The sequence below is a fragment of the Tolypothrix sp. VBCCA 56010 genome (assembly GCF_050875635.1).
Classification (GTDB): domain Bacteria; phylum Cyanobacteriota; class Cyanobacteriia; order Cyanobacteriales; family Nostocaceae; genus Hassallia.
In genome coordinates, this window is record NZ_JBPAOH010000051.1 from 1 (window position 1) to 44,515 (window position 44,515).

Annotated in this window: 47 protein-coding genes; 24 read left to right on the forward strand and 23 right to left on the reverse strand. The window is 41.8% G+C overall.

The window, feature by feature from the left end:
- From AABK37_RS18405 to ftsH, 3 genes are all read left to right on the forward strand, one after another.
- Window positions 1-185: hypothetical protein (locus tag AABK37_RS18405; protein ID WP_432552995.1), on the forward strand; the 185-nt coding region annotated here is incomplete at its 5' end.
- A 135-nt stretch (window positions 186-320) separates the two neighbouring features.
- A complete protein-coding gene (locus tag AABK37_RS18410; RefSeq protein WP_432552996.1) occupies window positions 321-449 on the forward strand; it encodes a hypothetical protein in 129 nt (42 codons plus the stop codon).
- Window positions 430-2,364 (forward strand): ATP-dependent zinc metalloprotease FtsH, encoded by a 1,935-nt coding sequence (ftsH, locus tag AABK37_RS18415; protein WP_432552997.1) that lies wholly within the window; start codon window positions 430-432, stop codon window positions 2,362-2,364. The genes AABK37_RS18410 and ftsH overlap by 20 nt, the downstream gene beginning before the upstream one ends.
- A gap of 161 nt (window positions 2,365-2,525) precedes the next feature.
- On the opposite strand, the gene AABK37_RS18420 is transcribed toward ftsH, so the two are convergent.
- The 5 genes from AABK37_RS18420 to AABK37_RS18440 all read right to left on the reverse strand — a co-directional run bounded on the left by AABK37_RS18420 (window position 2,526) and on the right by AABK37_RS18440 (window position 10,877).
- Window positions 2,526-3,323: a DUF4058 family protein gene (locus AABK37_RS18420; protein WP_432552998.1), complete on the reverse strand. Its 798-nt coding sequence runs from the start codon at window positions 3,321-3,323 to the stop codon at window positions 2,526-2,528.
- A 244-nt stretch (window positions 3,324-3,567) separates the two neighbouring features.
- Complete coding sequence (locus AABK37_RS18425) at window positions 3,568-6,981, reverse strand: pentapeptide repeat-containing protein (protein ID WP_432552999.1); 3,414 nt, start codon at window positions 6,979-6,981, stop codon at window positions 3,568-3,570.
- 208 nt (window positions 6,982-7,189) lie between these two features.
- Complete coding sequence (locus AABK37_RS18430; RefSeq protein WP_432553000.1) at window positions 7,190-7,750, reverse strand: Uma2 family endonuclease; 561 nt, start codon at window positions 7,748-7,750, stop codon at window positions 7,190-7,192.
- A gap of 622 nt (window positions 7,751-8,372) precedes the next feature.
- The gene (locus AABK37_RS18435; RefSeq protein ID WP_432553001.1) at window positions 8,373-10,133 is read right to left on the reverse strand and encodes a WD40 repeat domain-containing protein; all 1,761 of its coding nucleotides are present in this window, start codon (window positions 10,131-10,133) and stop codon (window positions 8,373-8,375) included.
- 387 nt (window positions 10,134-10,520) lie between these two features.
- Window positions 10,521-10,877 carry a hypothetical protein gene (locus AABK37_RS18440; RefSeq protein WP_432553002.1) on the reverse strand — a complete coding sequence of 119 codons (357 nt, stop codon included), beginning with the start codon at window positions 10,875-10,877 and terminating at the stop codon, window positions 10,521-10,523.
- Between the two features lie 283 nt (window positions 10,878-11,160).
- Here AABK37_RS18440 and AABK37_RS18445 point away from each other — a divergent pair, with 283 nt between their 5' ends.
- Window positions 11,161-11,835: an SDR family oxidoreductase gene (locus AABK37_RS18445; protein WP_432553003.1), complete on the forward strand. Its 675-nt coding sequence runs from the start codon at window positions 11,161-11,163 to the stop codon at window positions 11,833-11,835.
- 132 nt (window positions 11,836-11,967) lie between these two features.
- Here the strand turns inward: AABK37_RS18445 and AABK37_RS18450 are convergent, their stop codons facing one another.
- The 6 genes from AABK37_RS18450 to AABK37_RS18475 form a co-directional block, all read right to left on the reverse strand.
- Window positions 11,968-12,414, reverse strand: coding sequence for a secondary thiamine-phosphate synthase enzyme YjbQ (locus AABK37_RS18450; RefSeq protein WP_432553004.1), 447 nt, complete (start codon window positions 12,412-12,414; stop codon window positions 11,968-11,970).
- A gap of 173 nt (window positions 12,415-12,587) precedes the next feature.
- Window positions 12,588-13,337: a type I restriction endonuclease subunit R gene (locus tag AABK37_RS18455; RefSeq protein ID WP_432553005.1), complete on the reverse strand. Its 750-nt coding sequence runs from the start codon at window positions 13,335-13,337 to the stop codon at window positions 12,588-12,590.
- Between the two features lie 10 nt (window positions 13,338-13,347).
- Window positions 13,348-14,499, reverse strand: a complete 1,152-nt coding sequence (locus AABK37_RS18460; protein ID WP_432553036.1) for a pyridoxal phosphate-dependent aminotransferase — start codon at window positions 14,497-14,499, stop codon at window positions 13,348-13,350.
- 374 nt (window positions 14,500-14,873) lie between these two features.
- Window positions 14,874-16,256, reverse strand: a complete 1,383-nt coding sequence (locus AABK37_RS18465) for a cytochrome P450 (protein ID WP_432553006.1) — start codon at window positions 16,254-16,256, stop codon at window positions 14,874-14,876.
- Window positions 16,257-16,344: 88 nt separating this feature from the next.
- Entirely contained in the window at window positions 16,345-16,908 is a 564-nt protein-coding gene (locus AABK37_RS18470; RefSeq protein WP_432553007.1) for an exonuclease domain-containing protein, read from the reverse strand.
- Between the two features lie 30 nt (window positions 16,909-16,938).
- Window positions 16,939-17,412, reverse strand: coding sequence for a hypothetical protein (locus tag AABK37_RS18475; RefSeq protein ID WP_432553008.1), 474 nt, complete (start codon window positions 17,410-17,412; stop codon window positions 16,939-16,941).
- An 83-nt stretch (window positions 17,413-17,495) separates the two neighbouring features.
- Between AABK37_RS18475 and petN the strand changes: the two genes are divergently transcribed.
- The 5 genes from petN (at window position 17,496) to AABK37_RS18500 (ending at window position 19,627) form a co-directional block, all read left to right on the forward strand.
- A complete protein-coding gene (gene petN, locus AABK37_RS18480; protein WP_010998401.1) occupies window positions 17,496-17,585 on the forward strand; it encodes a cytochrome b6-f complex subunit PetN in 90 nt (29 codons plus the stop codon).
- Window positions 17,586-17,592: 7 nt separating this feature from the next.
- Complete coding sequence (locus AABK37_RS18485) at window positions 17,593-17,751, forward strand: hypothetical protein (protein WP_089125199.1); 159 nt, start codon at window positions 17,593-17,595, stop codon at window positions 17,749-17,751.
- Between the two features lie 98 nt (window positions 17,752-17,849).
- Entirely contained in the window at window positions 17,850-18,791 is a 942-nt protein-coding gene (locus AABK37_RS18490) for a hypothetical protein (protein WP_432553009.1), read from the forward strand.
- A gap of 235 nt (window positions 18,792-19,026) precedes the next feature.
- On the forward strand, window positions 19,027-19,299 hold the full coding sequence (locus AABK37_RS18495) for a hypothetical protein (RefSeq protein WP_432553010.1): 273 nt from the start codon (window positions 19,027-19,029) through the stop codon (window positions 19,297-19,299).
- On the forward strand, window positions 19,286-19,627 hold the full coding sequence (locus AABK37_RS18500) for a type II toxin-antitoxin system PemK/MazF family toxin (RefSeq protein ID WP_432553011.1): 342 nt from the start codon (window positions 19,286-19,288) through the stop codon (window positions 19,625-19,627). Before AABK37_RS18495 ends, AABK37_RS18500 begins: the two co-directional genes overlap by 14 nt.
- Window positions 19,628-19,709: 82 nt before the next feature.
- On the opposite strand, the gene AABK37_RS18505 is transcribed toward AABK37_RS18500, so the two are convergent.
- Entirely contained in the window at window positions 19,710-19,928 is a 219-nt protein-coding gene (locus AABK37_RS18505; protein WP_432553012.1) for a type II toxin-antitoxin system HicB family antitoxin, read from the reverse strand.
- Window positions 19,915-20,145 (reverse strand): type II toxin-antitoxin system HicA family toxin, encoded by a 231-nt coding sequence (locus AABK37_RS18510; RefSeq protein ID WP_432553013.1) that lies wholly within the window; start codon window positions 20,143-20,145, stop codon window positions 19,915-19,917. The genes AABK37_RS18505 and AABK37_RS18510 overlap by 14 nt, the downstream gene beginning before the upstream one ends.
- A gap of 59 nt (window positions 20,146-20,204) precedes the next feature.
- On the opposite strand from AABK37_RS18510, the gene AABK37_RS18515 reads away from it, so the two are divergent.
- Entirely contained in the window at window positions 20,205-20,366 is a 162-nt protein-coding gene (locus AABK37_RS18515) for a hypothetical protein (RefSeq protein ID WP_432553014.1), read from the forward strand.
- 16 nt (window positions 20,367-20,382) lie between these two features.
- Here the strand turns inward: AABK37_RS18515 and AABK37_RS18520 are convergent, their stop codons facing one another.
- The 5 genes from AABK37_RS18520 to AABK37_RS18540 form a co-directional block, all read right to left on the reverse strand.
- A complete protein-coding gene (locus tag AABK37_RS18520; RefSeq protein WP_432553015.1) occupies window positions 20,383-20,949 on the reverse strand; it encodes a GTPase in 567 nt (188 codons plus the stop codon).
- Between the two features lie 4 nt (window positions 20,950-20,953).
- A complete protein-coding gene (locus AABK37_RS18525; RefSeq protein WP_432553016.1) occupies window positions 20,954-21,199 on the reverse strand; it encodes a hypothetical protein in 246 nt (81 codons plus the stop codon).
- A gap of 192 nt (window positions 21,200-21,391) precedes the next feature.
- The gene (locus tag AABK37_RS18530) at window positions 21,392-22,798 is read right to left on the reverse strand and encodes an NAD(P)(+) transhydrogenase (Re/Si-specific) subunit beta (protein ID WP_432553017.1); all 1,407 of its coding nucleotides are present in this window, start codon (window positions 22,796-22,798) and stop codon (window positions 21,392-21,394) included.
- A gap of 163 nt (window positions 22,799-22,961) precedes the next feature.
- The gene (locus AABK37_RS18535; RefSeq protein WP_432553037.1) at window positions 22,962-23,252 is read right to left on the reverse strand and encodes an NAD(P) transhydrogenase subunit alpha; all 291 of its coding nucleotides are present in this window, start codon (window positions 23,250-23,252) and stop codon (window positions 22,962-22,964) included.
- A 198-nt stretch (window positions 23,253-23,450) separates the two neighbouring features.
- Entirely contained in the window at window positions 23,451-24,611 is a 1,161-nt protein-coding gene (locus AABK37_RS18540) for a Re/Si-specific NAD(P)(+) transhydrogenase subunit alpha (protein ID WP_432553018.1), read from the reverse strand.
- A 765-nt stretch (window positions 24,612-25,376) separates the two neighbouring features.
- On the opposite strand from AABK37_RS18540, the gene AABK37_RS18545 reads away from it, so the two are divergent.
- From AABK37_RS18545 to AABK37_RS18585, 9 genes are all read left to right on the forward strand, one after another.
- Window positions 25,377-25,889: a DUF2808 domain-containing protein gene (locus AABK37_RS18545; RefSeq protein WP_432553019.1), complete on the forward strand. Its 513-nt coding sequence runs from the start codon at window positions 25,377-25,379 to the stop codon at window positions 25,887-25,889.
- Window positions 25,890-26,047: 158 nt separating this feature from the next.
- Window positions 26,048-26,182, forward strand: coding sequence for a 50S ribosomal protein L34 (rpmH, locus tag AABK37_RS18550; protein ID WP_089125209.1), 135 nt, complete (start codon window positions 26,048-26,050; stop codon window positions 26,180-26,182).
- Window positions 26,183-26,209: 27 nt separating this feature from the next.
- Window positions 26,210-26,626: a ribonuclease P protein component gene (rnpA, locus tag AABK37_RS18555; protein ID WP_432553020.1), complete on the forward strand. Its 417-nt coding sequence runs from the start codon at window positions 26,210-26,212 to the stop codon at window positions 26,624-26,626.
- Window positions 26,616-27,008, forward strand: a complete 393-nt coding sequence (locus AABK37_RS18560; RefSeq protein ID WP_432553021.1) for a PH domain-containing protein — start codon at window positions 26,616-26,618, stop codon at window positions 27,006-27,008. Before rnpA ends, AABK37_RS18560 begins: the two co-directional genes overlap by 11 nt.
- A complete protein-coding gene (locus AABK37_RS18565) occupies window positions 27,008-27,202 on the forward strand; it encodes a hypothetical protein (protein ID WP_432553022.1) in 195 nt (64 codons plus the stop codon). Before AABK37_RS18560 ends, AABK37_RS18565 begins: the two co-directional genes overlap by 1 nt.
- Window positions 27,203-27,256: 54 nt before the next feature.
- Window positions 27,257-28,402 (forward strand): membrane protein insertase YidC, encoded by a 1,146-nt coding sequence (gene yidC, locus AABK37_RS18570; protein WP_432553023.1) that lies wholly within the window; start codon window positions 27,257-27,259, stop codon window positions 28,400-28,402.
- A complete protein-coding gene (locus tag AABK37_RS18575; RefSeq protein ID WP_432553024.1) occupies window positions 28,402-28,920 on the forward strand; it encodes a protein jag in 519 nt (172 codons plus the stop codon). The genes yidC and AABK37_RS18575 overlap by 1 nt, the downstream gene beginning before the upstream one ends.
- A 205-nt stretch (window positions 28,921-29,125) precedes the next feature.
- Complete coding sequence (locus tag AABK37_RS18580) at window positions 29,126-29,632, forward strand: YceD family protein (RefSeq protein ID WP_432553038.1); 507 nt, start codon at window positions 29,126-29,128, stop codon at window positions 29,630-29,632.
- A gap of 544 nt (window positions 29,633-30,176) precedes the next feature.
- Window positions 30,177-31,106, forward strand: coding sequence for a nucleoside hydrolase (locus AABK37_RS18585; protein WP_432553025.1), 930 nt, complete (start codon window positions 30,177-30,179; stop codon window positions 31,104-31,106).
- A 228-nt stretch (window positions 31,107-31,334) separates the two neighbouring features.
- Here AABK37_RS18585 and AABK37_RS18590 read toward each other — a convergent pair whose 3' ends face one another.
- Window positions 31,335-31,616: a hypothetical protein gene (locus AABK37_RS18590; RefSeq protein ID WP_432553026.1), complete on the reverse strand. Its 282-nt coding sequence runs from the start codon at window positions 31,614-31,616 to the stop codon at window positions 31,335-31,337.
- A gap of 85 nt (window positions 31,617-31,701) precedes the next feature.
- On the reverse strand, window positions 31,702-31,929 hold the full coding sequence (locus tag AABK37_RS18595) for a hypothetical protein (RefSeq protein WP_432553027.1): 228 nt from the start codon (window positions 31,927-31,929) through the stop codon (window positions 31,702-31,704).
- Window positions 31,930-32,046: 117 nt separating this feature from the next.
- On the opposite strand from AABK37_RS18595, the gene AABK37_RS18600 reads away from it, so the two are divergent.
- The 4 genes from AABK37_RS18600 (at window position 32,047) to AABK37_RS18615 (ending at window position 35,180) form a co-directional block, all read left to right on the forward strand.
- The gene (locus AABK37_RS18600) at window positions 32,047-32,286 is read left to right on the forward strand and encodes a hypothetical protein (RefSeq protein ID WP_432553028.1); all 240 of its coding nucleotides are present in this window, start codon (window positions 32,047-32,049) and stop codon (window positions 32,284-32,286) included.
- Window positions 32,287-32,632: 346 nt separating this feature from the next.
- Window positions 32,633-32,791: a hypothetical protein gene (locus AABK37_RS18605; RefSeq protein WP_432553029.1), complete on the forward strand. Its 159-nt coding sequence runs from the start codon at window positions 32,633-32,635 to the stop codon at window positions 32,789-32,791.
- 253 nt (window positions 32,792-33,044) lie between these two features.
- A complete protein-coding gene (locus AABK37_RS18610; RefSeq protein ID WP_432553030.1) occupies window positions 33,045-34,562 on the forward strand; it encodes an AAA family ATPase in 1,518 nt (505 codons plus the stop codon).
- Window positions 34,563-34,652: 90 nt separating this feature from the next.
- Window positions 34,653-35,180, forward strand: a complete 528-nt coding sequence (locus AABK37_RS18615; protein ID WP_432553031.1) for an SH3 domain-containing protein — start codon at window positions 34,653-34,655, stop codon at window positions 35,178-35,180.
- A 204-nt stretch (window positions 35,181-35,384) separates the two neighbouring features.
- Here AABK37_RS18615 and AABK37_RS18620 read toward each other — a convergent pair whose 3' ends face one another.
- Window positions 35,385-35,624: a hypothetical protein gene (locus AABK37_RS18620; protein ID WP_432553032.1), complete on the reverse strand. Its 240-nt coding sequence runs from the start codon at window positions 35,622-35,624 to the stop codon at window positions 35,385-35,387.
- 101 nt (window positions 35,625-35,725) lie between these two features.
- Here AABK37_RS18620 and AABK37_RS18625 point away from each other — a divergent pair, with 101 nt between their 5' ends.
- Window positions 35,726-37,267, forward strand: coding sequence for a peptidoglycan-binding domain-containing protein (locus tag AABK37_RS18625; RefSeq protein WP_432553033.1), 1,542 nt, complete (start codon window positions 35,726-35,728; stop codon window positions 37,265-37,267).
- Between the two features lie 170 nt (window positions 37,268-37,437).
- Here the strand turns inward: AABK37_RS18625 and AABK37_RS18630 are convergent, their stop codons facing one another.
- Window positions 37,438-39,696, reverse strand: coding sequence for a sensor domain-containing protein (locus AABK37_RS18630; RefSeq protein ID WP_432553034.1), 2,259 nt, complete (start codon window positions 39,694-39,696; stop codon window positions 37,438-37,440).
- Window positions 39,697-40,382: 686 nt separating this feature from the next.
- Window positions 40,383-43,406 carry an exonuclease subunit SbcC gene (sbcC, locus tag AABK37_RS18635; protein WP_432553035.1) on the reverse strand — a complete coding sequence of 1,008 codons (3,024 nt, stop codon included), beginning with the start codon at window positions 43,404-43,406 and terminating at the stop codon, window positions 40,383-40,385.
- Between the last annotated feature and the right edge of the window lie 1,109 nt (window positions 43,407-44,515).

The window sequence follows — 44,515 nt, forward strand, 5'->3', positions numbered from 1 at the left end:
CCTCCCCCTATCCCTTACTTGGGAGTCGCGACAATAATGCGATCGCCATAATCAAACTCGGTGACAAAACCATAATTAATACGTTGGTTGTTGTCCCCCCAATTCCTAAACTCGGACCGATATATCTAATCAGCAGCGACAATAAAGCCGAAAATACAAATACTTTCACCACAAATCCAGTTTGATTTTCCATAATCTTGTACGGCTATACGCATTTTTGAGTGGGGTTGACACTAAATAAGGCTGCATGTCCCAGTCTCTACAATAAACCTATAGTTACAAAGCTTTACATTTAAAAAGAGGGGAAAGGGCAATGGGCAATGGGCAATGGGCAATGGGAGATTTTTTCATGCCCCATGCCCTATGCCCCATGCCCCATGCCCTATGCCCCATGCCCCACTCCCCAAAACTTAGAGGGTACGTCAAAAAATGCCTGTAGAAACAAATAACAAACGCCCCATCAAACCGCCGAGAATAAGGCAGTTTGGCGGCAGTTTCCTGATTCTGCTGACTATTCTGTTATTGCTTAACTTTATTGTTCCTAGCTTCGGTGCGCGATCGCCGCAAGTTGCTTATAGTGATTTTATTACGGCTGTGGAAGCTGGTAAAGTTGATAAGGCAATTGTTGGAAGCGATCGCATTGAATATTCAATTCCGACGCAAACGCCAGATGGTAAGCCAGCAGAACAAATATTCCAAACTACACCAGTAGCTTACGATCTGGATTTACCGAAGATTCTCCGCGAACATAATGTACAATTTGCTGCACCACAACCAGATCAAAATGGTTGGATTGGCACTTTAATTAGTTGGGTGGTTCCCCCGTTAATTTTTATTGCTATTTGGGGCTTTTTCCTCAATCGTCAAGGTGGTGGTGCGGCTGCACTGACTGTAGGTAAAAGCAAAGCGCGGATTTCTTCTGATGGCAGCACTGGTGTCAAATTTACCGATGTGGCTGGTGTGGATGAAGCCAAAGTTGAATTAGAAGAGATTGTTGATTTTCTGAAAAATGCTGACAAATATACCCGCTTAGGTGCGAAAATACCTAAAGGTGCGTTGTTGGTGGGACCTCCAGGAACGGGTAAGACATTGTTAGCGAAGGCGATCGCTGGGGAAGCGGGTGTACCTTTCTTTAGTATCTCCGGTTCCGAGTTTATCGAGTTATTCGTTGGTGTCGGTGCTGCACGGGTGCGCGATTTATTTGAACAAGCGAAAAAACAAGCACCTTGTATCGTTTTTATCGACGAGTTAGACGCACTCGGTAAATCTCGCGGTGGTGCTGGTGGGTTCGTCGGTGGTAACGATGAACGCGAACAAACCCTGAACCAGTTACTTACAGAAATGGACGGCTTTGACGCCAACACAGGTGTAATTATCATCGCTGCTACCAACCGTCCGGAAGTGTTAGATCCAGCTTTACGTCGTCCGGGACGCTTTGATCGCCAAGTTGTCGTAGACCGTCCTGATAAAATTGGTCGGGAAGCGATTCTCAATGTTCACGCGAGAAACGTCAAATTAGCTGAGGATGTCAATTTAGCTACTATTGCTATCCGCACACCTGGTTTTGCTGGGGCAGATTTAGCTAACTTGGTAAATGAAGCCGCATTATTAGCAGCGCGTCAAAATCGCGAAGCTGTGATTATGGCAGATTTCAACGAAGCGATCGAGCGGTTGATTGCCGGTTTAGAAAAACGTTCTCGCGTACTCAATGAAACTGAGAAGAAGACTGTAGCTTATCACGAAGTTGGTCACGCCATCATCGGTGCATTGATGCCCGGAGCGGGTAAAGTTGAAAAAATCTCGGTTGTACCGCGTGGTATAGGTGCTTTGGGTTATACAATTCAAATGCCGGAAGAAGACCGCTTCTTGATGGTTGAAGACGAAATTCGCGGACGGATTGCCACTTTGTTGGGTGGACGTTCCGCTGAAGAAATCGTTTTTGGTAAAGTCTCCACAGGTGCGGGTGACGACATCCAGAAAGCCACAGATATGGCAGAACGTTACGTTACTGTCTACGGCATGAGTGATAAACTCGGTCCGGTGGCTTTTGAGAAGACGCAACAGCAGTTTATCGAAGGTTACAGCAATCCGCGTCGGTCGATTAGCCCGAAAGTGGCTGAGGAAATTGACCGCGAGATGAAGCAGATTGTGGATAATGCTCACCACATTGCTTTAACGATTTTACAAGATAACCGCGACTTGTTAGAAGAAACCGCAGAGGAACTGCTGCAACGCGAAGTTCTCGAAGGTGTAGAATTGCGGGAAAGACTTGCAAGAGCGAAAGCACCGAGCGAACTTAATGAATGGTTGCGATCGGGTAAGGTGTCGGAAGATAAGCCTTTGATGCAATCTGTGTTGAATTAGTTGCTTTGCGCTTAAAGAATACCTAATTTAACGAACCGCGAAGACGCGAAGTACACGAAGGAAGAAAAAGAGAGAAGAATGAGGGCAAAAACTCTCTTCAACTCTTATTCCTTTGTGTGCTTCGTGTCTTCGCGGTTCGTTTTTTGGTAGTTCCTAATTTCTCAATTCTGATCCCGCGAAGCGAGTAGTTCCTCAACCCATTGCCGATCGCTTTGTGATAGTGTTGGGGGAGGAACTGCTTGTTGGTAGTCAATGCGGATAGCGTAACCGCCTCGCTCATAAATACCACTAACGATAGATTGTAAATTTACAGTTGTTGCTTCTTGAGGTTCTTTGAGGGGTAGTAAAAACTCCGGAATCGCCTCACGCATTGTAAAAGCATATAAATCTGCTATGGGACGCCGTTCATGCTGACTGACTACAATTCGATAGTCAGTTATAAAATCAACTCCTTTCATTGCCATTGGTTCATCTGCTCGAAGCAAGTCTATTTCAACTAAATGAGACATACTTGCTAAAATCGAATGACGCTTCTGTTCGTAAATTGAGCGTCCTTTGCCTTTGCGTTTATTTTTAGGTGATAAAATTTCAATGACTGTAATTACAGCATCTGTTTTAGTTTCCCTCACTTCCAAGTATCGCTCTTTCACTTCCACTGGCATTGGCAAAGTGATTTGTTGAGGGTGAGTTTGGACTGCAACTTGAGTAGTTTCTTTTGAGCTAATTTGGTCAGAAGGCTGCTTGCTGATTGATGAAAGGACAACCGCATCTGGAATTCCGATTAATATATCTTCATCAGCATTGTCTAGATAAGTGCGCGTCTCTACGCCAATATAGTATTTGGGTAGCAACTTTGGGGCAAGGGCATCGGCGATCGCTACAATTAAACGGCTGTGAAACTCTGACCAGAAAATAGGTTGCTCCAGGTAGGGGTTCATTCCTGGAAAAGGCGATCGCATAATCGACCTCACACGATGGAAACTATCTTGATTTTAACTGCCGGATTGCGTTTCCCCACTTTTTTTAAACGCAGAGAAACGCAAAGGTAGACGCGGAGGGTCGCAGAGTCTTTGTTAAATATAGCCGTTCTTAGTTGGATGCAATAGAAAGCTTTATCGTCGCGTGTAGGGGCACGGCAATGCCGTGCCCCTACGAGTGTATTGGACTCAACCAATAACCGCTATATTACTCTATATTTTCAACCTAGCCCTCAGCCTGTCGCAGTTCCTCTAATTCCTCTGGTGTGAGGGGATTATTTCCTAACTCAAGTGCTTTTATCCAGCGTAGCCGGCGCTGCTTCACATCTTCTGAGTAATCAAGTGTGCCACTGTCTACAGCAGCCCGAAAGTCTTCTAATGCCCCTACCAAGTCGCCTGTAAGTACTCTAGCCAGCCCCCGACTATCTTGATAGCCTTTATTATTAGGCTCTAGAGTAACAGCTGTTTCACAGTACTTGAGAACACCTTTTGCATGACCGTGTACGCTGCCAACCCAGCAGATGCTATGCCAATATTCGGCAGAGTTCTTTAAACTAGGGTCGTAGCTGAGGGCTTGTTTAAAAGCGTTCTGTGCTTCTTTAACCTTGCCTTCTTTCACCAAACTGATACCCTGACTCCAGGAAAACGCAGCCGCGAAAGCTGGGTTTTGCATTAATTGAGATACGTTTACTGCTTCATGTAGCCTTATAGCATTGAGCCATTTTGTGTCACTGTCGCATACAACTGCTTTGAGGTTGGCATCGCTGAGGTTGGCACCGCTGAGGTTGGCACCGCTGAGGTTGGCACCCCTGAGGTTGGCATCGCTGAGGTTGGCAAAGCTGAAGTCGGCACCGATGAGGTTGGCAAAGCTGAAGTCGGCATCGTTGAGGTCAGCACCCCTGAGGTTGACACCGCTGAGGTTGGCAGAGCTGAAGTCGGCATTCATGAGGTCGGCATCGCTGAGGTTGACACCGCTGAGGTCAGCACCAACGAGGTCGATACCGCTGAGGTTGGCAAAGCTGAAGTCGGCATCGCTGAGGTTGACACCGCTGAGGTCGGCATCAACGAGGTTGGCATCAACGAGGTTGGCACCGCTGAGGTTGGCATCAAGGAGGCTGGCATCCCTGAGGTTGACACCGCTGAGGTCGGCACCGCTGAGAAATAATCCCAAGTTTTTGTTAAAGGCATCGACACTCAGGCAGTGAATATAGCCGATAATAGCGAGTAAGCGTGCTGAGTCAAATTGTTCAGTATCAGGTTTACCGCAGGGGTAAAAGGTGATTTTATCTTTCAGGTCATCTTTTCTTTGAGCATAGCGATTTAACTCTAAAAGCAAAATCATCACATTCAATCCTGTACACACATCCACTTGTCGCAAACCCAAATGAGTTTCTCTATCTGGTAATTGCTCCTTTAATTGCTTTTTCTTCATCTGCGGCAAATTTGCATCTTCCGCATCAATAAATTCCCCATCGCACCAACGCAAGTAGAAATGCTCTAATCGTTGGAACAGTTGACACAAGCGTTCTACATCTTGAAATTCTGAACTTTCGGCAAACAACCCCATTAAATATTCCACAATTTCCGGGGTTAAATTCCCATAGCCGAATAAATCGTAAATTTCCCTATCCATCACCTCTGTGGAAACTGAATTTTCTTCACGGTGACGCTTGCTTATTTTAGTTGTCCAATCTACAAAGCTTTCTATTAACCGTTCTGCGAATAAAAACTCACTAAAACTCTTGTGGACAAACTCCACGGAACCTTCTTTATCGCCTGAAGCTGCTTTGATGTAAAATGCGGTCAACAAATTATTGAGTAGCTTCTTATTTTCGTGAGAATTCTCTCTCGCTTGCGGAATTAACTTTGCTGCTGGGCAATTGCTAACTTTGAGCCGTGTTTCTAACATTGCTACTTTTGCAGATTCATTCCCCGACTGCACTACACACAAAGCAGCTTCTGTCATAAATTGGCGCAAATCTTCGCTTTCCAGTTGAGTTAAGCGCAAGTTTTCATTTTGATTTTCACTTTTACGCTGTTCTTCTAATACCCATTTCACCGATTCGTCATAAATGCGGATTTTTGCTTTGATACCTTCTGCACCCTCAAACATTTGCACATTAAGATGTTGCTCTCGGTGCATTCGTGCCAGCAAATAAAGCAGTAAAGGTTCTCGTGCCAAGTTATCTTTGATTTCATCAGGACAAGCTTGCAAAAATTGCTCAAAGTCATTTGCTTCTTGCGTCCCAACTTTAGCCTCCCATTTATTCAGCCATGTTTGCCGAATTGAATCATCCATTGGCTGAAGTTCGACGCGCTTCAAGCTTTTGGTTTGTGAGAGCAAGCGATCAATTCCTTGCAGCGCTAAAGGACGACCAGTAACCAAAAATTGATGATGGCAAAAGCTATCTTTTTGAAACTTCTCTACCTGTTCCAAAAATTCCTTTAAGCCGTTAGCTCGTCCTTCTAATAATAGTTCGTCGAAGCCATCGAGTAAAAATAGAAAGCGCGTATTTTTATCTGTAAGCCAGCCGGAATCACTTTGAATAAAATCAACGTTTTCTAAATAGTTTTCTAGAGTCTCAGTTAAGTTATCTTTTAGTACCCGCACATCCCGCAAGCGAATCAAAACTGGGGTAAAGATGGGATGCCGATTTTGCCGCACCCAGTCGGCAAACATGCGACAAAAGACACTTTTACCGCGTCCAGCTTCACCTTGAATAAACAAAACTTGTTTGGATTTATTTTTATCAGCTTCAGAAAGTATTGACTTAACAAAGTCTTCGATTTGAAAAGTTACATCGCTTTGCTTATCCAGTTCTTTAACTTGCAGCGGTACATACAAATCCCGAAAGGTAATATGAGTCTCATCAAAAATCTTTTCTTCTGGCTTGGGTTTTATTTCCTGTTCTAAATAATCATCAATACTGAGATACTTCTCTAGTTGCTCTTTTCCTCCGACGCTATACCATTGCACGAGTTGCTTGACTTTATCGCCAACTTCTACTAATGCCGAAAGCATCATATATTCATCAGTCTTTCGCGCTACTCTTTCGGTGACAGTTTTTGCGTCTGCTTCGATTAAACCTCCTTCTTGTAAACGTAGCTGCAAAACTTGATTAAATGCTTCTGCTAGTTTCGATTCGTGGAAGTAGACAATAGCTTTTTTCGCTTCTCGTTCCTCAAATTCTTGCTCACCCAGTTTCTTAATTTGTCTAGCTAAAGTTTCCGAAACTGGACTTTGTTGATTAATTTGCTGTTGTAATTGCGAATCTTCTTTCAGAATTGCTTTCAAACTTTCTAAATAAGCAACCTGACTAACCAATATTACACAGCTTTCTGGACTTGGCTCTTTTTTGGTGGCATCAACAATCAGCTTTAATGTAGTTATTGCGATGGGTGCAAAGGGAATTACTGAACCAGCAATTTGTCCGAGTGGTGCGTTGATGACATCTAATAGCGACGATATTTGAGCGATGTAGGGCTTGAGGTCTTCTGCCTTCGGTTTTTGCTCGTTGATGGCTTTGGCTAGGTCAAAGACGGCTTTAGCGGCTTCTGCGCCAGTTTTTGTTACCTCCGCCCCCTGTCCCCAGTTTAATCCCGGAATTTTTTTCCACCAATTTGAGAATATCATCGCCATAGACTATTTCTCTATCTCTTTGATAAAATTATTAACACAAACCAGTAATTGTAGGGTGCGTTAGTGATAACGCACCCTACTGGATATTTTTATTTGCTTACGCGATCGCACAAAAAACATAAATGTAAACTCGCAGTAAGCGCCGTAGTAAGCACTTTAGTGCTTAAAATAAGCTTATACAGCGCTTACTACGAGTAATGCGTAAGTCCTAACTCAGAGTCAACCAGCTAAAAATCTCTTCAACTGTCAGCTCTAATTCGATACCATTGAGTATCGGCAACCCAGAAGCACCTGTATAGATTTCGACTTGCTGACCGGGAAACACAGCTAGGACACTTTCATCTTCTGGATATATTAACCAGCCGAGCTCAGTACCGTTGCGGCAGCAATGCAACAAGTTACTCAACACTTTTGTTTGTCTTTGGTCTGGAGAAAGAATTTCAATTGCCCAATCGGGAGTAAGATAAAAGCGGTTTGCAATTCTCCCTGATGATGTTAAGGGAATTCTTGCCCAACGAAACACAGATACGTCAGGGACGATGGAACTACCTCCGAATGTGCTGCGTAATTCTGGGAATGCGTGAGCAATTTTTTTGCTTTTGGCTACTTTATTAATTACTTCGCAAAAAGTAGTCTGAAGTAAGCTATGTTCACCTTGAGGCATTGGCTTTTGAATAATTTCTCCATTGAGAAATTCTGATGGTGGCTTTGTTTCTGGCAGTTGCAGGAACTCGTCTAATGTAAGTTTAGGTTTAGCGGCTATTGTCATAAGTCAGTTTTACTGCGAAAGTTTTACATAGACAATCTTTTTAACTAGATTAGCTTTGGTGAATAAAATTCGTGACTACACAAACAAAGTCCGAAAAGGCAAATTATAGCCGTTCTTAGTTGAATGCAATACAAAGTTATATCGTTGCGTGTAGGGGCACGGCAGTGCCGTGCCCTTACGAGTGTATTGGACTCAACCGATAACCGCTATATATAAATTTAAGGATTTTGTAGCTTGTGGGGGACGAGATGTAAAATGTGAGTTTAAGACAAATTTGAGATTAACGGAGCTAAAACACTCGTCAACGGAGCTAAAACACTCGTCAACGGAGTTCTGATACTCGTTAACGGAGCTAAAACACTCGTCAACGGAGCTAAAACACTCGTCAACGGAGTTCTGATACTCGTTAACGGAGCTAAAAGACTCGTCAACGGAGTTCTGATACTCGTTAACGGAGCTAAAAGACTCATTAACGGAGCTAAAAGACTCATTAACGGAGCTAAAAGACTCATTAACGGAGCTAAAAGACTCATTAACGGAGCTAAAAGACTCATTAACGCAGTTCCGAACCTCGTCAACAAACTTCTAAGTCTCCTGACTTCTAACTCCTAACTCCTAATTCCTAACTCCGTTGCCAAATTTTAATCGTTTTATCTAAACTGCCACTCACCAACATTTCCCCGGAAGCTGTAAACGCTAAAGCTGTTACTGTATTGGCATGTCCTGTAAATGTACCTAGCAGTTCTCCGGTGTGTAGATGCCACAATTTGATAGTTTTATCTGAACTGCCACTAGCGATAATTTCTCCATCGGGACTAAGAGCGATCGCATCAACTCCATCTCGATGTCCTTTAAGAGTGCGAAGCAATTCCCCTGTCTCTAAATCCCAAATCTTAATCGTTTTATCTCGACTTCCACTCACCAGAATATTATCATCTCCACTCACCGCCAAAGAACGAACTATGTGAGAATGTCCCATCAGGATGTGCAAAGGTTCGGTATTAAAACTTGTTACTTTACCTTGACATGACAAATCCCAAACTTTGATTTTACGGTAGCTACCTGTGATTAGAGTTTGTCCATCTTGGCTAAAAGCGAGGGAATGAGCGGCAGTATCATCTAATGAAAGAGCGATCGCTACCTGTCGATACATCAAATCCCAAAACAAAATCTTTCTGTCATCTCCCCCAGTTGCTAACATCCGTCCATCTGGGGTAAAAGCTACACAGCGCACCATTCCATTGTGCTTGTGCAGAATATCTATCAAATCTACTGCACCCGAATGCCAAATCTTTATTGTCGAGTCTGCACCACCACTCACCAATGTTTGTCCATCCGGACTGAATGTCAGGGAATTTACTTCATCCACTACCCCGGAGACACTCCATTGGTATTCTGAGAGAGTACCAATTAACTCACCTTTTGTCAAGTCCCAAAGCTTCGTCTCTCCGCGACTGCCGCTAGCCAAAATTGGCGGGAAATTGCCGTTTTTCCCTCCTGGACTGAAAGCAAGGCAATTAATGCCTCTACAATGTCCTGTCAAAGTCTGCCAGCATTCCCAATCACCGACAATGTTTTTTAGGGGATGATCTGCTGATAAAGTCTGAATCGTTTCGGCGATCGCAATTTCATCAACTCCTAGCGGTGCATCTTTTTTGGCAATTAGTGATTCTAAATACCAACTTAACCCACCTCCATATAACAAGTTACTCGGAATTACATTAACTTTTGGCTCACTAAATTGAATTTGATTTGACGGCAAAAATCCTGTAATTACCGCTTGCTTTTCGTAGCCTAATTGACCAGTAAACGGATAAAACAAACAGAGAAAAATCAATACTTGATGATTCTGTATATCTTCTTGAGTAACAGTCCACCTGATTTTGTCTTTTTTTATGCCGTTAAAACTTTCTCCATCAGCAGCGTAAACTTGAATACTAACTTTTGGGTTATCTGCTAAGAAGTAAGCAAATTTACTTTCACCGCGTAAATTTCCCTCTTCATCTAATGCCATATTTTTCAAGCTGTCTTGTGGCACTTTTTTAACCAGCTTACCCAAGCGTTCAGTTATCACCCGCTGAACGATTTGTTCTCGCAAAAGATAATCTTCCGCTTGCTGCTGAAAATATTTGGGAAAGGGAATCACCCAATCAGGGGGTTCGGGATATTCCGGTGGTGTTGGTGGGGGATTTTTGGCGAGAATTTCGGCTTGGTAGCGAGCAAAATTAAGCAATTTTGCCAATGATTCGCCCCAAAATGCCATAATTTCACTGTGACAACCTTTGACTTGACTCTCTAGCAAAGATAAGTCATAAGTCTTTGGTTTTTTCACACGTTGAAGAAAGTCAGCTTGTTGAGCTTTCAGTAAGCTAATCCAATCCATTTGCATGTTTTGCGGCACAAAGAATGCATACCTACGGTAAGCTATACCAAAGCAATTACTCAAGTTTATAAGACGAATGTAAATTGATTGAGTAATTTGAGCAGTTAGGGTAACACAAGTATTACTTATGGTCTAACAGAAAGCAATTATCTATTTGAGCTATAAGATACTTTGTCAACCATCAGCAAGAGCGTATAAATAAATTAGACGTTGGAAATTAATTCTAACTTATCTGAAAAATATGAGACTGTCTCTAGTGAGACAAACCCGAAATAATACTCATTAAGAATCACGCGCCACGCAGAGAGTGATAGTATCAATCTCAGATTCTCGCTACAACAGCGGCGCATTATGTTGTATAAGTCAAGATACTAAAGTCAGGATTTGTTAATTTTCTTCTTGGCGATCGCTTTCATTTGCCTGTAATCGTTTAATTTTCATCCGCAAATCAAAGTCCTCACGGCTGACAATTGTTTCTAAGTCAGCGATCCGTTGTTCTAATTCGAGCTGCTGCGGTGACAAAAGCTTATTTTGGTATTTTTTCTCATCCGATCGCCATACGGCAACCGTACCAACCGCTGCGCCACCAATCGCCGCTAATGGTATAATTGCACCACTTCTAGTGACAGCGGAAAGTGGAACACAAATTGCTAAAATCCCCACAGTCAACCCCCAGATTTTTGTGGTAGCTGTAACTCGGATATCTTCAGGTTGGTGGAAGTTTTTCTCCGATTTTTTAGCCATGAGTGCGTCCTCAAAGATTTAATTATAATAATTGGAGCGCTAACGCTTGTAAAAGTTCCTCTCGTAGAGAAGTGACTCCGTAGGAGCGATCGCCTTAAGTATAATTGCTCTACAGAGAGTTTTGTATCAACTTTAACTCTATCTTCAGGATGAAATTATTCTCCCTATAAAGATAGATGATTGTATAAATACATAGAAATTTTTCGCTACCGAGAGTTAGGATAACCAAAGAAAGATATATTTATTAATTGTTGAGAATATCGCATCTATTCAAAAAATAACCATGACAACTGCATCTTCCATTTTTCTGGCTGGAGCAAGTCGGGGTGTCGGTAGAGAAATTGCCAAATGCTTAATTGCACAACAGCAAAAGGTAAAAGCACTTTTGAGAACAGAAGCAACTCGCGATGAATTAGAAGCAATGGGTGTTGAGGTAGTTTTGGGAGATGCCTTAAATGAAGAAGATGTAGAAAGTGCTATGCTGGGAGAACCCATCGACGCAGTTATCAGTACTGTTGGTGGTTTGCCTCAAGTTAGTGAAAGAGTAGATTACTTAGGCAATAAAAATCTGATTGACGCAGCGGTGAAAGCGAAAGTGCGCTCATTTATTTTAATATCTTCTATAGGTAGTGGAGATAGTGTAGTTGCCTTGAATCCACAAGCATTAGAAACATTGCAATCTGTTTTAATAGAAAAAGAAAAAGCTGAAAAACACTTAATTGACAGTGGATTAACTTACACTATTATTCGTCCCGGTGGATTAAAATCAGAAGCCGCAACCGGAAATGGAGTTTTAACTGAAGATCCGCGCATTGCAGGTATAATTAATCGTGCAGATGTCGCACAGTTAGTTTGTCGTTGCTTAAATTCTGACAAAGCTAACAATAAAGTATTATCAGCAATAGATAAAAATATGCTTTTTGGGCAAATAGAATTTGAAGAATTCAGCTTAGATTAAAAAATTATAGTTTAAAAACATTGTAGAGACGTTTCGGCGAAACGTCTCTACGAGGGTTGCGGTGTTTTTATTAAGATTAATTAAATGGACATGATATTAGTAGAGACGCGATTAATCGCGTCTCTACAACTCCTAATCTGCTTCCTCGCCAGAAATTTGGAAAAACACAGTTCTTTTACGCGCTCCATCTAACTCAAGAAATAACACAGATTGCCAAGTTCCCAAAGCTAATTTATCATCTACAATTGGAATTACCTCACTAGTACTTAACATCATCGCCATCAGATGAGAATGAGCATTCATCGGTTCATCTTCCGGCACAACTCTTAAGTGTAGATCGTTGTGCAAATATCGGTCTGACTCAGGTGCTAATTTCCGCAAAAAGACTTTGATATCTTCTAACAGTCTTTCTTCATTTTCATTGATAGCCAATGCAGTTGTAGTGTGACGCGAAAATACCAACATTTGACCATTCTTAATTGAAGTTGAGGCGATAAAATCGTTGATGTGCGGTGTGATATTGTAGATATTAATTCCCTGTTCAGTTTCGATTTCAATGACTTTATTAATAATTGGCATATCTGAAATGTATTTAAAAAATATTTTTCGCACGTCAGCACGGAGAGTGCTGTAAATAAGCGCTGTTAGCGAACGCGAGTGCGTCTCGTTCGCTGAAAGCGTCTCGTAGAGAAGAGAAGCTTTCCCGTAGGGTAGCGCTTACTACTATGAGAACGAGAAACGAGAAAATAACCTCAGCTTGAAACGATAATTTGACCGATACGTTTTAAAATCTGTAGGACAGTGTATAGTTCATTTTGCAAGGGAGCAGGAGAAAAAACTCTCGATATATCATATTGTGGTCTATCCTGTTGAGTTAGTTTGACAAATATAATTCCGTCTCCATTTGTCATCATCCCAAAGATAGGCTTATCTGGCTGAGGATTTGCCATCATATATGCTAGCGTTTGTGGCAGTGCTGACATTACAGAGATAGTATAGCAATTCTCGGTTACGTGAGGTACACCCGTAGGGGCACGGCACTGCCGTGCCCCTACACGCGACGATATAATGTTGTACCGCATCTGAATGGGAACTGCTATAGTTCTTTTCGACTCTAACAAGATTACCCAAAACTGATTTTGCAAGACTAAGATATCAATTCGTCCTTTTAAAGTTTCTTCCTCTTCATCCGCATCAAAGACTATTTCTATCGAAGCCTCACCTCGCATTTTGTAGGGATAATCATAAAATCCTGCCTTTTCTAAGATAGGTGAACCTATGAGTAGTGTTACTGTTCCTTCTGTGAGATTGCCATCAGCTAGATGATAAAGATATCTTCGTCTGATAACATCTAACGAGGCTTTTTCTTCGTCTGTTATTTGAGGTAAGTTCTCATACCATTCTCCGAAAAATTGCTCATCTTCGGTTCTTCTAATCCCAAAGCGAGATTCAACTTCAGCTAAACTTTTGAAAATGTCAGTAATTGCGGTTTTCTGTACCATTTATTTAATATTAATTATTCTGTAAGATTGTTTGCAAACCTGTGACTAATCTTTCTATCCCTTCTTTTGCGGTTTCTTTTTGCAGCGCACCATAAGCAACTCGCAGATAACACCCGTTATCCATGCCGAAGGTTGTACCGGGAATGACTGCTACAAGATGTTCTTTAATTAGTCTTTCTACTAATTCAAAGGTATCCATTTGAGTATGAACTTTCAGGAAAAAATAAAATGCACCATCGGCGGGGGTGATGGTACAGTGATTTTGTAGGCGGTTGAGTGAGTTAAGTACGTCATAGCGTACAGAGGCGATCGCTTCCACATTTCCCTTGATATACTCCTCTTTTGCCTGCAATGCTCCTAATGCTGCATACTGAGAAATTACAGGCGGACAAATCACTATTGAATCCTGTACTTTTTTAACGGCTACAAGCAGATGTTTGGGAATCACCATATAGCCAATCCGCCAACTCGCAAAACCGTAAGCTTTGGAAAGGCTATATAGAGATATGGTATATTCGCTACTTCCGGCAAATGCACCAGGGGAAGTGTGTTTTACACCGTTATAGGTAAAGTATTCATAAGCTTCATCGTTAATATGATAGATGTTGCGTTCAAAGCAAATTTGATTAATTTGTCGCAATGCTTCTTCAGAATAAACAACACCTGTGGGATTATTCGGTGAAATGGTGACTATTGCTTTTGTTTTTGATGTTATGGCTTGGGCGATCGCATCCACTCGCAATTGATAATTTTCATCGGTTTCTACCAACACCGGATGACAACCTGCCATTGTCGTTGCCATTTCATGATTAAAATAATAAGGCGTATTTAATATAATTTCATCGCCGATTGATGTGATAGCGAGAATGGCATTCATAAACGCCATATTACTGCCAGCGGTAACAACAATGCAGTTTTCGTCGTTAATTTCAATCTTGTTAAAAGCTTGCAATTTTGCTTCAATTGCTGCTAACAAAGGAGGAATTCCCTCAACAGCTTTGTATAAATTATTAGTAGGTTCAGCGAGAAATTTCGGCAAAAGCTCGATTGCTTCGGGAGGCGGACTGTAATAAACAACACCTTGTCCTAAAGAAATGGTTCCCGGATTGTTTTTAATTAATTCACCAACAACAGGTATTATCGGAGACTGTACAGCCTCCATACGAGAGATATTTTTCATGCGTTCACAAAGTGACTCCTACGGAGTATCGCTCCTATTTAAGCTATATTTAATTCTCTCGTAAATACGCTTTCGTAGTAAGACTTCAGTCCTTGGCTTTTTTGCTCGCTTTGCAAGCGTTCACGTTGGCGCAGCCTCTCGTAGAGAAGTGACTCCGCAGGAGTATCGCTCACATTTATAGAAGATGCTAACAAGTGCTATGCCGCTCAACTAATTAATATCAAAACTTACGTTTATCAATTGGGAAGCAAAATTATGGGAACGAGAATAAGGGTGTCGGTTACTGTCCCCTACTCCCCCCACTCCCCCTCTCCCCCCACTCCCCCCTGTCCCCCTCTCAAGAAAGTCCCCCTTCCTTAAGTCGTCGCCATAGTCAATTGCGATTCTGGACGCACGCGCTGTCCGGTAATTACCATTTTCACACCACGGGAAGGTGCAAGGGTAACACCTCGACGCCGAGGAATTTCTGGTTGATTATCAGTTAGCGCTAGTTGATAGCGTGACAAAATTGTTGCCAATACTAATTTCATTTCAAACTGAGCTAAAGCATCGCCAATACAGCGACGGGCACCAGCACCAAAGGGTATAAACTCGTAAGGAGAAAATTGCCGTTCTAAAAAGCGTTCTGGTTTAAACTGCTTGGGTTGTGGATATAAATCTTCACGCTGATGAATTAGATACATGCTGCCAACAATGTATGTACCAGGCTCTAATTTATGTCCGAGTAGTTCCACGGGTTCTCGCACGACTCTGGGGAAAGTCAACATGGTTACAGGGTGAATCCGCAAGATTTCATTACAAACAGCGGTGAGATAAGGTAGCCGGAAAATGCTCATTGGATCTGGAGAATTGCCCAAGGTATCGAGTTCTTGCAGGATTTTGTTACGGACTTCTGGTTTTTGCTGAGTCCAATATAATGCCCAAGCCATTGCAGTTGCAGTGGTTTCATATCCCGCAAGTAACATGGTCATCAATTCATCGCGCAACTCTTGATCCGTCATGGGATTCCCCTGTTCATCCCGCGCTGACATCAGCAAGGAGAGAATATCGACGCGATTTGGATTGGGTGAAGAGCGACGTTCAGCAATTTCGGTGTAAATTATTTTATCAATTGCGGCGCGATCGCGTACAAATTTTCCCCAAGGACTCCAAGCACCTAAATCTTTTTGCAGCCAAGGGAAAAATAGAAAGCTAGAACTCAGTGGCGAACGAAACAAATCTGATATTGCTGTCAGTCCGCGTTTAAGTTGTTCGCAACGTTCTCCTTCATGCAAGCCAAAAACCGCCTCTAAAATGACTTGCAGGGAGATTTCCTGCATTGCAGTCCGAGCTAAAAACGGCTGATTTTGTGGTAAATTACTAATGGTCTTTTCAGTGATATTACGGATTAAATCTCCGTAGTTTCGCATCCGTTCACCGTGAAACGAAGGCATTACTAATTGTCGCCGCTTTCTGTGGCGATCGCCTTCGAGCATGAAAATCGAATAGTTTCCTACTAATGGTTGCAGAATTTCATTCACATCACCAGGAGCAGCAAACTTTTTACGGTCATTTGTTAAAATTTCTTGCAGCGCTTGGGGATGGTTGACGAATATTAAAGTGCCGCCAAAACCTATGATTCTAGCAGTGAAAATATCAGGATATTCTTTTGCTGCGCTTTCCATATATCCCACAGGATCGGCTACCCATTGGATTTTTTGAAGAAATGAGGGAGTTTTGATAGGGTTGATTAGTTGCATACGATTTTTCCAGAGGAAAATTTTACTACTAAGTATTGTTGTTAATATGCATCAATGTTGCAATTGTTATTTTAAACTCAAAACAAGATTAGCTGGGATTTTTAGTGTTCATATGTCGATATATTGCAGCAATGTTGCGGGCATCATCTATCCCGCGATGGTGTGTACCCTTCAATTCTAGCCCAAGCTGTTTTAGAGCCTGCGCCATCCCAAATCCTTTAGATACACCCAGATATTCAGAAAATTCCTTTTTGATGTTTCTGTGTTCTGAACCAAAAGGATAAGCAATATTGTGATACTTGCAATCTTGAATAAATTGCTTTTTGTCGTATTCTCCCCAAGAACAGAAAACATACTTGGGAAATGATTCAAGCCATTTTTGCAGGCAAGACATTGCTTCCGTAAATGTTGGCGCTAATTCAACATCTTTTTGACAAATGCTAGTTAGTTCTGTACAAAAAGCTGTTAATTGCGGATTTATTACAGGTTGAATGAATTGCTGAAATTCTGAATCAATTTGCCATGTTGCTTTGTTTAGCATGACAGCACCGATTTCGATTATTTCCATTTTATGACGAGGAATAACGCCATCATCAGAGCAAGTAGCTTCTAAATCTATTATTAAAAAATAGGAGGATATGTCAGGTTTCATATAATGAGTTTTATCAATAAGTATTGCAACTTAAGTTGATTTAAAAGGTTTAATCCAGCCTAATTTTATGGCGGTATTGAGTGCGATCGCACTCATTGCAAACCAAACAACACTTTCTGTACCCAGCACGACAAAAGGCAAAATTGTACTATAACAACAAAGTCCCACATCTATCTGAGTTAAACCTCGCACCAACCCAAAAGCCAGCACTCCCCCAGCTTTGAGTTGCGGATTTTCATCAGAACGAATGATATAGCGATAGGTAACACCAAAAAGCAAGCCACAAAAGCACGATATAACAGCGCTTATCCACCAACGCCAATCCTGGATATTCAGCTGGAGAATGCTGAGTGCTGTAAAATACTTGGCAAGCAGCAGATTGTTAAGAAAAGTGGTAATTAGGAAAGTTAAACAAACAGATAAACCCCCAAAAATTCCAGCTTTCAAAGATTCTAGACGTTCAGCTATTAGATTGTTATCATCAACAACGGGAGTATCCTTCATGAATAGAGAGGGAGAAACAAATGACCATTCCCAGTATCATAAATATTAGAGACGTTTTGTAAATTAGTTGAAGAATTAGGACTATGGCGATTTTGACATTAGGCTGGGTTTCACTGTTGGTTGTGTTCACTTGGTCAATTGCAATGGTAGTATGGGGTCGCAACGGACTGTAAGAAAATTGTGGAAAGTCCATTTTTGAGCATTTTGGCTTTGTCTGGCTTGGTGCTATTGTTGGCACTAACTGGCGGTGTTGGCTATTTGACGGTTTCCGAATGGCGCGATCGCCGTTTGCGAGAACAAGAAAAACGCGAAACACGACGCACTCCCAAGCGACGCTAATTTATTAGCGTTAAATATATCTTTTGAGGGACACCAAATTATCGTGTCCCTCAACTTTTGTTGTAGCTTTGGGGGAAAAACGCATTGACAAAACGAGCATGAACGAACCAAACGCCAATTATGATGAACCTTGGAAGGAAGCGATAAGCGATTATTTTCAGCCCTTCTGTGGCTTCTTTTTCCCCCAAGTTCATGATTTAATAGACTGGAGCAAACCGCCACAGTCACTTGACAAAGAATTACAACAAATCACCGCATCATCTGATGTAGGTTCGCGCTTCGCTGATAAGTTATTTCAGGTTTGGCTGCGCGATAATCAAGAAGTATGGGTGTTAATTCATACTGAAGTGCAAAGTCAAGAAGAATCTGACTTTAGCAAACGGATGTATATTTATAATTACCGGGCGTTTGACCTTTACCAACGACCCGTAATTAGTTTAGCCATTTTAGGCGATGAGCGTTTAAACTGGCGTCCCTCATCCTATGGTTATGCATTCGGTGGCTGTGAAGTTAATCTGAAATTTCCCATCATCAAATTATTAGATTACGAACCCGCATGGGAAAGTTTACAACAAAGCGATAATCCTTTTGCCATCATAGTAATGGCACATTTGAAAACTAAATCTACCACAGGTAAACCCCAGGAAAGGGAACGGTGGAAATGGAATATTGTTCGCGGATTGTATGAGAAAGGTTATGAACGCGGAGAGATTATCAAACTCTTTCAGGTAATTGACAGAATGATGACATTACCGCGAGAGTTAGCACAAAGCTTTGAGCAAAGATTAAATCGTTACGAGGAGGAAAGAACAATGCCATTACTTAGCAATATGGAATTAAGAGGAATGGAGAAGGGAACTAGACAAAATGCGCGGGAGTCGGTGATTATTGTTTTGCGATCGCGCTTCGGAGAAGTCCCCACAGAATTAACAGAATCGATAAATAATATTGAGGATTTATCGTTCTTAAAACAGCTTTTAGAAAGAGCCGTTACCGTCAATTCGCTGGCAGAATTTCAGCAATTGATAACGGTTGAATAAAGTAAGTTTGGTGTCAGGCGATCGCTCAGTGACTCCGTAGGAGTACCGCTTTTCAAAGAAAATTTTGCGTGTGCGATCGCGAAGCGGGCGCTCTGCGCCATCGCTTGATTGCGGGCGCTTCTCTTCTCCTTCGGAGACGAAGATCGCGAACGAGACCCTGCGCGAACGCGCCATCGCACGCGATAAACGTAATATTTTATTAGCATTAGTAGTATAAGCGCCTTTATGAATAAACATGGAAACCAAAGAAATTCTGCAAACACTCCCAAACCTGAGTATAAGCGATCGCTTAAAGATAGCTGAATCAGCGCTGCAACTAGTTCTTAAAGAACAACATTCACTCACCAAAGATGAGCAAAAACGCTTATTAGCACTAGCCGCAATCACAGCCATTTCAGACTATACACCTGATGGTGAATTAAACATATTCTCTGAGTTAGAGGGAGAAGATTTTTACGACTATCCAGATGAAGACCTACATAACTCAGAGATTTATGTACAGAGGTGAAGTCTGGCTAGTTAATTTAGATCCAACAGTAGGGACAGAAATTAGCAAAAAACGTCCTTGCATCATAGTTAATGATGATGCTATCGGGATTTTACCTTTGAAGGTTATTGTCCCACTTACAGATTGGAAAGAAAGATATGCAGTCAGACCTTGGATGGTACGGTTGGAACCAAGTACAGAAAACGGTTTAGCCAAAGTTTCTGGTGTAGATACTTTTCAAATTCGCTCAGTGTCAGAAACAAGATTAGTGAGAAAACTAGGTCAACTCTCTGACTCAGAAATGCAACTTGTTTCTCAAGCATTAGCTATTGTCTTAAGTCTTTCTTAACAAATACCAAGAGCGCTTTTGTTGTGAAGGTGCAACGCCGGCGATCGCATAGCCGATAAAGTAATGTTCGCGCACTACCCATTTAAGCCACCTTACAAACGGTCGGTTCTGGAAGTGGTTCTCCGGTCGCTTCATAAGCCATTATCAGTGACTCCAATGCTTCAGCACCATTTGCAACAGCTTCCTCATAGGTATCACCATGCGTCCGAAAAGGCTGTCCGGGGAAATCGGGAAATCCGACTAAGAAACAGTTGTCTTCATCAGACCATTGAATTAGCATTTGATATTTAAATTTGCTCATCTTCCTGATTCCCCTGCTGTTTTTCTTCTACTTCTTGAATTGCTTGTTGAACGTCTTTTTCTTGATAGCGTTTAGCGTCTGAACTGTCTTTACCAGAAACCGTCAGTTTCCCCGCATATAAAGGATGTATCCAGTTTGTATGACTTCCTTTACCTGGGATTTCTGTAAAATTCGCTTGCCGTAACATTTGTTTGAGTTCCCTGATTTTTTTCGGCATTGTCAGGTGTAGACCCTTGATAATCCCAGAATATCGCACTTAAGCAGCAAATTGGGGCGATGCTTTATGGGGAGTGTAACAAAAGGCTCGATACAAAACAAGTGAGTCACTTCGCGATCGCTTCTTTGGAGATTTTTTGGGCGATCGTTTTTTTAACGAACCGCAGAGGCACAGAGCGCACAGAGGAAGGAGAGAAGAGGCGATCGCATTTTGGTGGGTGAGTAGCGATCGCTTTTTTTAAAGAACCGCCAAGGACGTTATTGGGGTACTTTTTGAAGACCAATTTTTATAATTATTATCAACTCTTAATTTTACCTTAAATCCTTGAAAGGGTGGAGCAAGATTATATTCTAATGTAATAGCTTTGACAAATTCTTCAATTTGTACTTTTCTGGTTTTGGAAACTATATCACGGTTTTCATTAGGAACTGATGCTGCAAAAGTGAAAACAAGCCAAGCTTTATTCCAAATTAATGCTCCTATTTTTTCGGTCAACAAATTTATTGTTCTTTTTTCTTCTGGGCGGAATCTTGTTTCATCTAAGCGGGAAACATAAATTAATGTATCGATTGTATTCAAATCAACACTATTAATAATCAAATCTAAATATTTTTTGTCGCACTCTATATCATCTTCTGCTAATCCTGGCGTATCAATCAGGCAAATATCACCTAAATGGCTAATATGATTATAATGCTTAATGATTTTAGTACAAGCTTCATATTTTGAGGTTTCAGCAATAGATTTGCCAACAACTGAGTTAATGAAGCTTGATTTACCAACCCCAGTACGTCCAACAATCATAAAATTACGCATTTCTACGATCTAACTTACGCATCAAGACAAGTTCAATGCCAAACTTCGCAAGGAGTTCCGCCAGTTTTCCAGCTATTCCTAAAGCCACAATCCCTCCAACCATACCAGCCGGTCCACCAAGAATTGCTAAAGCTGATGTGATAGCAGCTGCGCCACTTAGTCCTGTAGTAGCCATCACAATTACAAGTATTATGGCGGGTAATCCCAAAGCAGCTACTGTTCTGATAACTTCATCCATAAAGCTAAATATATGAAAATTAAAATTTTAGTATAATAATATATTTATCTTACTGTTCAGTCTTCAGTGTTATTACTAGTTAACTTAAATAAATTATGGGTTTTAAAAAAACTTGCCCTGGGAATGTCACACTCCCAAGGCAAGCCAACTCTTAAATTCTTTACTCTGCGCTCTCTGCGCCTTTGCGGTTCGTTAAAGCTGCTTCACTTCCGAAACCAACTTTGCCACCATATCCTTAGCACTACCAAAGAGCATCGTCGTCTTATCCTTGTAGAACAACTCATTATCTACACCGGCAAAACCCGCACTCATCCCGCGCTTAATTACAATCGTCTGCTTTGCCCGATCAACTTCTAAAATCGGCATACCATAAATCGGGCTATTTACATCACTCCGCGCTGCCGGATTTACTACATCATTTGCCCCAATTACCAAAGCCACATCAGCTTGCTCAAACTGGGGATTAATATCCTCCATATCGTGAAGCTGAGTATAAGGCACATTCGCCTCAGCCAACAACACATTCATATGTCCCGGCATTCTACCAGCAACTGGGTGAATTGCATACTTAACATCAACACCCATGCGCTCAAGCTGGTCTGCCAACTCGCGCACACTATGCTGTGCTTGAGCAACCGCCATCCCATAACCAGGTACAATTACCACAGAACGAGCATAGCCCAACATCATCGCTCCTTCTTCGGGATCGATGCTGCGAACAGTTTGGTCGATCGCACTACCACCACCAGCACCACCACCAGACGCAGCTGCTGAACCAAAAGCACTGAACAGCACACTAAATAAAGAGCGGTTCATTGCCTTACACATAATCTCAGTAAGGATTAAACCAGATGCTCCCACCAAAGCACCAGCGATGATTAACATATTGTTCATCACCACAAAACCAGCAGCAGCAGCAGCAATCCCCGATAACGAGTTTAACAGCGAAATTACCACAGGCATATCACCGCCACCGATGGGGATGACAAACATCACACCCAGCACCAGAGAAACGGCAACCACCCCTAAGAATACAGGTAGGTTGTAGGGGGATACGATTAAATAGGCACTGCCTGCTAGATAAGCACCGAGAAGCAACAGGTTAAATGGTTGCTGCAAGGGAAATGTAATCGGCGTACCGCTGACTAAACCTTGCAGTTTGGCAAAGGCTAGAAAACTACCGGTGAAAGTCACACCACCAATTAACACGTCTGCCAGCATCGAGATGTTGACATCTAGGGGTATTGCTTCACCGTGTTGCAACAACCGCCAAAATTCTGCAACAGCAACGAGGGCAGAAGCTGCACCACCCAAACCGTTGAGTAAACCCACCATTTGGGGCATTTCTGTCATTTGGACTTTGTAAGCAACGATCGCACCAATTACCGAGCCGATCGCCAAACCTAACAAAATCATCTCATAGTTCAACACCTGCCGATCCAGCAGCGTTGCCACAATCGCCAGCAACATTCCCACCGCTGCAATCACATTACCATTTCGCGCTGTCGCAGGTGAACCCAGCTTTTTCAAACCCAGAATAAATAAGGATGCAGCAATTAAGTACACAAGCTGAATCCCAGTTGGAAGAAAATCGCTCATAATCAGTGGTAGTTCGTTGTTGGTTGATAGTTGATAGTTGTTGGTTGTTAGTTGATAGTTGTTGGTTGTTAGTTGATAGTTGTTGGTTGTTAGTTGATAGTTGTTGGTTGTTAGTTGTTAGTTGTTATTTTTCTCCTAACTCCTAACTCCTAACTCCTAACTTTTAACCACTCGCCTTTTTCTTGAACATTTGCAACATCCGATCCGTGACGAGGAAACCACCCACCACGTTAACCATCGCTAATACCACAGCAATCAAACCGAGAATTACCGAAAGATTTGTCTCTCTCGCACCACTTGCCACAATTGCCCCAAGTACCGCAATACCCGAAATCGCGTTTGAACCTGACATTAAGGGTGTGTGTAGCGTTGGCGGTACTTTGTTGATGATTTCAAACCCGGTAAATGATGCGAGAACGAATACAAATAAAGCTGCAATTAATGCTTCTGTCATCAATGAAAAACTCCGTTTGCGAATTGGGAATTGGGAATTGGGCATTGGGCATTGGGGAGGCAGTGCGTTGGGCGGCTCTGCCGACTTGAAGCACCTGCCGTCATAGGGCATTGGGCATCGGTAAGAAAGAAGAAATATTTCTCCCCCTGCAAGAAAGCCCCCTGCCCCCTTGCCCCATTCCCCATTCCCCATTACCTATTACCGAACACTGCTAAAAGCTTGTAGCGCGTCTTGCACCCGTGAGTTACGAATTTCGCCTGCGTGGGTAATACAAGCTGCATCAACGATGTCGTCAGCAAAGTTCACCTGTAATGCTTTGTCTTTAATCAGCAATTGCATCAAAGATGTAACATTTTTCGCATACAATTGGCTGGCGTGGACTGGCATTGATGATGGTAGATTAATTGGACCGATGATAGTAATGCCGTTCCAGACAATATCTTTGCCGGGATCGGTGCAAGCACAATTACCACCTTGTTCGGCTGCGATATCAACAATTACTGAACCTGGTTTCATTTGCGCTACCATTTCTTCTGTTACCAGTAGCGGTGCTTTTTTCCCTGGAACTTGAGCGGTAGTAATGACAATATCGGCGTTTTTGACGTGTTCGGTGACAACTTCTTGAGTGCGCTGTTTGCTAGCTTCGGAAATTTCTTTGGCGTAACCACCAGCGGCAACGGTTTCTTCTTCGAGTTTGACTTCGACGAATTTCGCTCCCAAGCTTTGCACTTCTTCTTTAACAGCGGGACGAATATCAAAAGCTTCTACTACCGATCCCAAACGTCGGGCGGTGGCGATCGCTTGCAATCCTGCTACACCAGCCCCCATAATAAATACTTTCGCGGGTGCGATCGTACCTGCGGCTGTCGTCAGCATTGGGAAGTATTTTGGTAACGCCGCTGCACCAATTAATACCGCTTTATATCCCGCGATTGACGCTTGCGAAGATAAAGCATCCATGCTTTGTGCCCTGGTAGTACGGGGAATCATCTCCATACTCAAAGCTGTGACTTTGCGATTTGCTAGTTGCTGTGCGACTACCGGGTTTTCCAAAGGATTGAGAAAGCTAATTAATACAGCTCCCTCATGAAGTAAATCAACTTCTGAGCGTCCATCTTCTCGCTCTTGCGGTGGACTGACCTTAAGCAAAATATCTGCTTCACCCCATAAAGTGGCACTATCCGCGATAATTTTCGCTCCTGCTGCTTCATAAGCACTATCAGCGAAAAATGCTCGCTCACCCGCACCTGCTTCTACCCATACTTCCAAGCCTTGTTTTACCAATCGGGCTACGGTATCGGGAATTAATGCTACACGACGTTCACAAACTTCTATTTCTTTAGCAACCGCTATTTTCATGAAATCTCCTTGAAAGAAATACCTATTGTCTGCAAGAAAGCAAAATTTTGCCAATTTCCGGATTTAGCGCAGGAGATAGCAAGTGTGTTCAGGCTATCAGCTATTGTCAAGCATAGGAAGGAGCCTTTGCACTTGGTGCTTGCAGATGTCATCATTTCAGGCAATTGCATTCATAGCTACATACTGCACATCCTATGTTGAACCTTTAATTTTGCATCTTTGTCTTCAACTTATTTTAGGCATTGAAAAATTTTTGTATTTTTTCTTTACATTGCGGAAGATTCATCATATTCTTTTAACTTGCTTATTCCCCTGAAAAATCTGAATGCTTCCTGCTTGCAGTAAAGTTTATCAACCATGAATTTAGCGCAAATCAACAGGCGATCGCTCTCTCTCACAATCAACTTTTATCACAAACTTCTTTATTTTAGACACACTTCTACATATTTAGAAACACAATCCACTTTCTTGAGCGTGTTTTCCATACAATTCAAACTCAACTCGTAATGAAGGAGCGTACTCGCAACCAAGCATAAGCGAAAATCAAACATGGCAATCTCCGAAATAACCCGGAAAAGTCTTTATATATCAAGTAAAGCAGCTTACTGTAATATTTTGATTTTCCGGCAGTTGACGTTTCTTGTTCCGGCACTTTTCCTTGCCAATTAACGTCCATTCTCATCAAGTCAGTAGTAAAGTTTAGTTAAGAACAATAACGCCCAGTTATTTAGATAAAAGACTTATATCTGTCAGAGGAGCCTAACAATGCGACGTTTACTTTCGGCTTTAGCCGTGACTGGCTGTTTGGTGACTGGGCTGCCAGCCGTCACCTTGGCACAGAGCTTACCTGGATTTACACTCTTTAGCGGGATTGAAGGCAAAAACCAGCTACCTTTCCGGTTAGATTTTGGCGGTCAAACAAATGGATGGGATCGCTATAATCTGAGAATTCCCGCCAAAAAGATGAAATTGGCAGTGGCTCAATTCGTCGTTAACTATCCAAATTATTACAAAGGGACTTTTGACCCGAAAAAGATTAACGTACTCGTCAATAACAAAAAAGTTGCCGTATCTGAGGTGAAATGGGATAAAGAAGGACGGGTAATTGAAATCTTCCCAGAAGAGCCAGTTCCCGCCGGTACTAACGTTGTCTTGGAATTGTCTAACGTCCAAAACCCAGCCTTCGGCGGCACATTTTACTTTAATTGTCAAGTACTCTCCCCAGGCGATGTACCACTACTGCGTTATCTAGGAACCTGGATTATCAACGTTAGTTAGGGAATGGGGCATGGGGCATAGGGCATAGTAACTTTGTGAAATACGTCTAGCTTCTTTTTATTCCCAATGCCCATTGCCCATTGCCCCATGCCCAATTACCCATTATGTGGTAAAATACGAGATTGTGAGTTTTTCTAGAAGCCTAAGAGGAGAACAGTATGCAGAGAACTTTGGGTGGCACTTGCCGTAAGAGAAAAAGAACTTCTGGATTTCGTGCCAGGATGCGGACACCGGATGGAAGAAACGTGATCCGGGCTAGGAGACAAAAGGGGCGTCATCGTTTGAGCGTTTAGGGTATTTGAAGGTGATCGCGTTTATCTGTGGCTTTACCTAAAGCAAATCGGCTAAAATCACGCAAAGATTTTCAGGCAGTCTTCCGAGAAGGAACTCGTCGTCATGGTTCTTATTTAACATTGAGAGCCTTACGACCGTCATCTTCAAGAATGCCTTCTTTGGATGCTGTGGCGACAACTACACAACCGACTGATTCGGCAAATCCTGTCAGCACGCGCATAGGCATTTCGATTAGCACCAAAGTCAGCAAACGGGCAGTAGTTCGCAATCGGCTCAAAAGGCAGATAGCAGCAGCTTTGCATAAATTGTTGCCCAAATTATTACCAGGATTCAGGCTAGTAGTAATTGTCAAACCAACAGCCGCACAAGAGTGCGTAAGAGAACAATTTCTGCAAGAATTAGAGCAGTTGTTGGCACAAGCTGAGGTATTAAATGGGTATTAAAGAAGATGTTTATTATGAAGGCGGTCCCCATATCGGGGATTTAATTATAAACGTGCTGATTGGGCTAACAGTTGTAGGTTTACCATTGACAGTTGGGGCAATTGTCAGAGCGTTGTGGCTGCGCTACCGCATCACCGATCGCCGAGTGACAGTAACAGGAGGTTGGAGAGGACGCGATCGCACTGACGTAATATACTCAGAAATTGTCAAAGTAGTCAAAGTTCCCCGTGGCATTGGTATGTGGGGAGATATGGTGCTTACTCTTAGAAACGGTAGTCGTCTAGAAATGCGGGCAGTTCCCAAATTTCGCGAAACCTACGACTACATTTTAGAAAGAATTGCTGCCAAAAATCCTAATTTTACTGGCACTGTTAACAATTAATGGGGAGAGGGGGAGACAAGGGGACAAGGAGACAAGGAGGACAAGGAGGACAAGGAGGACAAGGAGGACAAGGAGGACAAGGAAAAATTTCTCCCTTGTCTCCTCCCTCTCCCCCATCCCCCCCTCCCCCCATCCCCCCTTGTGCGGCTATCCGTAGTGGAATATCGCCGCACGTCTATGATGATGAGCGATAAAAGCGATAAATTAGATTCAGTCAATTTACAGTAACTCAGGTTGAATTCACAATAATGGATTTTGGTATCGGCTTTCTCTCGAACAACGTGATGCTGCCAATCATAGACTTGTTCTATGGAATTGTGCCTAGTTATGGATTGGCGATCGTTGCTTTGACATTGATAGTCCGCTTTGCGCTCTATCCCCTGAGTGCTGGTTCAATTCGCAACATGCGGAAAATGCGGATTGTACAACCTCTGATGCAAAAGCGGATGGCGGAAATCAAAGAGCGTTTTAAGGACGATCCGCAAAAGCAGCAAGAAGAAATGATGAACGTCCAAAAAGAATTTGGCAATCCACTAGCAGGATGTTTTCCATTGCTAGTGCAAATGCCAGTTTTATTGGCGTTGTTTGCTACTTTGAGGGGTTCACCTTTTGCAGGTGCGAACTATAACGTTAACTTGCAAATCCTTCCTGCCGATCAAATAGAAAGAATTCAACCTCAAGCCTTTGCCACTCCTCCCCAAAACATTTACGTAGCTGATGGCGAACACGTCAAAGTGACTGCCATACTGCCGGCTGGTAACAAATTAGCGGTAGGAGAACACACCAAGATACAATATCAAACTCTTGAGGGCAAGCCATTTGAGGCAGTTACAGCAGAACACCCGCAAACTAAGTTAGTTCCGGAATGGAAAATAACTAAAGGTGAAGATAGGATAAAAATTGATGCTGAAGGCAACGTAGAAGCCTTACAGCCGGGAGATGTTACTATTCAAGGAACGATTCCCGGATTAGCGGCAGATAAAGGATTTCTATTCATTGATGCCTTAGGCAGAGTTGGCGCAACCGATCCAGATGGTACAGTCCACTGGGATATCGTCGCCATGATTGTATTCTTTGGAATCAGCCTTTATGTTAGCCAAATGCTTTCTGGGCAAAATTCCAGTGGAGGCAACCCGCAGCAAGACACGGTAAATAAAATCACTCCAGTTATCTTTTCTGGGATGTTTTTATTCTTTCCTCTACCAGCCGGGGTGCTGATGTATATGGTGATTGGTAATATTTTCCAGACATTGCAAACCTATATACTTTCCCGCGAACCGCTACCAGAGGAACTACAAAAAATCGTAGAATCTGAGAAAAAACAGGAAGAAACCGCCGGACAAAAGGCGCTGCCTTTTGAGCCAAAAAGTTCTAAGAAAAAGGCTACAGGTTGATGAAAGCAGCAGAACCGATGCAACGCGGTCAGCAGTGGTTAAAAACACTGCTGCACATAACTGGTGTAAATGCTGAGATTACGGGTGGAATAGAAACCACTCAAGGTCTGGATGGGGAGTTTCAAGAACTTGATAACTACTGGTTAACGATTGATGAAAGCAATTTAACACCAGAACAAATTCGGATCTTAATTGGCACTGATGGTTCGGTGCTAGATGCGATTCAGTATTTAGCTAACTCCGTCCTCAACTTGAACCAATCAGAGGATCGGCAAGCCTCGTACACAATCGAGTTGAACGGCTACCGCGTCAAAAGACAAGCGGAAATTCGCCATTTGGCTTTATCTGCGGCTGAAGAAGCGCGTGCTACTGGTAGAGAAGTGGAAATTAAATCGCTCAGTTCAGCCGAACGTCGTCAAATCCACACCTTTTTTCAGGATTTTAGTGATTTGGAAACTTACAGCCGAGGTAAAGAGCCGCATCGTTTGCTTGTGGTGCGTCCAGCTCGTTTGGAATAATTTTATTTCCAAATCTGGGCTGTGGTTTAAACTCATGATTGATTTTTGATTGGACGCGAAAAACATCGCGTCTTTAATAATAAATTTCGGAAAACCGTAAATAGTTGCGATCGCACCCTCTAATAGTAAAAGCTAAACTAAATAATGTAAAATCAGCAGAAATGCTGATAATGATAACTTTTCGTTCTTGATGTCTCACAATCCTATGGACGCGATTTACATTCCGCAGCTAACTAAAGCCCCGGAGCGGACAGAGGAGATTCAGGTTAAAGAATTTCTGCCCGGTTTAGAAACGTTGACACCAGTTCGCGGTAAAATCCGCGTCCAGCATCTAGGAAATTACCTGCAAGTGTCCGGTCAAGCAGAAGCAATTATTACCTGTACCTGTAACCGCTGCTTGCAAAACTACAATCATCGTGTAGTAGTTGATACAAAAGAAATTATTTGGTTAGATGAAGCCGCTAACGAAACAGAAGACTTGCCTTTAGAGCGGGAAGTACCTATGGAGGATTTGCTAGAAACTTTATCGCCAGAGGGATATTTTTATCCTAGTGAATGGCTCTACGAGCAGATGTGTTTAGCAATACCTCAGCGTCAGTTGTGCGATAAGAACTGTCCGGGTATTATTCCAAGTACTGCTACTAACTCGGAAAAACCAGTAGATCGGCGCTGGGCTGGGCTAGAAGCTTTGAAAAAAGAACTTCCCGGATAGGTTCGCACGTTCCCACACCCGCAGGCCATTGGTCACAAGTTAAAAGTGAGCGAATTTTGTCAATAGGTCTTTGAGTAGAAATAAATCTGCATAAGAATGATAATCGTGCCGTGGCGGGGGAAGGACATATTTTTGACAAAGATAGAGCTAGTTTTTGGAGAAGAAATCTTGATGAAATTTCTGAAAGGACAATTCTCTTGACAAGAATTACTAAACAAGAAATCTTTGATAAGTTTGGCAAATATGACTCACTTACAAATGACGATATTAGGAACTTAGTACACCTCACCATAAAAAGGGGTCGGAATTTTAATTATGGTAGGTTGGGGAGCCAGCGCTGCGGGAGGGTTTCCCTCCGCAGGCGACTGGCGTTGGAGCACAGCGCAACCCAACATGAAATTTGAGATTTCCAACCCTAATTTATGAAACGCTGTACTTAGTGATTAAAAAGTCTGAAGCTATTTTGCGATCTAGAGAGTCTGAGCCAAATACGTAAATATCCGATTTATTTTGTTCTTTACTACAATCATACGTTACACTTTTTATGCGTAAACTACTAATTGATACAGATACTGCTTCTGATGATGCTGTAGCAATTATGATGGCCCATTCTTGGACAGATGTACAAGTTGTTGCAATAACAATTGTTAATGGAAATGTGTCTGTTGAACAGGGTTTGAAAAATGCACTGTACACGTTAGAAACTTGTAAGGCTATTACACCTGTGTATGTTGGGTGTAAAAAACCAATTCTAAGAAAAAGTAATTATGCTGAATGGTTTCATGGCAAAGATGGCATGGGAAATATGTACTATCCCGATTCACATATCAAACCCAAAATGTCACATGCAACTGATGCAATCATAGATTTACTAAAAACTTATCCTGATGAAATTACCCTCGTCACCTTGGGGCCTCTTACAAATATTGCTATTACATTAAGCCGTGCTCCTGAAATTGCTTCCCTAGTTCCTCGCTGTGTAGTAATGGGTGGATCTGCTAATACAGTTGGTAATGTTACACCTGCTGCTGAATACAATATTTGGGTAGATCCAGAAGCAGCAAAGGTCGTTTTTCATAGTGGAATGCCAATTGAAATGGTTGGTTGGGAACTCAGCCGATATACTGCCGCATTGACCTCTACTGAAATCGACATGATTGAGGCTTTCGGAACAGATAAATCGCTTTTAGCAGTGAATAGCAATCGATTTTCTTTTGAAGCTTCTAGAAAACTACAAGGAGCTATTGGATTAACACTAGCAGATCCAGTAGCGATGGCAGTTGCTCTTGATCCTACGATTGTAACCCGTCAAGGCAAATATTTTGTAGATATAGAAATAACAAGTGATCTAACTCGCGGTATGACAGTTATTGATGAATTAGATGTCCTTCATAAAGAACCAAACATAACTGTAGTTCGAGAAATTGACATACCAAGATGGAAAGAGATTTTATATAGTTGCTTAAGAAAATAGAAGCGATCCCTCTTTGGGACTTCCAACGAATATGGGGTTGAGCCGAGTCCCAGCTTGTAGGGTGCGTTAACGCAGCAGGGCACCATATTCTCGTTTATCGTTTTAGTCTCTAGCTGGGAACGCCTTACTTCCGGGCTGCTGCCTCCACAGATTCTATGATATGTGAGGGAGCAGCCCTCACTTATAGCATTCCCAATCTGAGACTGGGAACGAGAAGTTGGGTGGGGTTCAAGATTCACCTTCAGTGTTGCGATTTTGCAATATATCGAGAATGCGGTTATTTTCAGTTTGTAAACCTCTAATTTCTGATTGCATTTGCAGCATCTCTATGCGAATGTCTCTAATTTCCGCCACAACGGTATCAAAATTGCCCTGCATAGTTTGAAAATTGCGCTGAATCGTTTCAAAATTGCGTTGATGCTGGGTAACTGTTTCAAGAAGAGCGCTAACTGCTAAACGCATGTCAATTAGGTGATCTTCCATTCGGTTGATGCGATCGCCTTCTGTCATAAGTTGATTTGTTAAGCTGGCATGGGGATACTTTAATTTTAATTTTGGTAGCCTTTGTACGCACAAGGCTGCACTTTAAAAAATGTCAGTTGTCTAACAGCCGCGATTTTTCAATCGAATCTTCAGATTGATCTAATTTGTCTAAAGCATCCAGGATAGCTTGACGCATAAATCCTGAGGGATCGGATAAGCTTTTTACTCGTTGATATATTGAGTTTGTAACCTTAACTGCAAGCATTTTATTTAAAGGTTCATCTCCTGACGGAGAAAAGCCATAATTTTTTAAATCTGGATTTCCGCCTTTTCGAGCCATTAATAAACTATACGAATATTGACTTATTAGCAGGTTAACCAATATATAAATAATTAGTGGCTATCAACTTTACACGGCGGATAGCCACCAAATCCACTTTGAGAAGTAGACAATATTATGTTTACACGATCGCAACTCGAAATTAAAACTCTCAACGAATTACGCGATTTATGCCGCAAGTACGGCATTAAACCAACAGGCAACCCAGGTTATAAAATCAGCTACATCACCTGTTTGATGACATTCCCTGAGTTAGCTATCAAGCAAATCAGGGAGGCTAGGGAACTAAAAAGACCTAGCTGGAACAAATTTGAAGCTATCGGGGAATGCTTGGATGAGATGGGCTGGAAACTGTAACTTAATTGCTACCCATATATAGACACAGTTCCTCCGTGCAGGGGTAGTAGAGACCAAGCAACAGCACGTCTGTACTTGGTAAAAAGACAGCAATCTGATATGCTTGGGGAGCGATAAAGCCGCCGTTAAATCGGATGTTTTGCAGTACTTTATCTATTTGACAAGCCTTGCACAACTTTTATTAAGTTGAATCCATAGGCTTAATTTACGTTAAAAAGTAATTCCCAATGTTTTTGAGGGAATAGGGGGATTGCCGTTTATCCCTGTAGTTTTAGGACTTTGGACTAAGATTACAAACGTCGCTGTCCAGCATTGACTACTTTTGGGTAGCTTTGTCTAGATTCCTATGAGCGGTACACCCACTGATGAACAGTCAGCACTGATTAAAATGACGATGGAGGGCAGAAGGATGGCTTATCCTAGCGGTTTTGACCAAGAGATGCTGCTTTCTATTTATAAGGCGAAGTTGCACTTGGAACAAGCGATGGATATGTTAAACCTGTAAGCTTTAATTCGCACCCTCCTTACGGGGAGGGTTTTTTTGTGTTGGGAGTTGGACTTAGGCAAGAGATGGAAAAACGAACCGCAAAGACGCGAAGCGCGAACGCGTCTTTGAAGGAGAAGAACACGAAGGAAAGAGGTTAAGAAGAGTTTTTGTGTAAGTGTTTAAAGTTAAAGAAGTTTTTTAAGTTTCAAATTGGTTTGGTACGCGATTTAGTAGGAATGGTGACAATATAAGGGTTGATAGGAGTACGTTCATGACCTTCCGTGAAGAGTTTAAACTGCTGCTACGCGCTCGTTATCCTTTAATCTACATTCCTACTTATGAGGAGGAACGGGTAGAAGCAGCGATTCGGGAAGAAGCGGCAAATCAGGGCAATCGTCCGGTGTATACTTGGGATTTTGTGGATGGCTACCAAGGCAATCCGAATGATGCGGGGTTTGGTCGTCGCAATCCGTTGCAAGCTTTGGAGTTTGTGGAGAAGTTATCGGCTTCTGCGCCGGCGGTGTTGATTTTAAGAGATTATCATCGCTTTTTAGAAGATGTGGCGATCGCTCGCAAACTCCGCAATCTTGCCCGTCTTCTCAAGTCTCAACCGAAAAATATCGTTCTACTGTCACCTAGAATCGCCATCCCGGACGATTTAACTGAAGTTTTGACGGTTTTGGAGTTTCCTTTGCCGGCAGCCCCTGAAATCAAAGGAGAGATAGAACGTTTGTTGATGGCGACTGGTGGTAATTCACTTTCTGGTAAAGTTTTAGATGACTTGGTGCGCTCTTGTCAAGGGCTTTCGATGGAAAGAATTCGCCGGGTTTTGGCTAGGGCGATCGCTACTCATGGCGAGTTGCAACCAGAAGATGTAGATTTGGTTTTGGAGGAGAAGCGGCAAACTATTCGCCAAACGCAAATTTTGGACTTTTACCCCGCGACTGAGCAAATATCTGATATTGGCGGATTGGATAACCTGAAAGATTGGCTGCTGCGTCGGGGTGGTTCTTTTACTGATAGAGCGCGTCAGTACGGATTACCGCACCCGCGTGGTTTAATGTTGGTGGGTATTCAAGGAACTGGTAAATCATTGACGGCAAAAGCGATCGCACACCACTGGCATTTACCATTACTACGTCTGGATGTGGGACGGTTATTTGGTGGTTTGGTGGGTGAATCTGAATCGCGCACGCGCCAAATGATACAAGTTGCTGAGGCTCTCGCGCCTTGCATTTTATGGATAGATGAAATAGACAAAGCCTTTTCCGGGCTTGGTAGCAAAGGTGATGCGGGAACCACTAGCCGCGTCTTTGGCACATTTATTACCTGGTTAGCCGAGAAAACCTCACCCGTGTTTGTCGTCTCCACCGCGAACGACATCCAAGCGCTACCACCGGAAATGCTGCGGAAAGGGCGATTTGATGAAATTTTCTTTGTTGGTTTACCCAGCCAAGAAGAAAGAAAAGCAATTTTTAACGTTCATTTATCCCGACTGCGCCCGCATAACTTGAAAAGTTATGACATAGACAGGCTAGCTTACGAAACGCCGGATTTTTCTGGTGCGGAGATTGAGCAAACTTTAGTGGAAGCGATGCATATCGGGTTTAGCCAAAATCGGGACTTTACTACCGACGATATTCTCGAAGCAGCCAGTCAGATTATCCCCCTAGCGCGAACCGCTGTGGAGCAAATTCAAAAACTGCAAGAATGGGCAGCGTCAGGGAGAGCGCGTTTGGCATCGAAGCATAATCCGTTAAGCGATCGCATTCAACGACAACTGCAATAATAAGTCAGAAGTGATGAGTTAAGAGTTATGAGTTATAATCTTTGACTTTAACCCTTAACTCTTAACTTCTATGGTGCAAAGGTTCTAAATATGATAATTTCTAACGTACTAAAGTATATACTTGGGATTTTCTTGGCGATCGTTGTTTTAATTGGTGGTGGGGTTGCAACTGCGCTGTATTTTATGAATCGAACTGCCATAGCTCCTGCTAAACCTATTTTTGCTAACGATTCACCGGAGATAAAAGCACAAGCTCCCAAAACTCCAGGAGCATCACCCGCACTCACCCCTACCCCTGTTGAAGCCCAAACTCCCAAACCAAACCCCACTCTTACTTTATCACCCGATACTGCGGAATCAAAAAAGCCATTGCCACCGGGAGCTTACCCTGCGCGTGTTAGTTGGTCTCAAGGCTTGATTTTGCGAGCAGAAGCAAAACAGGATGCTGAACGTGTTGGTGGAGTTGGTTTTAATCAAAAAATCTTTGTCTTGGAAGAAAGCGCAGATAAAGTCTGGCAAAAAATTCGCCTCGAAGGTAGCGATACAGAAGGTTGGGTAAAAGCAGGTAATACTCAAAAAGTTGACGCTCAAGATAATTCCCAACCAACGCAACAATAAAGGGGAGTGGGGAGTGGGGAGTGGGGAGTGGGGAGTGGGGACGCTTGAAAGAGGAGTTTTCACGCTTTTTTGTCAACCTCGTTCATGAGTAAAAGTTAGGAATTAGCGCAAAAACGGCAACAAACCTTTTTCCTGTGAACTCTGCGTCCTCTCGCACCTAGAATCCGGGTTTCTTGAAGAAACCCGGATTCTAAGAAGCTGGAATTATATCATAAAATAAGTATCTTGATTCAAAAAGACAATTTTAATTAACCAACTCAAATCTGCAAGAAATAACTTTTTAACCAAGGTGTAATTAAGTGGTTTTAAAGTTTTTGTTGTACATGGTATTCTAATAGCAAAAAAAATTGCAACCTTACCGGAAAGCAACTCTATCGGTGTGTTGTTAATCAGTACAAAACCATTTGTAGATGATTGACTGTTGTAGCCAACAGTCGCCAGCATACAGAGATAAACTTGTCAACATCTGACATGAACAACGTAGGTTAGCGTGCAAGCTAAATACTGCAACAAAAATTTTTATAACCCGAAAACTTGGAAAAATTATGGAAACCATTGGTAATTTTGGTATAGTCTCAACCCACGAGGCATCTAAAAGCATCGAGGTTGTTCCTCTGGGCATGAATTTTAAATTTTTTAATAATTGGAAAAACTTCTCTAGCGTTGCCGCGATGCGCCTATTGTCTGTAGCGCTAACTATGGGTATTTTAAGTATAGCTGGACAAGCTATGGCACTTCAGAAGCTGGGAAGTAGCGGTAATGATGTCAGAAATACCCAAAGTTGTTTGAAAAAGTTAGGCTACTTTAAGGGTCCTGTGACGGGTAAGTTTGCTTCCTTGACTCAGAAGGCTGTAATCGGGTTTCAGCGTGCTAATAGACTACCTGCTGATGGAGTTGTGGGTATCAGCACGCTAGCATCGCTGCAACAAGCATGTCAAGCGAGAAACCCTGGTGGTAATGTTGGTAATCAAAGCGGCGACTTGCGGCAAGGTAGTCGCGGTGCTAGAGTCTCTAAGCTGCAACAAGATTTACGCCAACTAGGTTACTTTTACGGTCCAGTCAGTGGTTACTTTGGTTCAGATACTCAGCAAGCAGTGATTAGATTCCAGCAAGCTTCTGGATTGCGTGCTGATGGTGTTGTCGGTTCCAGAACCATACAAGCAATACTCATCAGACGTGGTGAAGGTGAAGGTGGGGAATATCCTGTTCTCTCTGAAAATAGCAGTGGTCCAGCCGTAACCAGATTACAACAGTTATTGCAACAGGCGGGTTATTTTAATACTAATCCCACCGGTCGCTTTGGATCGATTACCAGAGATGCTCTAATTGCATTTCAACGCAATGCCGGTTTACCTGCTAATGGTGTGGCAAATCGCCAAACTTGGGACGCATTACTGAGAACTTCTCAAGAACCGACTCCACCAGGAGTCAGTATCTCTACTGAGCAAATCAGAGAACTGCAACAGCGTTTGCGCGATCTCGGTTATTTTAACACTAATCCAACTGGTAATGTAGGTCCTGTTACCATAGATGCTTTGCGTCGATTCCAACAAGATTATAGGCTTTATGCCGATGGAATTGCCGACATTCAAATACTCGAAGCTGTACGTAGAGCCTGGGAAGATAGATATGCTAATCAAAATCAACCCAACAAAAATTATATCTCTGTAGGTGACAGGGGAGATAATGTTAGAGCGCTCCAAGAGCGTTTAGCGCAGTTAGGTTACTTTAATGGTTATCCTGACGGTTATTTTAGCGAATACACCAGATCGTCTGTAATTGCATTCCAGCAATATTATCGACTCAATCCGACTGGGGTTGTCGATTCGCAAACTTGGCAAGTATTAGGGTTGAATGGTTCGCCGGTAGCGAATCGTCCTAACAGTAATCGCTATGTGGTAGTGGTGCCAATTTCCAATAACAATACTCTCAACATAGTGCGTCAATATGTACCTAACGCTTTCCCCGCTGAATCGAGATTGGGTAATTATGTGAATGCGGGAGCATTTAGCGATCGCACCCAAGCAGAACAGCTTTCTAGAGATTTGCGATCGCGCGGTTTAGATGCACGCGTAGATTACTTTTAAAAGTTAGGGTTTGGGAGTTAAGAGTTAAGAGTTAAGAGTAAGGAGGCGCGGAGTTGTAGAGACGCGATATATCGCGTCTGTACGAGTTAAAACTCTTAATTGGTAACTTTTTCCTAATTCCGCTCTTCCCCCACTCCCCCACTCCCCCACTCCTCCACTCCTCTCTAATCTCATGCAACTAAACGAGAAGCACTTAATCGGGGAGATTTGCTTTTTCGTAATAGTTTCGTAGCATCTTCAGCTAATACAGGACGACTGAAAAAATATCCTTGCATTAATTCACATTCTAAAATTCTTAATAAATTACGTTGTTCTTCAGTTTCCACTCCTTCGGCAACAACTGCAAGATTCAGTCCATGTGCCAAAGCAATTATTGCAGTTATTATTGCGGCATCATTACTATTTTTAGTCAAATCGCGCACAAAAGATTTGTCAATTTTTAGAGCGTGAATGGGAAATTTTTTTAAATAATTGAAAGAACAATATCCAGTGCCAAAATCATCTATAGATATATAAACGCCCATATTATTTATTTCATTCAAAATTGCTGTTGTAAATTCAGCATTATGCATCGCAATACTTTCGGTAATTTCTAACTCTAAATACTTAGGATTCAATTGAGTTTCTAATAATATCTGCGTGACTAACTTAACTAAATTAGATTGCTGAAATTGCCGTGCAGATAGATTAACGGCTATAGATAATGATGGAAAACCAAGAGTATCTTGCCAAGCTTTATTTTGAGCGCAGGCAGTTTTGAGAACCCATTCACCAATTGTGACAATCAGTCCAGTTTCTTCGGCAAGTGGAATAAATTTTTCTGGATAAATTAAACCTAGTTTTGGGTGTTGCCAACGCAGCAAGGCTTCCATCTTTATTATTTCACCCGTACTGATGTTAACTTGCGGTTGATAATAAACTATAAATTCTTCCCGCTCTAAAGCATAATGCAAGCTATTTTCTAAACTTAATAATTCGGATGCTTGAGAATTTATAGCTGAGTGATAAAACTGATAGTTATTTCGTCCCTGTGACTTCACGCGAGATAACGCTGCATCGGCATTTTTAATTAAGGTTTCTCCGTCTTCTCCATGCATCGGATACAGCGCAATTCCAATACTAGCGCTGATATGCAAGTGATGATTTTCTATATCAAATCCTGGTTTTAATGCTGCCAATATATGTTGGACAATATAAGCTGCTTCTTTAGCATCATTAATTTCCGGCAAAAGTAAGGTGAATTCATCACCTCCCCAACGCGCAATAAAGTCACTTGAACGCAGATATTTGGTGAGACGTTGAGCTACACTTTGCAACAATTTATCGCCAAGGGCATGACCTAGTGTATCATTAATAGTTTTGAAGCGGTCTAAATCCAAAAAGCACACAGCTAGTTTTTCTTTTTTTTCACGCGCTTGTGCCAATGACTCAGAAAGCCTTTCATTGAATAGTACTCGGTTAGGTAAATCAGTCAAAAGGTCATGCAAAGCTTGATGACGAATTTTGGCTTCTGCTAATTTGTGAGCGGTGACATCACGAAAACTCCAAACTCTACCGACGATTTTGCCTGCAATGCGCTGCGGTTGCGAATAACGCTCAAATACTCTGCCATCTTTGAAGGCGATCGCATCATAAATTTGTGCGTCTGGGTTAAGGTATAATTCTCTGACTGTGGCAAGATACTGTCTGGAGTCTTGTAACTGTTTTATCGCCATTCTCAAAGCTTTTCTGTAATTTCCTGACTCCATCAACGAGTCGGGAATACACCACATTTGCACAAACTTTTGATTAAAACCTGTAATATTACCTTTATTATCCACCACTAAAATACCATCGGCGGTGGATTCTAGTGTTGCTTGTTGCAAAGAAAGGGATTTTTCTAATTCTTTTTGTACACGCTTGCGTTCGCTAATTTCCCTTTGCAATTCGGGTGTATACTTTTCTTTAATCAATGTTTCAAGTGCATCTTCTGTTGAAAGCAAACCATTTATATCTTGTTTGCAATAACTAATATCTTTTAAGAAGCCAAAAGTATTGACAATTTGACTTTCACTATCAAGTGTAATTTGCATATGAACTTCTAACCAACGACAACTACCATCTTTGGTTATGTAGCGAGTTTCATATACGTAGTCTTTTATTCGCTGTATCTTAAGAATTTTCAATAATTCTAAGTTGCGTTGGCGGTCTTCTGGATGAATATAATTTAAAAAACTCGTACCAATACTTTCTGCAAGTGTAAATCCAGTTATTTCTGTCCATACCGGATTGAGAAATGTCCACCTACCCCAATTATCTGTTTGAAACAATATTTGCTTGTTGCTGTTAATAACTTCGCACTCGTTTTTCTTACTATCTAGCGATGTGTTTTTACTTACATTGTTGGTGTTTATCTGATTAGCCGCTTGTATGTTTCTGATTTTTGCCAAAAGAGAATTTGAGATACATAAGATAATTAAGATTGCTCCTAAGCAGGTGAATAAACCAACCATCAAAGTTATCATGGTAGTCTCTGCTATAATAGATAGTGTTTGATTTTTTTATAAAAATATTTTTTAGTTTCCACAACCAATAATTTATATATTTGCCGAAAATTTTTATCTTGTATTTCATTGTTTATTTTATTTTTTGCTATTTCAAAGCAATTTTATCCGATGTATTTGCCGTCAATTATGTCTCAATCAAAGAAAAATGCAAGTTGGATAAATGAAATTATCAGGGCTTAATCAATTTTATATTCCAGATTCTTGAGCAATTTTGATTTATAATTTTCTGTTTTTCAATAATATTGTACATAATTAATATCAAAAACCATACCTGGATTTTGGTAAAAGTTAAAAATAAGCAAATATTATATGATTATTTGTCTATTTTATGTTGATATTATTAATTACCTGTAATTAAAATTTAGACAATCTGTCATATCAAAACCTTTAATTTTTAATATTTGACTTTTCTTAATATTTTATTAATAAAAACGTTAGAAAAATTTGCATTTTGTTGTTATCTAAATGTACAAATTTTTTGGATGTATAGAGTAGAACAATTATAGCTATAGACTCAAATACAATCAGTTGCTGGCTGGAACTTATGATAGCGATAAAAACAGCTATGATTACATCGACAAATGCAACTGTGAACCAAGCTTCGTTTTATTGACTTCAATCCTAGCTTGAAAGGCTTCTTTCAGATGGGGCATATGAGTTACAGTGAGGATGCAGGCAAAATCAGAAGCGATCGCATTAATCGCGGCAATCAGGCGATCGCATCCTTCGGCATCCTGTGTACCAAAGCCTTCATCTATAATCAACAATTGCAACGCTGCCCCTGCCCGTTGCGCTAATAATTTCGCCAAAGCTAAACGAATCGCAAAGTTAATTCTAAAAGCTTCTCCACCTGAGTAAGTTTCATAAGCTCGCGTTCCTCTCGCATCAGCAATTAAAATATCTAAAGTGTCTATCAACTTGGCATTTTTCTTCGCTTTGCCGCTTCTTCCCGCTTTCTGCGTAACAAATTGCACATGCAATTGATTCGCGCTCAATCGCGAAAGCAATTGATTTGTCTCAGCTTCCAGTTGAGGCAAGACATTTTCAATCATCAATGCTTGGATGCCATTTTTACCAAAAGCTTGCGTTAATTCCTGATAAACGCGCTGTTGTCGCTTGGCTTCTTGCAGTTCTTGCTGCTGTTGCAGGAATTGAGTTTGCAGCATTTCCAGATGGTGAGCAACTTGTTCTAAACGTCCTAATTGCCCGATTTTTTCGTCGAGTTCTCGTCTGCGTGCCGCAATTTGTTGCTGTAGGGTTTCAATTTGAGCAGTTGGGTTTGCTGTTTGTTCAAGTTGGGCAACGATGCTTTCGAGTTGGCGCTCAATTGTTTGCTTTTCGCTCATTCTCGCATGTCTGGACGCTTCTAAGTCTTGAAATCTCACTTGAAGTTGCGGATACTGCTGTTGAGCCGACAACAGTTGTTGATAGCGCAATTCCCAAGATTGCGCTTTGCGTACACTTGTGCGAATATGATTATGCTGCTCGGAACTGTAATTAATTTCGGCAATGTGTAGCTCAAGGGCGGCAATTTGTTTGGCAGATTCAGAATTAGTTTGAAGAAGCTGAATTTTATTTTGTAATTCGGCAATTTGCGCTTCAATTTGTGGTTTTCGTGCTGCTATTTGCGAACTTCGCTTGGTTGCGTCTTTAATCTGCTGAAGTTTAATTTCTGCCCATCGCCAGCGCTCAACTTCACTGCGGGCGAGAGCGTGGTCTTGTTCGTTGTAATTTAGTTGTTGAAGATATTCGTTTAATTGCTGTAATTCGAGTTGTTTTTCTGGAGCATAATCGCCAACTTCAAGCGATCGCTCTAAATGCTGTTTTTCGGCAGCAATTTGTTGTAGTTGTGTTTCCGCATCACTGGTAGACTGAAGTTGTGCTGCTAATTGTCCTCTTTGTTCGCGCAAAGCATCATAACTCGCCAATTTTTGCGATATTTCCCGGTATTCCTGCCTGAGTACCTGAATTTCTCTATCCGAGAATGCCATTTGCTCTCGAAATACCCATAACTGATCTTCGGTATCCTTGTACTCTGCTTTAGTTTTATCTGCGACTCGATTCCAGTGATGTTCATCCAAAGGACGTTCGCACAATGGGCAAAGTGCATTTGGATTTTGCAGCATTTGTAGTTTTTGATTTAGTTCTCCCAATACTCTTTCATATTCTCGTTGCTGCGCTTGCAAGCGTTCGATAAAGTGACGCCTTTCGTGTCCTTTTTCCTGCACTCGTTGCAGATAAACTCGCTTTTTCTCTAATTCTTCAATTTGCGTTTTTACATCCATCACCGCTTGTTGCAACTGCGGTTGGCGTCCAAAAGCGCGTTGCAGTTGATTTTCTACTTGTTGGAGTTGTTCGAGACGTGCTACCAAAGTGGCACCAACTCGATCTAATTGGCTCTGCAAAGTCGCTTGCTGTTGCAATAAGGGAGACACTTGCATTTGTAGTTGATCTAAATGAGCAACTCGGTTACGCGCTTTTGTTAGCTGTGCTAAAGCGGCTTCAACTTCGCTTTGATTGGTGAGAGTATGTTGAATTTCTCGCTCTTGTTGCTGCAAAACTTCTAATTGAGCGATCGCTTGTTGCAATTGGCGTTCGATTTCGTTAACTTGTTTGGTTAATTGCTGTTGTAGTTGTTGACGCTGTTGTATTCGCTGTGTATATTCGGCACTCTTTACGCTGAAAGATTCTTCTTGAGATTGCAGCGTTTGATATTGCGCGTAACCGGCTTTTATCTGGGTTTCTTGACTTAAGATTGTTTGTAAATCTGAAAGTTGACTTTTAATTGCTGACTGTTCTTGTTGCAGGCGATCGCAATCAGAACTCAGATTTTGGTATTGTTGCCTGACAAAGCTCAATTGTTCAGCCCAATTTTGGCGCTGATGCTGGACAACTTGCAAACTTTGTAATTGAATATTATCAAAAGCTTGTATTTGTTGCAGCTCGTTGAGTTCAACTTCTAATTCTGCTTGTTGTGCCTGTGTAGCAGAACGTTGTTGCAGTTGAGTTTTGCTCGACTCCAAAGAACGCTCTAATTCTTCTACCTTTGCTTTAAACTGACGAGACGATTCTTTTGCTCGTTCTTCCAATTCATCGTATTGATTTAGCTTTAATAACTCTGCTAAAATTTCTTTGCGTTCGTTCGGACGCTTGAGCATGAACTCGTCTGCACGACCTTGACGCAAATAGGCAGAGTTAATAAAAGTTTCATAATCGAGCTTAATGTGTTCTAAAATTACATCTTGAGTCGCTCTTACCCCTTTGCCGGTAAGTGCGCGAAACCCAGAAGGTGTTTCCACTTGAAATTCTAAAACGCCAGTTCCACCGCGAGGGCGGGTGCGAATAACTCGATAAATTTGCTGATTGCTTTGAAAAGTGAAATCAACTCGAACTTCTTTCGCACCAGAATGGATAACATCATCTTCAACACCGGCGCGGCTTTCACCCCAAATCGCCCAAGTGATAGCTTCGAGAAGCGAAGATTTACCAGCGCCATTGGAACCACAAATACAAGCCGTATGCAAACCGCGAAAATCTAAAGTTGCATCACGGTAACTGAGAAAGTTTTTGAGGATTAGTTGTACTGGGATCATCGAGGCTATAGCGCCACATCTACATTTTATAAAAAACAGTACAGATGCACTTAAGATAGTTTAGCTATTTGGAAATCATGTTTCTAGTATTGAAGACTTTAATTTTACAAAAATTAACAATTTTAATCGTCATATTTTTCTTGTTATGCAAAAATTTTTTATTTTATTGAGATAAAAATTAACTTGCCGCTGGCTTTCGCACTCACTGTTAACCGAGAAGAAAGCAGGGGGATAAATAAAGCAGACAAGAGAAAAACTTTACCTTAGAGTAGTAGCGGAAGCTTTGTTCCCTAATGCTTGCTTTCTTATCGCTGATGAAGAAAAATCGGAAATATAATTTCCGATGATAGTCTATATAATATTAGACGAATTTTTTTATAAGAATAACGCAGACGTTATTTTTGGATAATCTAAAAAATCAAATTGTCACATACGCGATCGCTTTGTTTAACCTTGACCGAGGTATCAACACAATATATGTACCTACTGCAAATTTTGTCAAATCTATAAATTGAGGGCGACTCTTTTCGTCGATAACTGCGAGAATCAAAGAACTAATCACCATGATTAGTGTTACTCTTTTGCGCTCCTTTTCTCCAACCACTGCAAAAATAGTTGATACTTTAATGGCAACTGCGCTCGATTTGATTAATCCTGAGCATTTAAAAAACTGGTTTACGAACTGCTGTTACTGTACCTCCTAAACCGGCAATCTGCTGTAATTTAGGTTATCTGAAACTGGATAATTTTTTATGATTACTATGAAAGCTCCTTTGTTATGTACAAGAACATAAATTATTCTCGATTTGCAGTTAATTTAAGTCTAAGCAAACTACTAAGTTTGAGGGCGTGGTAAAGTTCGATCTAAAAGATAATTAGTCATAAAGTAAAATAATGCAATTAAGATAATTCCAGGTATTGTAACTGATAACAAATTTCTTGTTTTTTCTGAGCCAGCTACTTCAATAGCAACGGTTAATAGAATTGCAGTCATCCCATTTTGATGGGGAGCATCCCAATTTTGCCGCAATACCCTTGAAGGGTATCGCTATACAAACAAAGCCTGCCTTCGCAGGCTATATGAGTTTTAGAGCCTGCGAAGGCAGGCT

What these genes read in the sequence shown, in the direction of transcription:
- AABK37_RS18410 (WP_432552996.1), top strand. Translation starts at nt 321, where the DNA reads ATGGGCAATGGGCAATGGGAGATTTTTTCATGCCCCATGCCCTATGCC.
- ftsH (WP_432552997.1), top strand. Translation starts at nt 430, where the DNA reads ATGCCTGTAGAAACAAATAACAAACGCCCCATCAAACCGCCGAGAATA.
- AABK37_RS18420 (WP_432552998.1), bottom strand. Translation starts at nt 3,323, where the DNA reads ATGCGATCGCCTTTTCCAGGAATGAACCCCTACCTGGAGCAACCTATT.
- AABK37_RS18425 (WP_432552999.1), bottom strand. Translation starts at nt 6,981, where the DNA reads ATGGCGATGATATTCTCAAATTGGTGGAAAAAAATTCCGGGATTAAAC.
- AABK37_RS18430 (WP_432553000.1), bottom strand. Translation starts at nt 7,750, where the DNA reads ATGACAATAGCCGCTAAACCTAAACTTACATTAGACGAGTTCCTGCAA.
- AABK37_RS18435 (WP_432553001.1), bottom strand. Translation starts at nt 10,133, where the DNA reads ATGGATTGGATTAGCTTACTGAAAGCTCAACAAGCTGACTTTCTTCAA.
- AABK37_RS18440 (WP_432553002.1), bottom strand. Translation starts at nt 10,877, where the DNA reads ATGGCTAAAAAATCGGAGAAAAACTTCCACCAACCTGAAGATATCCGA.
- AABK37_RS18445 (WP_432553003.1), top strand. Translation starts at nt 11,161, where the DNA reads ATGACAACTGCATCTTCCATTTTTCTGGCTGGAGCAAGTCGGGGTGTC.
- AABK37_RS18450 (WP_432553004.1), bottom strand. Translation starts at nt 12,414, where the DNA reads ATGCCAATTATTAATAAAGTCATTGAAATCGAAACTGAACAGGGAATT.
- AABK37_RS18455 (WP_432553005.1), bottom strand. Translation starts at nt 13,337, where the DNA reads ATGGTACAGAAAACCGCAATTACTGACATTTTCAAAAGTTTAGCTGAA.
- AABK37_RS18460 (WP_432553036.1), bottom strand. Translation starts at nt 14,499, where the DNA reads ATGGAGGCTGTACAGTCTCCGATAATACCTGTTGTTGGTGAATTAATT.
- AABK37_RS18465 (WP_432553006.1), bottom strand. Translation starts at nt 16,256, where the DNA reads ATGCAACTAATCAACCCTATCAAAACTCCCTCATTTCTTCAAAAAATC.
- AABK37_RS18470 (WP_432553007.1), bottom strand. Translation starts at nt 16,908, where the DNA reads ATGAAACCTGACATATCCTCCTATTTTTTAATAATAGATTTAGAAGCT.
- AABK37_RS18475 (WP_432553008.1), bottom strand. Translation starts at nt 17,412, where the DNA reads ATGAAGGATACTCCCGTTGTTGATGATAACAATCTAATAGCTGAACGT.
- petN (WP_010998401.1), top strand. Translation starts at nt 17,496, where the DNA reads ATGGCGATTTTGACATTAGGCTGGGTTTCACTGTTGGTTGTGTTCACT.
- AABK37_RS18490 (WP_432553009.1), top strand. Translation starts at nt 17,850, where the DNA reads ATGAACGAACCAAACGCCAATTATGATGAACCTTGGAAGGAAGCGATA.
- AABK37_RS18495 (WP_432553010.1), top strand. Translation starts at nt 19,027, where the DNA reads ATGGAAACCAAAGAAATTCTGCAAACACTCCCAAACCTGAGTATAAGC.
- AABK37_RS18500 (WP_432553011.1), top strand. Translation starts at nt 19,286, where the DNA reads ATGTACAGAGGTGAAGTCTGGCTAGTTAATTTAGATCCAACAGTAGGG.
- AABK37_RS18505 (WP_432553012.1), bottom strand. Translation starts at nt 19,928, where the DNA reads ATGAGCAAATTTAAATATCAAATGCTAATTCAATGGTCTGATGAAGAC.
- AABK37_RS18510 (WP_432553013.1), bottom strand. Translation starts at nt 20,145, where the DNA reads ATGCCGAAAAAAATCAGGGAACTCAAACAAATGTTACGGCAAGCGAAT.
- AABK37_RS18515 (WP_432553014.1), top strand. Translation starts at nt 20,205, where the DNA reads ATGCTTTATGGGGAGTGTAACAAAAGGCTCGATACAAAACAAGTGAGT.
- AABK37_RS18520 (WP_432553015.1), bottom strand. Translation starts at nt 20,949, where the DNA reads ATGATTGTTGGACGTACTGGGGTTGGTAAATCAAGCTTCATTAACTCA.
- AABK37_RS18525 (WP_432553016.1), bottom strand. Translation starts at nt 21,199, where the DNA reads ATGGATGAAGTTATCAGAACAGTAGCTGCTTTGGGATTACCCGCCATA.
- AABK37_RS18530 (WP_432553017.1), bottom strand. Translation starts at nt 22,798, where the DNA reads ATGAGCGATTTTCTTCCAACTGGGATTCAGCTTGTGTACTTAATTGCT.
- AABK37_RS18535 (WP_432553037.1), bottom strand. Translation starts at nt 23,252, where the DNA reads ATGACAGAAGCATTAATTGCAGCTTTATTTGTATTCGTTCTCGCATCA.
- AABK37_RS18540 (WP_432553018.1), bottom strand. Translation starts at nt 24,611, where the DNA reads ATGAAAATAGCGGTTGCTAAAGAAATAGAAGTTTGTGAACGTCGTGTA.
- AABK37_RS18545 (WP_432553019.1), top strand. Translation starts at nt 25,377, where the DNA reads ATGCGACGTTTACTTTCGGCTTTAGCCGTGACTGGCTGTTTGGTGACT.
- rpmH (WP_089125209.1), top strand. Translation starts at nt 26,048, where the DNA reads ATGCAGAGAACTTTGGGTGGCACTTGCCGTAAGAGAAAAAGAACTTCT.
- AABK37_RS18560 (WP_432553021.1), top strand. Translation starts at nt 26,616, where the DNA reads ATGGGTATTAAAGAAGATGTTTATTATGAAGGCGGTCCCCATATCGGG.
- AABK37_RS18565 (WP_432553022.1), top strand. Translation starts at nt 27,008, where the DNA reads ATGGGGAGAGGGGGAGACAAGGGGACAAGGAGACAAGGAGGACAAGGA.
- yidC (WP_432553023.1), top strand. Translation starts at nt 27,257, where the DNA reads ATGGATTTTGGTATCGGCTTTCTCTCGAACAACGTGATGCTGCCAATC.
- AABK37_RS18575 (WP_432553024.1), top strand. Translation starts at nt 28,402, where the DNA reads ATGAAAGCAGCAGAACCGATGCAACGCGGTCAGCAGTGGTTAAAAACA.
- AABK37_RS18580 (WP_432553038.1), top strand. Translation starts at nt 29,126, where the DNA reads ATGGACGCGATTTACATTCCGCAGCTAACTAAAGCCCCGGAGCGGACA.
- AABK37_RS18585 (WP_432553025.1), top strand. Translation starts at nt 30,177, where the DNA reads ATGCGTAAACTACTAATTGATACAGATACTGCTTCTGATGATGCTGTA.
- AABK37_RS18590 (WP_432553026.1), bottom strand. Translation starts at nt 31,616, where the DNA reads ATGACAGAAGGCGATCGCATCAACCGAATGGAAGATCACCTAATTGAC.
- AABK37_RS18595 (WP_432553027.1), bottom strand. Translation starts at nt 31,929, where the DNA reads ATGGCTCGAAAAGGCGGAAATCCAGATTTAAAAAATTATGGCTTTTCT.
- AABK37_RS18600 (WP_432553028.1), top strand. Translation starts at nt 32,047, where the DNA reads ATGTTTACACGATCGCAACTCGAAATTAAAACTCTCAACGAATTACGC.
- AABK37_RS18605 (WP_432553029.1), top strand. Translation starts at nt 32,633, where the DNA reads ATGAGCGGTACACCCACTGATGAACAGTCAGCACTGATTAAAATGACG.
- AABK37_RS18610 (WP_432553030.1), top strand. Translation starts at nt 33,045, where the DNA reads ATGACCTTCCGTGAAGAGTTTAAACTGCTGCTACGCGCTCGTTATCCT.
- AABK37_RS18615 (WP_432553031.1), top strand. Translation starts at nt 34,653, where the DNA reads ATGATAATTTCTAACGTACTAAAGTATATACTTGGGATTTTCTTGGCG.
- AABK37_RS18620 (WP_432553032.1), bottom strand. Translation starts at nt 35,624, where the DNA reads ATGCTGGCGACTGTTGGCTACAACAGTCAATCATCTACAAATGGTTTT.
- AABK37_RS18625 (WP_432553033.1), top strand. Translation starts at nt 35,726, where the DNA reads ATGGAAACCATTGGTAATTTTGGTATAGTCTCAACCCACGAGGCATCT.
- sbcC (WP_432553035.1), bottom strand. Translation starts at nt 43,406, where the DNA reads ATGATCCCAGTACAACTAATCCTCAAAAACTTTCTCAGTTACCGTGAT.